This is a genomic window from Streptomyces sp. NBC_00989, from assembly GCF_045162655.1.
Lineage (GTDB): Bacteria > Actinomycetota > Actinomycetes > Streptomycetales > Streptomycetaceae > Streptomyces.
The window spans coordinates 11,534,791-11,589,321 of the sequence record NZ_CP108728.1; the positions used below are offsets into that span (position 1 = coordinate 11,534,791).

The 54,531-nt window shown below is 67.8% G+C and carries 56 protein-coding genes and 8 pseudogenes (1 of these 64 only partly in view); 23 read left to right on the plus strand and 41 right to left on the minus strand.

The features are described from left to right. Positions 1-659 precede the first annotated feature (659 nt). From OG714_RS52170 to OG714_RS52185, 4 genes are all read right to left on the minus strand, one after another. Complete coding sequence (locus OG714_RS52170; protein ID WP_406131497.1) at positions 660-1,571, minus strand: helix-turn-helix transcriptional regulator; 912 nt, start codon at positions 1,569-1,571, stop codon at positions 660-662. Continuing rightward, positions 1,559-2,296: a transposase gene (locus OG714_RS52175; RefSeq protein ID WP_406131498.1), complete on the minus strand. Its 738-nt coding sequence runs from the start codon at positions 2,294-2,296 to the stop codon at positions 1,559-1,561. Before OG714_RS52175 ends, OG714_RS52170 begins: the two co-directional genes overlap by 13 nt. Positions 2,297-2,480: 184 nt before the next feature. Beyond that, the gene (locus OG714_RS52180) at positions 2,481-2,684 is read right to left on the minus strand and encodes a hypothetical protein (protein WP_280879768.1); all 204 of its coding nucleotides are present in this window, start codon (positions 2,682-2,684) and stop codon (positions 2,481-2,483) included. 587 nt (positions 2,685-3,271) lie between these two features. Continuing rightward, positions 3,272-3,871 carry a TetR family transcriptional regulator gene (locus OG714_RS52185; protein WP_406131499.1) on the minus strand — a complete coding sequence of 200 codons (600 nt, stop codon included), beginning with the start codon at positions 3,869-3,871 and terminating at the stop codon, positions 3,272-3,274. 146 nt (positions 3,872-4,017) lie between these two features. On the opposite strand from OG714_RS52185, the gene OG714_RS52190 reads away from it, so the two are divergent. Both OG714_RS52190 and OG714_RS52195 read left to right on the plus strand, forming a co-directional pair. Beyond that, the gene (locus OG714_RS52190) at positions 4,018-5,490 is read left to right on the plus strand and encodes an FAD-dependent monooxygenase (RefSeq protein ID WP_406131500.1); all 1,473 of its coding nucleotides are present in this window, start codon (positions 4,018-4,020) and stop codon (positions 5,488-5,490) included. Between the two features lie 107 nt (positions 5,491-5,597). Continuing rightward, positions 5,598-7,247: a hypothetical protein gene (locus OG714_RS52195; RefSeq protein WP_406131501.1), complete on the plus strand. Its 1,650-nt coding sequence runs from the start codon at positions 5,598-5,600 to the stop codon at positions 7,245-7,247. A 552-nt stretch (positions 7,248-7,799) separates the two neighbouring features. Here the strand turns inward: OG714_RS52195 and OG714_RS52200 are convergent. The 3 genes from OG714_RS52200 to OG714_RS52210 form a co-directional block, all read right to left on the minus strand. Continuing rightward, positions 7,800-8,081 carry a hypothetical protein gene (locus OG714_RS52200; RefSeq protein ID WP_406131502.1) on the minus strand — a complete coding sequence of 94 codons (282 nt, stop codon included), beginning with the start codon at positions 8,079-8,081 and terminating at the stop codon, positions 7,800-7,802. A 200-nt stretch (positions 8,082-8,281) separates the two neighbouring features. Further along, positions 8,282-9,184: an MBL fold metallo-hydrolase gene (locus OG714_RS52205; RefSeq protein WP_406131503.1), complete on the minus strand. Its 903-nt coding sequence runs from the start codon at positions 9,182-9,184 to the stop codon at positions 8,282-8,284. A 50-nt stretch (positions 9,185-9,234) separates the two neighbouring features. Next, a complete protein-coding gene (locus OG714_RS52210; protein ID WP_406131504.1) occupies positions 9,235-10,551 on the minus strand; it encodes an MFS transporter in 1,317 nt (438 codons plus the stop codon). A 127-nt stretch (positions 10,552-10,678) separates the two neighbouring features. On the opposite strand from OG714_RS52210, the gene OG714_RS52215 reads away from it, so the two are divergent. The 3 genes from OG714_RS52215 (at position 10,679) to OG714_RS52225 (ending at position 13,012) form a co-directional block, all read left to right on the plus strand. Then, positions 10,679-10,888, plus strand: a complete 210-nt coding sequence (locus OG714_RS52215; RefSeq protein ID WP_326732802.1) for a hypothetical protein — start codon at positions 10,679-10,681, stop codon at positions 10,886-10,888. Then, positions 10,875-12,266 carry an amidase gene (locus OG714_RS52220; RefSeq protein WP_406131505.1) on the plus strand — a complete coding sequence of 464 codons (1,392 nt, stop codon included), beginning with the start codon at positions 10,875-10,877 and terminating at the stop codon, positions 12,264-12,266. The genes OG714_RS52215 and OG714_RS52220 overlap by 14 nt, the downstream gene beginning before the upstream one ends. A 167-nt stretch (positions 12,267-12,433) precedes the next feature. After that, the gene (locus OG714_RS52225; RefSeq protein WP_108999110.1) at positions 12,434-13,012 is read left to right on the plus strand and encodes a TetR/AcrR family transcriptional regulator; all 579 of its coding nucleotides are present in this window, start codon (positions 12,434-12,436) and stop codon (positions 13,010-13,012) included. Positions 13,013-13,311: 299 nt separating this feature from the next. Here OG714_RS52225 and OG714_RS52230 read toward each other — a convergent pair whose 3' ends face one another. Then, a complete protein-coding gene (locus tag OG714_RS52230; RefSeq protein ID WP_406131506.1) occupies positions 13,312-13,737 on the minus strand; it encodes a LysR family transcriptional regulator in 426 nt (141 codons plus the stop codon). Positions 13,738-13,855: 118 nt separating this feature from the next. Further along, positions 13,856-14,116: a hypothetical protein gene (locus OG714_RS52235; RefSeq protein ID WP_406131507.1), complete on the minus strand. Its 261-nt coding sequence runs from the start codon at positions 14,114-14,116 to the stop codon at positions 13,856-13,858. Between the two features lie 118 nt (positions 14,117-14,234). Here OG714_RS52235 and OG714_RS52240 point away from each other — a divergent pair, with 118 nt between their 5' ends. Further along, positions 14,235-14,633, plus strand: a complete 399-nt coding sequence (locus OG714_RS52240; protein ID WP_406131508.1) for a hypothetical protein — start codon at positions 14,235-14,237, stop codon at positions 14,631-14,633. A gap of 17 nt (positions 14,634-14,650) precedes the next feature. On the opposite strand, the pseudogene OG714_RS52245 reads toward OG714_RS52240, so the two are convergent. The 3 genes and pseudogenes from OG714_RS52245 to OG714_RS52255 form a co-directional block, all read right to left on the minus strand. After that, positions 14,651-15,144 (minus strand): annotated as a pseudogene (locus OG714_RS52245) (IS5 family transposase); the annotation flags it as partial. A 2-nt stretch (positions 15,145-15,146) separates the two neighbouring features. Continuing rightward, positions 15,147-15,779: a transposase gene (locus OG714_RS52250; protein WP_406131509.1), complete on the minus strand. Its 633-nt coding sequence runs from the start codon at positions 15,777-15,779 to the stop codon at positions 15,147-15,149. 135 nt (positions 15,780-15,914) lie between these two features. Then, on the minus strand, positions 15,915-17,120 hold the full coding sequence (locus OG714_RS52255; RefSeq protein ID WP_406131510.1) for a lactonase family protein: 1,206 nt from the start codon (positions 17,118-17,120) through the stop codon (positions 15,915-15,917). Between the two features lie 587 nt (positions 17,121-17,707). Between OG714_RS52255 and OG714_RS52260 the strand changes: the two genes are divergently transcribed. Beyond that, positions 17,708-18,268 carry a transposase gene (locus OG714_RS52260; RefSeq protein WP_406131511.1) on the plus strand — a complete coding sequence of 187 codons (561 nt, stop codon included), beginning with the start codon at positions 17,708-17,710 and terminating at the stop codon, positions 18,266-18,268. Between the two features lie 282 nt (positions 18,269-18,550). On the opposite strand, the gene OG714_RS52265 is transcribed toward OG714_RS52260, so the two are convergent. Beyond that, positions 18,551-19,222 carry a FadR/GntR family transcriptional regulator gene (locus tag OG714_RS52265; protein WP_406131512.1) on the minus strand — a complete coding sequence of 224 codons (672 nt, stop codon included), beginning with the start codon at positions 19,220-19,222 and terminating at the stop codon, positions 18,551-18,553. A gap of 43 nt (positions 19,223-19,265) precedes the next feature. Between OG714_RS52265 and OG714_RS52270 the strand changes: the two genes are divergently transcribed. Then, positions 19,266-20,480 carry a fumarylacetoacetate hydrolase family protein gene (locus tag OG714_RS52270; RefSeq protein ID WP_406131513.1) on the plus strand — a complete coding sequence of 405 codons (1,215 nt, stop codon included), beginning with the start codon at positions 19,266-19,268 and terminating at the stop codon, positions 20,478-20,480. Continuing rightward, positions 20,375-20,737, plus strand: a pseudogene (locus tag OG714_RS52275) (alpha/beta fold hydrolase); the annotation flags it as partial. The gene OG714_RS52270 and the pseudogene OG714_RS52275, both read left to right, overlap by 106 nt. 229 nt (positions 20,738-20,966) lie before the next feature. Here OG714_RS52275 and OG714_RS52280 read toward each other — a convergent pair. The 6 genes from OG714_RS52280 to OG714_RS52305 all read right to left on the minus strand — a co-directional run bounded on the left by OG714_RS52280 (position 20,967) and on the right by OG714_RS52305 (position 26,751). Continuing rightward, positions 20,967-21,593 (minus strand): DsbA family protein, encoded by a 627-nt coding sequence (locus tag OG714_RS52280; RefSeq protein WP_406131514.1) that lies wholly within the window; start codon positions 21,591-21,593, stop codon positions 20,967-20,969. A gap of 142 nt (positions 21,594-21,735) precedes the next feature. Further along, positions 21,736-22,230 (minus strand): MarR family winged helix-turn-helix transcriptional regulator, encoded by a 495-nt coding sequence (locus OG714_RS52285; RefSeq protein WP_406131515.1) that lies wholly within the window; start codon positions 22,228-22,230, stop codon positions 21,736-21,738. A gap of 91 nt (positions 22,231-22,321) precedes the next feature. Beyond that, a complete protein-coding gene (locus OG714_RS52290) occupies positions 22,322-22,972 on the minus strand; it encodes a response regulator (RefSeq protein WP_406131516.1) in 651 nt (216 codons plus the stop codon). Beyond that, positions 22,969-24,228: a sensor histidine kinase gene (locus OG714_RS52295; RefSeq protein WP_406131517.1), complete on the minus strand. Its 1,260-nt coding sequence runs from the start codon at positions 24,226-24,228 to the stop codon at positions 22,969-22,971. Before OG714_RS52295 ends, OG714_RS52290 begins: the two co-directional genes overlap by 4 nt. 161 nt (positions 24,229-24,389) lie before the next feature. Next, entirely contained in the window at positions 24,390-25,529 is a 1,140-nt protein-coding gene (locus OG714_RS52300) for an ABC transporter substrate-binding protein (protein WP_406131518.1), read from the minus strand. A gap of 136 nt (positions 25,530-25,665) precedes the next feature. Further along, positions 25,666-26,751: a LacI family DNA-binding transcriptional regulator gene (locus OG714_RS52305; protein WP_406131519.1), complete on the minus strand. Its 1,086-nt coding sequence runs from the start codon at positions 26,749-26,751 to the stop codon at positions 25,666-25,668. A 323-nt stretch (positions 26,752-27,074) separates the two neighbouring features. On the opposite strand from OG714_RS52305, the gene OG714_RS52310 reads away from it, so the two are divergent. The 4 genes from OG714_RS52310 to OG714_RS52325 all read left to right on the plus strand — a co-directional run bounded on the left by OG714_RS52310 (position 27,075) and on the right by OG714_RS52325 (position 33,388). Next, the gene (locus OG714_RS52310) at positions 27,075-28,025 is read left to right on the plus strand and encodes a carbohydrate ABC transporter permease (protein WP_406131520.1); all 951 of its coding nucleotides are present in this window, start codon (positions 27,075-27,077) and stop codon (positions 28,023-28,025) included. After that, positions 28,022-28,843 carry a carbohydrate ABC transporter permease gene (locus OG714_RS52315; protein ID WP_406131521.1) on the plus strand — a complete coding sequence of 274 codons (822 nt, stop codon included), beginning with the start codon at positions 28,022-28,024 and terminating at the stop codon, positions 28,841-28,843. Before OG714_RS52310 ends, OG714_RS52315 begins: the two co-directional genes overlap by 4 nt. Positions 28,844-28,898: 55 nt before the next feature. Beyond that, positions 28,899-30,164, plus strand: a complete 1,266-nt coding sequence (locus OG714_RS52320; RefSeq protein WP_406131522.1) for an ABC transporter substrate-binding protein — start codon at positions 28,899-28,901, stop codon at positions 30,162-30,164. Between the two features lie 167 nt (positions 30,165-30,331). Then, positions 30,332-33,388, plus strand: coding sequence for a family 78 glycoside hydrolase catalytic domain (locus OG714_RS52325; protein ID WP_406132234.1), 3,057 nt, complete (start codon positions 30,332-30,334; stop codon positions 33,386-33,388). Positions 33,389-33,517: 129 nt separating this feature from the next. Here OG714_RS52325 and OG714_RS52330 read toward each other — a convergent pair whose 3' ends face one another. Next, positions 33,518-33,817, minus strand: a complete 300-nt coding sequence (locus OG714_RS52330) for a winged helix-turn-helix transcriptional regulator (RefSeq protein ID WP_406131523.1) — start codon at positions 33,815-33,817, stop codon at positions 33,518-33,520. Here OG714_RS52330 and OG714_RS52335 point away from each other — a divergent pair. Both OG714_RS52335 and OG714_RS52340 read left to right on the plus strand, forming a co-directional pair. After that, the gene (locus OG714_RS52335) at positions 33,810-35,384 is read left to right on the plus strand and encodes a carboxylesterase/lipase family protein (protein ID WP_406131524.1); all 1,575 of its coding nucleotides are present in this window, start codon (positions 33,810-33,812) and stop codon (positions 35,382-35,384) included. The genes OG714_RS52330 and OG714_RS52335 overlap by 8 nt on opposite strands. A gap of 158 nt (positions 35,385-35,542) precedes the next feature. Continuing rightward, a pseudogene (locus tag OG714_RS52340) lies at positions 35,543-35,704 on the plus strand (alcohol dehydrogenase catalytic domain-containing protein); the annotation flags it as partial. Between the two features lie 228 nt (positions 35,705-35,932). Here OG714_RS52340 and OG714_RS52345 read toward each other — a convergent pair. Continuing rightward, positions 35,933-36,505, minus strand: a pseudogene (locus OG714_RS52345) (IS701 family transposase); the annotation flags it as partial. A 116-nt stretch (positions 36,506-36,621) separates the two neighbouring features. Here OG714_RS52345 and OG714_RS52350 point away from each other — a divergent pair. Then, positions 36,622-37,152, plus strand: coding sequence for a hypothetical protein (locus OG714_RS52350; protein WP_406131525.1), 531 nt, complete (start codon positions 36,622-36,624; stop codon positions 37,150-37,152). Here the strand turns inward: OG714_RS52350 and OG714_RS52355 are convergent. From OG714_RS52355 to OG714_RS52380, 6 genes and pseudogenes are all read right to left on the minus strand, one after another. Then, positions 37,100-37,894 (minus strand): annotated as a pseudogene (locus OG714_RS52355) (IS5 family transposase). The gene OG714_RS52350 and the pseudogene OG714_RS52355 sit on opposite strands and share 53 nt — an antisense overlap. Positions 37,895-38,205: 311 nt before the next feature. Next, entirely contained in the window at positions 38,206-38,754 is a 549-nt protein-coding gene (locus tag OG714_RS52360; protein WP_406132235.1) for an FAD-dependent monooxygenase, read from the minus strand. 89 nt (positions 38,755-38,843) lie between these two features. After that, the gene (locus tag OG714_RS52365; RefSeq protein ID WP_406132254.1) at positions 38,844-38,981 is read right to left on the minus strand and encodes a hypothetical protein; all 138 of its coding nucleotides are present in this window, start codon (positions 38,979-38,981) and stop codon (positions 38,844-38,846) included. Positions 38,982-39,054: 73 nt separating this feature from the next. After that, positions 39,055-39,129 (minus strand): annotated as a pseudogene (locus OG714_RS52370) (hypothetical protein); the annotation flags it as partial. After that, positions 39,123-39,245, minus strand: coding sequence for a hypothetical protein (locus OG714_RS52375; protein WP_406131526.1), 123 nt, complete (start codon positions 39,243-39,245; stop codon positions 39,123-39,125). The pseudogene OG714_RS52370 and the gene OG714_RS52375, both read right to left, overlap by 7 nt. 31 nt (positions 39,246-39,276) lie before the next feature. Further along, the gene (locus OG714_RS52380) at positions 39,277-39,726 is read right to left on the minus strand and encodes a winged helix-turn-helix transcriptional regulator (RefSeq protein WP_406131527.1); all 450 of its coding nucleotides are present in this window, start codon (positions 39,724-39,726) and stop codon (positions 39,277-39,279) included. An 88-nt stretch (positions 39,727-39,814) separates the two neighbouring features. Here OG714_RS52380 and OG714_RS52385 point away from each other — a divergent pair, with 88 nt between their 5' ends. Beyond that, a complete protein-coding gene (locus OG714_RS52385) occupies positions 39,815-40,258 on the plus strand; it encodes a VOC family protein (protein WP_406131528.1) in 444 nt (147 codons plus the stop codon). Between the two features lie 9 nt (positions 40,259-40,267). Beyond that, a complete protein-coding gene (locus OG714_RS52390) occupies positions 40,268-40,606 on the plus strand; it encodes a hypothetical protein (protein ID WP_404128071.1) in 339 nt (112 codons plus the stop codon). Between the two features lie 109 nt (positions 40,607-40,715). Here OG714_RS52390 and OG714_RS52395 read toward each other — a convergent pair whose 3' ends face one another. From OG714_RS52395 to OG714_RS52405, 3 genes are all read right to left on the minus strand, one after another. After that, on the minus strand, positions 40,716-41,549 hold the full coding sequence (locus tag OG714_RS52395) for a transposase family protein (RefSeq protein ID WP_406131529.1): 834 nt from the start codon (positions 41,547-41,549) through the stop codon (positions 40,716-40,718). 52 nt (positions 41,550-41,601) lie between these two features. Beyond that, entirely contained in the window at positions 41,602-42,057 is a 456-nt protein-coding gene (locus OG714_RS52400; protein ID WP_406131530.1) for a hypothetical protein, read from the minus strand. A 200-nt stretch (positions 42,058-42,257) separates the two neighbouring features. Beyond that, entirely contained in the window at positions 42,258-42,929 is a 672-nt protein-coding gene (locus OG714_RS52405; RefSeq protein WP_406131531.1) for an FAD-dependent oxidoreductase, read from the minus strand. Positions 42,930-43,051: 122 nt separating this feature from the next. On the opposite strand from OG714_RS52405, the gene OG714_RS52410 reads away from it, so the two are divergent. Next, positions 43,052-43,708, plus strand: coding sequence for a TetR/AcrR family transcriptional regulator (locus OG714_RS52410; protein WP_406131532.1), 657 nt, complete (start codon positions 43,052-43,054; stop codon positions 43,706-43,708). Positions 43,709-43,837: 129 nt separating this feature from the next. On the opposite strand, the gene OG714_RS52415 is transcribed toward OG714_RS52410, so the two are convergent. The 5 genes and pseudogenes from OG714_RS52415 to OG714_RS52435 all read right to left on the minus strand — a co-directional run bounded on the left by OG714_RS52415 (position 43,838) and on the right by OG714_RS52435 (position 47,992). Beyond that, on the minus strand, positions 43,838-45,295 hold the full coding sequence (locus tag OG714_RS52415) for an NF041680 family putative transposase (RefSeq protein WP_406132237.1): 1,458 nt from the start codon (positions 45,293-45,295) through the stop codon (positions 43,838-43,840). A 164-nt stretch (positions 45,296-45,459) separates the two neighbouring features. Next, positions 45,460-45,636, minus strand: a complete 177-nt coding sequence (locus OG714_RS52420; protein ID WP_406131533.1) for a hypothetical protein — start codon at positions 45,634-45,636, stop codon at positions 45,460-45,462. A 352-nt stretch (positions 45,637-45,988) separates the two neighbouring features. Then, positions 45,989-46,618: a hypothetical protein gene (locus OG714_RS52425; RefSeq protein WP_406131534.1), complete on the minus strand. Its 630-nt coding sequence runs from the start codon at positions 46,616-46,618 to the stop codon at positions 45,989-45,991. A 320-nt stretch (positions 46,619-46,938) separates the two neighbouring features. After that, positions 46,939-47,550: pseudogene (locus OG714_RS52430) on the minus strand (IS701 family transposase); the annotation flags it as partial. Between the two features lie 181 nt (positions 47,551-47,731). Beyond that, positions 47,732-47,992, minus strand: coding sequence for a hypothetical protein (locus OG714_RS52435; RefSeq protein WP_406131535.1), 261 nt, complete (start codon positions 47,990-47,992; stop codon positions 47,732-47,734). A gap of 134 nt (positions 47,993-48,126) precedes the next feature. On the opposite strand from OG714_RS52435, the gene OG714_RS52440 reads away from it, so the two are divergent. Continuing rightward, complete coding sequence (locus tag OG714_RS52440) at positions 48,127-48,384, plus strand: hypothetical protein (protein ID WP_406131536.1); 258 nt, start codon at positions 48,127-48,129, stop codon at positions 48,382-48,384. 11 nt (positions 48,385-48,395) lie between these two features. Here the strand turns inward: OG714_RS52440 and OG714_RS52445 are convergent, their stop codons facing one another. Continuing rightward, positions 48,396-48,836 carry a hypothetical protein gene (locus tag OG714_RS52445; RefSeq protein ID WP_406131537.1) on the minus strand — a complete coding sequence of 147 codons (441 nt, stop codon included), beginning with the start codon at positions 48,834-48,836 and terminating at the stop codon, positions 48,396-48,398. Positions 48,837-49,501: 665 nt separating this feature from the next. Here OG714_RS52445 and OG714_RS52450 point away from each other — a divergent pair. After that, positions 49,502-49,807, plus strand: a complete 306-nt coding sequence (locus OG714_RS52450; RefSeq protein ID WP_406131538.1) for a putative quinol monooxygenase — start codon at positions 49,502-49,504, stop codon at positions 49,805-49,807. A gap of 111 nt (positions 49,808-49,918) precedes the next feature. Here OG714_RS52450 and OG714_RS52455 read toward each other — a convergent pair whose 3' ends face one another. Further along, the gene (locus tag OG714_RS52455; protein WP_406131539.1) at positions 49,919-50,143 is read right to left on the minus strand and encodes a hypothetical protein; all 225 of its coding nucleotides are present in this window, start codon (positions 50,141-50,143) and stop codon (positions 49,919-49,921) included. Between the two features lie 231 nt (positions 50,144-50,374). Between OG714_RS52455 and OG714_RS52460 the strand changes: the two genes are divergently transcribed. Further along, a complete protein-coding gene (locus OG714_RS52460) occupies positions 50,375-50,698 on the plus strand; it encodes a hypothetical protein (RefSeq protein WP_406131540.1) in 324 nt (107 codons plus the stop codon). A 28-nt stretch (positions 50,699-50,726) separates the two neighbouring features. On the opposite strand, the gene OG714_RS52465 is transcribed toward OG714_RS52460, so the two are convergent. From OG714_RS52465 to OG714_RS52475, 3 genes are all read right to left on the minus strand, one after another. Beyond that, positions 50,727-51,128, minus strand: coding sequence for a helicase associated domain-containing protein (locus OG714_RS52465; RefSeq protein ID WP_406131541.1), 402 nt, complete (start codon positions 51,126-51,128; stop codon positions 50,727-50,729). A 221-nt stretch (positions 51,129-51,349) separates the two neighbouring features. Then, complete coding sequence (locus tag OG714_RS52470; RefSeq protein WP_406131542.1) at positions 51,350-51,493, minus strand: hypothetical protein; 144 nt, start codon at positions 51,491-51,493, stop codon at positions 51,350-51,352. A 266-nt stretch (positions 51,494-51,759) separates the two neighbouring features. Next, positions 51,760-52,638, minus strand: coding sequence for a GNAT family N-acetyltransferase (locus OG714_RS52475; RefSeq protein WP_406131543.1), 879 nt, complete (start codon positions 52,636-52,638; stop codon positions 51,760-51,762). 541 nt (positions 52,639-53,179) lie between these two features. Between OG714_RS52475 and OG714_RS52480 the strand changes: the two genes are divergently transcribed. After that, complete coding sequence (locus tag OG714_RS52480) at positions 53,180-53,548, plus strand: hypothetical protein (protein WP_406131544.1); 369 nt, start codon at positions 53,180-53,182, stop codon at positions 53,546-53,548. A gap of 18 nt (positions 53,549-53,566) precedes the next feature. Here OG714_RS52480 and OG714_RS52485 read toward each other — a convergent pair. Beyond that, a pseudogene (locus tag OG714_RS52485) lies at positions 53,567-54,531 on the minus strand (IS630 family transposase); it runs 157 nt beyond the window's last position.

Genomic DNA, 54,531 nt, shown 5'->3' on the forward strand with positions numbered 1-54,531 from the left:
CGGACCGCGTCGGCACCCTCAAAGGCAGCTGCCGACGCAGCATGCGGTTCTCCGTCATCGACTGGTACAGCGCGCCGATCGGTACCTCGACGTCGCCCTTGTGCTGAGCGATCTGCGCCTCGAAGGGGCGTCGCTGAGACATACGACGAAGAGGCAACGTCTGTTCTGGCCAGCACCAATCACTCACCGTGAAGCTGTGACACGGCTTCTCACCAATGATCCCTTTCTCGGAGCAGGACCAAGAACAGTCGGCGGGAGCGGTCCGGGTCGCGGATTCACTGCCGCAACTCGTTCTCACTCAAAAGTGGAACCAGGCGCGTTCTGGGAAATGTTTGTGGCAGCACACAGGGTCATGACGGAACCTCAGATCGCACCCACGTCCGAAGCGGACGACGTCGGGCGCCACCCCTGCCCACGTTGTAACGCTCAGCCAGGCTGACGCTCACGCTCCGGGGCGGTCGCCGGCACTTACCGCACCGGCCGCTTCACCAAGGTGACCCGTCCATACCCGGCCAGTTCGTCCCCGGTGTCCGCGCCACGTTCCTGACCACCGCAGCACTGAGCTTACGAAAATCTTGTATGAGCCGAGAGCCACACCCATCGGTGATCGTCAGTTGCACAGCGACAAGCAGGGGTAGGTGAGGCCGGTCGTAGCCGGGTCACAGTCCTCGATCAGGGCTGGAGACCTCTGGATCGGGGCGGGTCAGGCTGTTTCCGGGCAGATGACAGGCCGCACGTAGAGCATCCAGCTTCTCTGCGTCAGTGGTCTCGGCCGCAGCCGCACACGTGAGGATCCGGAGGTCGGTGCCGGCAGGCATCAGGACATCGACGTCGAGGGTGATGTCACCCACCCGTGGATGTTCGATGGTCTTGCGGTCGCCGGCCCAGGGGGTGGCAGTGCCGTTGAACCACAGTCGGGTGAACGCTGGTTCCCGTCGAAGCATGCCTTCGACGAGTGAGGCAAGACGTTCATCCTGGGGATGGGCGGCCGCCGTCACACGCAGGTCGGCGACGAGGTCCTCCTCTTCCGCGTCGCTGCCTCTCCATGACCAGACGGGCCATGCCGCAATCGGGTCCCGGTCTCGGCTGGCTCTCGTCTGGAACATCCCGGCGACGAGATTGCGTCCCTCCCAGCCGTACGCGCGGGGATCGCCGGCCGTGGCCGTCCACATCTTGTTCCAGCCGATGATGGTCCAGTCAGCGGCGAAGATCCCGGCGGGAGTCGCTCCCAACTGATGGACCAGTCGCTGCACGCTCGCGGGTATGTGCCTGGAGACGTTCCCGGCAGAGGGCGGTGCGAGTTGGGCGCAGCGGAACAGATGGTCACGCTCGGACGGGTCGAGGCGCAGTGCTCTGGCGAGAGCGGTGACCACTTGGGCCGAGGGGTTGCGAGCGCGGCCCTGTTCCAGCAGGACCAGGTAGTCGATCGATATGCCTGCCAGACGGGCCAGTTCTTCACGACGCAGTCCAGGGACGCGCCGCTCCGCGCCGGCCTCCAGGCCAATGTCCTGCGGTGACATACGCTCACGCCAGCCGCGCAGAGTCATGCCAAAGTGATTCATCGTCGCCATGCGGACCATCGTCGTCCAGATGCCACGGACGACACGAAGCTTGTGTTGCCGCATAGCGGATCTGTTACACGGAGCCGAGTCCTGACCGCCCGGGTCGGGTTACGGCGCGCCGTACGGCAGAGCGTCGCCGGACGCGTCGGGGTAGCGGTCCAGTGCGCCTGGGTAACGGGGGCGGCCCGCGGCGCAGCGGCGGTCTCATCGAACAGCCCGGCGAACGTCCGGAAAACGTGCGGCACTTGAGGCTTGATTTGCGGTTCGCCTTGGACGTCATTCGCGGCGACGCGGGCCGCCAACGGTGCGGCGGCGTCCAGCAGGCCATCGGTGTCGGTCAGGATGTGACGCTTGCGGCCGTCACGTGACTTGCCGCCATCGTATCCGCGGCTATCCTCGCCGACGGTCTCGGAGGCGTCCACCGACTGACTGTCGATGATTCCCGCACTGGGCTCGGCGTTGCGGCCCGAGCGTTCCCTCGCCGTGCGGCGCAGGCGTTCGTACAGTTCACGCACGTAGTCGTGGGCCCGCCAGCGGCGGAAGAAATCGTAGACCGCCCGCCAGTACGGGAAATCGACCGGCAGAGCCGTCCACTTCACGCCGTTGTCGACCAGATAACGCACAGCGTCGAGCATGGTCCGGTGGCAGTACGCCTCCGGACGCCCGCCCCGCTTCAGGAGCCAGGCCGGCACCGGCATCACGGCACGGACCTCGGACCACTCCGCATCCGTCATGGCACTGGGACAGCAGCCTGCCCGCAGCCCCGGAGCGAGCGAACCGAACCGGTGCACCTAGCAGTCACACCCAGGGGTGACCACGGTGGACGCAGGCACAGAGATACTGCTCAACTGATCACGCAACGGGCTTCCTTGGTCGTGCTGGTGTCGTAACCGCGTCACTACCAAAGGGCCCGTTCTCTCATGCCCGCGACCGCACCCGAACCTCCGTCCAGATGATCACCCGCTGCTGCTCGAACAAGATCCGGTTTGCCACAACGCACTGAAGGCCGCCATGCATGATCTGCCGGATCGCGTACACGACGCTCACCACGATCGTCAGGGTGCCCAGAGCGCCGATCAACTGCCACTTGCGCCGCTGGCGGCGTCCCCCGAGTCCGACCATCCACCGATCATCCCGCCGCCCTCCCTCCGGAGAGCCGAGTTCTCCCATCTGTGACCGATCGGATCCGCCCCCACAAGGCAGCACAGCAGGCGGCAGGGAGCTCTCGTGCGGCGACCCAAGCGACTGACGGGCGGCATCGGATCCGAGGCCCGGGGTGAGGAAGTTAAAGCGAAGGTTTTTTGGAGATCGGAGCGCGGGTGAGGCGCCGCGGAGGCTTGAGATGATGACGGCGGTCTCTCCGCCGATGGGGCACCGGAGCGGCGAACGAGGTCGAGGCCGTCCACACTCAGCGGATACCCCAAGCCCTGCCCCGAAGCGCCAGTCTGACCCCCTGTCAACGTTGTCGATCGCGGCGCCGGGCTGCCCTCAAGCGCGGGCGGCAGAGCCACGGTTATCTGTCGGCTCGCCATCAACCACACCAGGAGCACAGCGCCCAGACCGCAGTGGGAGGAGCGCGAGAGGGAGCCAGTCGTGGCCGGCGGTGTGCTGGCCTGCCCCTGCTGCGCGCCTGTCCACGGGGCCCCGAGCGCCGTGCGCCACCGGCGGTGTGCGGACAGGCCCGTGCCCACCTTCCCCACGGGCGGGGTTCAGTCCGTGGCCGCCCGGTTGGTGGGCGGCCAGCCGGGCTCGATGATGTCGAACGCCGTGTCGATCATCCGTACGGGGTCAGCGGACTGGATCGCAAGTGAGAAGGCATCCAGGACGAGGTGGGCCAGGGCGGCGCAGGCCATGTCGTCGGCGGGCCGGCCGAGCTCCGCGGCGACGGCCTCCGCGAGCACCTGCTCGTGGCGCAGCCAGATCTTGCGCCAGTGGTCGCTCAGCGCGGGCGTGTCCAGGACGAGTTTCATGAACCGGTCGGCATGCCGGCCTGAAGCCGCGCGCTTGACCCGCTCTCGCATGTAGCGGCGCAACGATTCCAGGACGGGCATGTCCGGCGCACGTCCGGTCACGGCCTCGACCAGCGAGCGCTCCAGCTCGTCGTCCAGATCGAAGACCAGCGCTTCCTTGGTCGGGAAGTAGTTCATGAGCGTGGTGGTCGACACATCGGCCGCCTCTGCGATCTCCCGGACGGTGATGTTGTCGAAGCCACGTTCCAGGAAGAGCTGCAACGCGGTCTCGCTCAGCGCTCTGCGGGTCGCGGCCTTCTTCCGCTCACGGCGGCCAGGATCCGCGTTGCTGGAGGTCATGGGCGTCACAGTACCATCAAATTGGAGTCGTGCAAAACTTGTAACTGTTGCACGTTTTGCGGGATCGAGCTACGGTCGCTGCCGATGGAGGCGCTGCCGCACAGCCGTGGGCAGCGATGCGTACAGCGGAGAAACGGTGATCATCGATGGTTGAAGGACAGGCCACGGACGCGGATGTCGTGGTGGTGGGCGCCGGCCCGACGGGACTCATGCTCGCCACCGAACTGCGGTTGCGCGGAGTGACCACGATCGTCGTCGACAAGCTCACGCAACGCAGCGAGTTCGGCAAAGCACTGAACCTCCAGCCGCGCACGGCCGAGGTGCTTGACCTGCGCGGCCTGCTCACGGCGGCGCAGGACAGGGCCGAAGGCGGCATCCCCGGCTCCCACTTCACCGTCGCGTTCCTGCCCTACACTTCCCTCGACACCCGCTACCCCTACCAGATGGTGCTCCCGCAGGCGCAGCTGGAAGCGGTCCTGGAGCAGCGGTTCCTCGAACTCGGTGGCGAACTGCGGCGGGGCTGGACCGTGGACGACGTCCAGCAGGACGAGAACACGGTCACCGTGCACGGCCCCGACACGCTCACGGCCCGCTACGTGGCGGCATGCGACGGCGGTCGCAGCAGCATCCGCAAGCTGTTAGGGGTCGATTTCCCCGGTACGGCGGCGACGGAGTACTTCACCATGGCCGACATCCGGCTCAGCCCGGGGGTCAAGGAATTGCCGCAACTCACCGAACAGCAGCGGGAACGCAGGTCCATGCGCCGGCTGCGGCGTGCCGAGCCTGACGGATCCACCGCGAACCTGCTCCCCTACGCCGAACCGGGGCTGTACCGGATCCTCTACAGCGACCACCGCACGACCCGTGACGAGGTAACCAGGCAGCAGATCGTCGACGGTCTGCACCGGTTCTACGGTGATGACTACCAGCTTCAGGACGTCCTCTACGCCGGCCGCTTCGGCGACGCCTCCCGGCAGGTCGAGCACTACCGCACAGGACGCGTGTTCCTGGCCGGCGACGCGGCGCACATCCACTTCCCGGCCGGCGGCCAGGGACTCAACCTCGGTGTGCAGGACGCCTTCAACCTCGGCTGGAAACTCGCCGCCGTGATCACCGGCACCATGGCCGAGACCCTGCTCGACACCTACCACGCAGAGCGGCACCCAGTCGGCGCCCAAGTCCTGGAGAACACTCGCGCCCAGAACACCCTCCGCATCCAGGACGCAAACCACGAAGCCCTTCGGAGGGTCCTGGAACGGCTGCTCCAGACACCGGAGGCCATCCAGGCCATGGCCGAGACGACCTCCGGCCTCGCCATCAGCTACGGCGGCGAAGCACCGGTCGGTAGCCGGCTGCGCGACTTCGAATCAGGCGGCTCCTGGGCCAGCACGGCATTCCACACCGGACACGGTGTGCTCCTCGCACGGAAGCCGCAGTACCTGGAGCAGGCACAGCCATGGGCCTCCCGTGTAGTCGGGCTGCACGTCGACAACCTGCCCCTGCCCGGATGCGACGCCCTGCTCGTGCGACCCGACGGCCACATTTGCGCAGCCGTCCCGCACGACGACCTCACCACGGCGCTCTCGACATGGTTCGGGGCGCCCGACACCACCGCATGACCGGCGCCCGCGACACAGCCGCCCGCCTTCCCCAGCGATCCTCCAGGAAGTGAGATCTCCCGTGACGGGGACACCCCAGCGCGGCCACCACTGACCTGAGCAAAGCGATGATCGAGCTTCTCTTCGCCGACCGTGCCGATGCCACGGCGTTCGAAAATCTGCCAGCGCGGGAGAGGGAAGACGCCTGGACATTCGTTCTCGGCGAGTACCAGCCTGGTGAGAGCGAGCTGCGGCTGCACACGCTGCGTGATGCCTTCTTCGAGGCCTACGACGCTCTGGTGCGCCTCCTCAACGAGCGCCTGCTCGCACCAACAGGAACAACATCCCCGCCCAGCGGCACGAGCACGCTGGCGACCGTGGCCGACCCGCCCGCAGTACCCGACACCGCCGGCCCGCAGCCGCGGGTGGGCCGGGGCCTACCCCGCTACGAACGCGAGCTGCCGGAGGCGTACGACCAACTGAGGTCAGCAGGAATCGGGGTGCCGGACTCCGACGCATACCTCTCCGGCGCCACCGCTGTGCAGCACTTCGAGGCCGCCGAGGAACCCGGCCCCGGCTGGGTGCTCAGTCTGAGGAACGACCGGGCCATAGCCGTAAGTGCACCTTTCTGGAGTGCCCTTGTAGAGGAACCCGGCCCCGGCTGGGTGCTCAGTCTGAGGAACGACCGGGCCATAGCCGTAAGTGCACCTTTCTGGAGTGCCCTTGTAGAGGAACCCGGCCCCGGCTGGGTGCTCAGTCTGAGGAACGACCGGGCCATAGCCGTAAGTGCACCTTTCCGGAGTGCCCTTGTAAGGGCAGGACGTCCAGCGGCGGACGGCGACCCCCTCAACGCGGTCGGATACCCCACCGCCCCAGGGACCGAGCCCACAGTGCTCGACCCAGACGTACAGCGCGTGGCCCTCGAAGGCGGAGGCTGGGGTAAGGGCTGGCTGGTCCGCTTTGACAACGGCTGGCGCTGGGAACCCCAAGTAGATCTGAGCTTCAACCAAACAGGCCCCGCCACCAACTGGCCCGGCCCCCAACCACCTCAACTGCGGCTTCGCGCCTTGATCACGCTGCCCTGGGACACCGCTGAGGAACTGGAAGTCACCCCGGCGCGGCGCCGCGACCTCAAGGCCCAACTCCCCGTCAGCCGTCTCGACGGTGCGGTAACCACGCTTTCGCTCAGGAGAGGCGCCGATCTACGCGCCGCGAACTGGGACCTGGGGTCGAACCGTAACGCCAACGCCTCCGTCAGCTATTCGGCCACCATCGCCTCCCCGGACGGTCGGCCAGCCCTGACCGGGGCGGTCATGACCGCTCTGCCCGGCACCCTGCAATCGTCGACCGTGACCTGCGCCGAGGTCACGATCCAGGACGCCGCTGCCTGGGCTGCCGTTCTCCCACCGGGTGCGTCGACCAAACTCACCCTCGAGGAAGTGACGTCCATCCTGCTGGCGGCCTGGGAGACAGCAGCTGAAGTCCTGCCGGCGGTTGCGTGTGATGCGACGACGATGCGGTGGGCCGGCCCACCCACTGTTGAGCTGCGGGTGAGTGCTGAGGGACCACACGATCAGCCCCGGGCCAACCTCGACACCTTGATCGATCTCGGCGAGGTCGGGCCGACCGACCGCAACTCGCTGCCCGAGATGGCAGTGACGATCACCGTGTCTCCGACGTTGGAGGACACCGAGCGCCGGAAGGTCCTCCGGCGTGCTCTCGTGCGCATGCTCCGGGGCTTCGGATATTTCGAGGCCGACGAGCATCTCTTCACGTGAGATACGGACAACTGCCTTCGTGAACAGCACGGGAGGGCAGACGGCGGCAACCGTGAACTGCTCCGACGGGCCGAGGAGTTGGGCCCAGCAGAGCGAGCCGGATCAAGCGACAACTTTCTCTCCAAGACGCTTCGCCGCCCAACTTGGGGCCGACGCCAGGGACGTGAGCATTTCCAGCGCGGCCCTGGTATCGCCAAGCGCGTGGTGCCTGCCGCCCAGACGACCACAAGTACGTGGTGTCCTCGCCTTGCGTGCTGGGCAGCACCGAACGAACGCATCTTAGATTTGGTCCGTCGGATCCAGCCGTACACGGGCCAGCAGGGAACGACTGTGGCGCAGGGTGTCCGAGACCGCGCCGTATTCCTGCTTGGCCATAATGCTGCTCCTGACGTGCTGTTCTCGCCGTCCAGCTTGCCAGTCCAGCCCTCGACCAGCCCGTCGAAAGGAGGCTCCTGGTCCGCCCGGTGATCACGGCGATGTCCGCGCCACACGCGGGTCACGACAACCACGGACTCCACCCTCACCGGCACGCGATACCGAGCGAGCGTCAGCTCAGCCGTCGTCCTCGTCATCGTCCTCTGCGTACGGCTCGGCCAGACGTAGGCCGAGATCGTCCTGCCAGTCCCGGACCCACGCCCGCAGTTCGATGATGCGGTCGGGGCTCATGTCGTACGCGGTGTACTCCTGGTCGGAGGTGAAGTCGACCGCTTCGAGCCGGCCGTGCAGTTCCGCCAGGTCGAACTCTTCGTCGTGCTGGGCGCCGAGACGTTGTAGGCCCGCAATCGGGATGTCCCGTTCCGCTGTAGTGGTCTGCAGGTTCTCTGTATGTCTCATTGGGGGGACACCTCCGCTGTCTCACGATCTTGTCCCTTTGAGGCTGCAGGTCAGCGTCGTCCGATTCGATCCCCGCCAGATACGACCCCAGCGCGGGAAACCCATCGACTCGAGCCGCGTATCCGCCAGTGCGTGGGAGGTGGTGGGGTCCGAAGGGCTGGGCCATACCTGCGGTGACCGAGACGGCGTGGCAACGGCAATCAGGAAGCGGGGACGGGATCCAGTCGGTAGGCGTCCCCGTGGGCGACCACGCGGCCGGCGGTGGGCGGTGCGAAGTGGGTGCCGAGGAGGAGGGTGTCCGTGCCGGCGAGGGAGCCGAGCAGCTCGCGGCGGGTGGCCTCGGACTGCCGCGGGTCGATATCGACGCAGGCGCCGATGACGGGGTGGGCGAGCTGGACGGGGTGGTGGACGCAGTCGCCGGAGATCAGCGCCGTCTCCTCCTGGCTGGTCAGTTCCACCGCGACGTGGCCGGGGGTGTGGCCGGGTGTCGGGACCAAGCGCAGGCCGGGGGAGATCTCGGCCCCCTTGTGCGGGACGTCGACCGTGCTCAGCAGACCCGCCTGTTCGACCGGGATCACGGAGTCGCGGAACATCTGTTCGCGTGCCTCCTCCATGTCGTACGTGGCCCAGAACTCCCGCTCGGCGCGGGAGGTGAGGTAGCGGGCGTTGGGGAAGGTGGGGACCCATTCGCCGTTCACCCGCCGTGTGTTCCAGCCGACGTGATCGGCGTGCAGGTGGGTGAGGATCACCAGGTCGACGGAGTCCGGGGGGAAACCGGCGGCGGTGAGGCGCTCCAGGAAGTCGGTCCGCAGGTTGTGCCAGGCCGGGTTGGCCCGCTCCTTGCCGTTGCCGATGCCGGTGTCGACGAGAACGCGCAACCCGTTGACGACGAACGCGAAGCTGTGGCTGTCGATGTGCAGAATCCCGTCCTGGCCGGCGAAGTGGGGATGCAGCCAGTCCTGGGCGGTCACCACCTCAGGGGTGGCGTCGGGCAGCAGCCAGGGTCCGGTCGCGGGCGGCAGGGCGACCTCGTCGATGCGGTGGACGGTGACGCCGCCCACAGTCCAGGAGGAGATGGGGGCGGTGGCGGGGGAGGTGTGCATTGTGTGTCGTTTCCCTTGATCTCTTCAGCGGAAGCGGTCGGTTGTTCTCTTCAGTGGGAGCGGTCGGCTTCGGGGCGGGCCGCTACGCGTCGTGACGCGGTGAGTGTCGCCAGGGCCGCCAGGGCGAGGAGAGCGGCGGTGATGGCGTAGGCGTGTGAGGTGGTCCCCAGCCCGTAGTGCTGGGTGGCGGCGCCCGCGGCGACGGCGGGCAGGCTCATGGAGAGGTAGCTGAGGATGTAGTAGGCGGCCAGTGTCGCGGCGCGGTCCCGCTCGTCGAGCGAGGCGAGGAGCATACGCAGCGCCCCCTGGGAAACGGCGCCGAAGGCGATGCCGGCCAGCACCGCGCCGCCGTAGACGGCGGGCAGCCCGGCGCCGTGCAGACCGCTCAGGGTCAGGGCCGCGGCGGGCAGGACGGACAGGCAGCCGCCGATCGCCGTGGCGCGGGGCGGCCTGCGCCGCAGCGCCCATACGGTGAGCGCGGCGGTGGCGCTGAGGGTGAAGAAGACCATGCCACGGGCTGCTTGCGGGGCGTCGGGGGCCACCAGGCCTACGAGGGCCGGGCCGAGGGAGGAGTAGAAGCCGCCCAGCGCCCAGACGGTGCCGATAGCGGCGCCCGCGGCCAGCAGGGTGCGGCGGACCGGGGGCGGGACGCCGGCCCGCGGGCGCAGCGACCGCAGCGCTCCCACGCGGCGGTGGGCCGTCTCCGTGGTGAAGGTGGCCGCGATCGCCTGGGCTAGGAACAACGCCGCCAGCAGTACGTAGACGGTGACGGTGGGGGCGGGGGCGAAACGGACGAGCAGGGTGGAGACGAGCACGCCGGTGGCCATGCCGGCGACCGGGGTGACGCTGTTGGCCAGGGCGGATCGGCCCGGGCGCCGGGGGTTCTCCAGGTCGAGGAGCGCCGCGCCCGCGGCGCTGGTGGCCGCGCCGGTGGCCGCTCCTTGCAGGACCCGGGCGATGGTCAGGGAGCCCGCGCCGTCCGCTGAGGCCAGGAGGACCATGGAGGCGGCCGCCATGAGCAGGGCGCCTGCCAGGACGGGGCGTCGCCCCAGGTGGTCGGAGAGCGCTCCGGTGGTGAGCAGGGCCAGCAGCAGGGCCAGGGCGTACGCGCTGAAGACCACGGTGACGGCGAGCGCGGAGAGGCCCCACTGGTCCTGGTAGAGAGGGTAGAGCGGGGTCGGAGCGCTGGACGCGGCCAGGAGGGCCGCGAGTATCGACACGTCGAGGGCGAAGGAAGCCGTGCGCCTCCTCGTACGGGTGCGGGTGGCCTGATGAGCGATGTGCACGGGTGCGTCGGACGCCGCGGGTGCGTCGGAGATCGCTGGCGCGTCGGCCAGCGCTTGTACGTCGGAGATGACGCCGGGCATAGGACTCCTTCCGTAAACGCAATGTATTTGCTTTAACTCGACCGTAGGGCCTACAGTCGAGTTAAAGCAAACCGTTAGCTTTTGCTACGGGGTGCTTCGTCGCCACGCCCCTGATCAGGAGAAGCCTGTGTCCTCCGCTGAACTCACGCCGCCCGAGGCCGCCCGCTGGGCCGCCCGTGCCGGACTTCCGCTGCCCGATGACCGCCACGCCGCGGTCGCCGCCACCGCCGACCACATCCACTCCGTCGTCTCGGTCCTGCGTGAGCTGGACTTCGGGGACACCCCGCCCGCCGGCGCCTACCGCGCCGGAAAGGAGAAGCACGATGCAGCCGTATGAGCTGACCCTCGCCGACGCCGCGCAGCAGATCCGGGCCCGCCAGCTGTCTCCCGTCGAGCTGGTGGACTCGGTCCTCGAACGCATCGACCAGGTGGACCCGCACGTCGAGGCGTACGTCGCGGTCACCGCTGAGCAGGCCCGCGGCGCGGCGCGGGAGGCCGAGCAGGAAGCGGCCCGCGGCATGTTCCGGGGGCCGCTGCACGGCGTCCCGGCCGGGCTCAAGGACCTGATCGACGTCGCCGGTTCGCCCACCAGCGCCAGTTCCCGGGTCCGGGCCGGCCACCGCGCCGCCGCCGACAGCACGGTCGCCGCCCGGCTGCGGGCCGCAGGCTCCGTCCTGGTCGGCAAGACCCACACCCACGAGTTCGCCTACGGCCTGACCACCCCGCAGACCGGCAACGCCTGGGACCGCGGCCGGGTCGCGGGAGGCTCCAGCGGCGGGTCCGCCGTCGCGGTGGCGGCCGGGGCGGCGACCTTCGCCCTCGGCACCGACACCGGCGGGTCGATCCGGGTTCCCGCCGCGCTGAACGGGGTCGTCGGCCTCAAGCCGACCTACGGGCTGGTGCCGCGCCACGGCGTCACGTCACTGTCCTGGTCGCTGGACCACGTCGGCCCGGTCACCCGCACCGTCGAGGACGCGGCCCTGGTCCTGAACGTCCTCGCCGGGCACGACCCGCGTGACCCCGCCTCGCTGGACGCCCCCGCTGTCGACCACCGGCCGGAACGGGAGCCGGACCTGGCGGGCGTGCGCGTCGGGGTACCGCGCAACTACTACTTCGACCATGTCGACGCGGAGGTGGAGACCGCCGTCCGCCGGGGCATCGCGGAGCTGGAGACGCTCGGCGTCCATCTCGTCGAGATCGACATCCCGATGACTCGGTACATCCACGCCACGCAGTGGGGGCTGATGGTTCCGGAGGCCACCGCCTACCACGAGGACACGCTGCGTACCGTCCCCGAGCTGTACCAGGCGGACGTCCGCATCCTCCTGGAGGCCGGTGAGCTGATGGGCGCGGGCGACTATCTGCGTGCCCAGCGCTCCCGGACGCTGATGCAGGAGGAATGGGCTCGCGTTCTGGAGAAGGTCGACGTGATCGCCGCCCCGGCGGTCCCGATGACCGCGGTGAAGGCCGGCCAGGAGAGCGTCACCTGGTCCGACGGCTCGACCGAGGCCGTCTCCGACGCCTACGTGCGTCTGTCCTCCCCGGCCAACATCACCGGAGTGCCCGCTCTGTCCGTCCCGGTGGGCCACGACACGGCGGGCATGCCGATCGGCATGCAGCTGCTCGGGCGGCCCTTCGGTGAGCGGCAACTGCTGCGGGTGGGCCACGCCTACGAGCGGACGCAGTCCGCCCGGTCGCTCGCGCCGGCCGCCTGAGAGCGGCGTGCGGGCCGGACGGTTCCGGACCGGCCCATATGCCGTTCGGCTCCGGTCGGGATCAGGACCGGATGCCCGCAGGGAGGAGACCGGCGAGGGAACCCTGGCGCGGCCGTCGAGCCGACACACTCCGCCTAAACGCAATAACCGTGCTTTAAGATGGAGTCATGAGTCGTAAGCCGATGGTGCGCCCCGGCGGGCGCAGTGCACGGGTCCAGGCTTCGGTGCACACCGCCGTCCGCGACATCCTGTCGGAGCGGGGCCGCGACGCGGTGACCGTCCCGCTGGTCGCCCAGCGCGCCGGAGTCACCCCCTCGACGATCTACCGCCGCTGGGGCGACCTTCAGGAGCTGCTGTCGGACGTCGCGGTGGAGCGCCTGCGGCCCGACACCGCGCCGGAGGACCACGGCGACCTGCTGTCCGACCTGACGGCCTGGGCCGAACAGTTCCTCGACGAGATGTCGTCCCCCTCCGGCCGCGCCTACATCCGTGACGCTCTGCTCGGCGACCCGGACGGCAGCAATGCCGGTCGGTGCTCGGCCTACGCGGCCGAACAGATCGACGTCGTGCTCGCCCGCGCGATCGGCCGCGAGGAGAACACTCCCGACGTCGAGACGGCGATGGATCGCGTGGTCGCCCCCATGATGTACCGCATCCTCTTCCGCCCGGCCGGACTCGATGCCGCGTACGCCCGTCGGCTCGTGACCGAACTCCTCGACGCGGGCGAAGAACACCCCCTCCCATGATCCAGATTCCTCGCGGCCCGCGCAGGAGGAACCGCCCAGATTCACCGTTGCTCATGCCCGCCGGCTATCGCAGCTCGGGCGAGGCAAGGGCCTTCGGCTTGTGGCGTGGTCCGTGGAGATCACCGAACTGGTCGGTATACGGCGCCGCGGCGGCCACGACCTTCTTGCCAAGGCGGTTGAGCTGCATGGGGTGTTTGACTCCGCAGGGGAAAGGAGCTCGCCGTCCAGGTCCTGTTCCAGCTTGTGGATCTGCAGGGTCACCGTGCCCGGATCGAGGCCCGCGTCGCGGGCGAACGTCGTCAGCGTGGGATAGCGGACTGCTTCCAGGAAGCGGCGCAGACGGCTCTGTCCGCCTTTGCTTCCTGCCGCCGGCCGCAGCAGAGGGGGCAGGCGAACCAGCCTTGCTGCCGCAGCGGCGGGTGTACGTGGCCTCCGCCGAGGATGTGCCCGCACGGAAGGCTGCGCGCCGCTTGAGCCGTAGTGGTGTGTCCGAGGTCGGTGGGCTGCAGGGGTCGGTTCTTCGTGGTCCGAAACAGCAGCGGGCCTCCGATCTCCTCGTCCAGGCGCAGCAGGTGGCTGGTGACGCTGTGCGTGGATAGCCACCTGCCGCCGCACGCCTCGGAGAGGGATCGGTATCCGGCGACCTGGAGGAACGTATGGAGCCGGCGCCATTGGTAGTTGTTGCCGAGCACCGGGCGCAGGAGCGCTGTCCTGTCGAAGTGCATCTGTCAGATGCCGAGCCGCTGACCTGGTGGGGTGCCACGTTGATTGAGAACACTGACCCTCAGTGTTCTCAATCAACGTGGCTTTCGCGGAATCGTGCTGACGGAGGGGACAGCCGACTCAGCCGTCTTGCTCTTCAGCGAAGCTGCCCAGGGTCTCCCTCAGACGGCGCCGTGCTGCATCCAGACGCTCCGCATAGTCAGCAGCGAAGATCCCGGGAAGCGCCTTGTCCAATGTCCCCGCGAGCTTGTGGATCGGGGCCCACGCGGCCGGATCGTCGACCAGACGGCTGAGATCCGTCATCTGAACTCGCTCCAGCCAGTCCGAGAGGACGAGCGCCTCATCGGAGGTGAGCTTGATCGTGATCTCAGTGTTGTCCACGAGTCGAACTTACTGATCGTTTCAGAATGATGTCGGTCTGCCTCGGCTCGGCGTGCGACTACCCACGCTCTACCTGGGCGGGCCAGAGCGCTTGATGGCCGTGTGGAATTGTTCCGTCATGAACAACGGCACTCGGAAATACGGCACTCGCAGCCTGGCTGTCTGGGAAGGTGGCCGCCCGCCCGACGACTTTGCTGCTGGTCAGACCTTCGAGGAACTCTACGGCCAGTTTGTCCGTCGCGGGGATCGATTGGAGGACAGAGGCCCGGATGAGCCACCGACCGAGCGCATTGCGGCCTACGTGGCCGCGTTGCTGGAGCGGTGGCCCAACCCGACCGGGGAGCAGGATGACCACCCGGTATGGGACGACGGACTGCACGGCAACGAGACGGGCCCGCTGATCTACTTCGGCGTACGACGGGACGCGGCCGAGGAAGTTTCGACGTTCGCCGCGCAGGTCGCGACGTCCATGGGTTTGGTCTGCTTCGACGTCTCAGGCGGAAAGCTGCTGTCGTAAACGGCACCTGCTTTCAGAATGCGGCGGAGGCAGATGATGCAGCATGCGAGTTCCAGCAGGGCCTGGTGGAACTCGGCTCGGCGTTCATAGCGGATGCGAAGCCGTTTGAACTGATGGAGCCAGGCGAAGGTGCGCTCGACGACTCAACGGGTCTTGCCCAGGCCGGAGCCGTGGGCGACGCCGCGTCGGGCGATGAGGGGCTTGATGCCGCGCTTCCAGAGCAGGCGGCGGTACTTGTCGAAGTCGTAGCGGCGATCGGCAAACAGCCGTTTCGGTCTGTTGCGGGGTCGCCCCCGCAGTTCCTGTACAGGTGGAACGGCTTCCAGCAGCGGTATGAGCTGGGTGACGTCGTGCCTGTTGCCGCCGGTCACCGAGACGGCGAGGGGTGTGCCGTGCCGGTCGACGATCACATGATGCTTGGACCCGGGGCGGCCGCGGTCGACGGGCGAGGGCCCGACGTGATCCCCCCTTTCAGGGACCGGATGTGCGAGCCATCGATCGCGCAGTCGTCGTTCAGGCGGCGAGGGGCAAAGGGGCTGGGAAGGCTCGGTCGGGGTCGTACGTGGTTCGGTTCTGCAGGCAGTGGTAGAGGCAGCCCAGGAGTTTGTTGAACAGGTTCCGCAGTGCGGCGGTGTGGCGTTCTCCGCCGGCTCGTCGTCTGTCGTAATGGGTGCGCGGAGCGACTGTGCGGAGGGTGGCAAAGGCCCACATGTGACCAACGCTGGCGAGTCGTTGGTTCTTGACGGTCCGAGCCACGACGACGTGGCTGCGGCCTGATGCCCGTGTCACGGGTGCCGCTCCGGCGTATGCCTTGACCGCCCTCGCGTCCGCGAACGGGGAGCGGTCGTCGCCGATCTCGGCCGGCAGTCGGGTCCCGGAGAGCACGGACAGGCCCGGGAAGCTGGTGATGATGTCGGCGTCCGGGTGCGCGGGGAACGTTTTCTCTGTCGCTGCTGCGAGGTCGGTGCCGCTGCTGCACGCGGCGCTGACCTGCTGGATGAGTGCCGATGCCTGTCGTCCTATGGCCTCTTCGACCAGGGGCAGTTGGTGGAGGTGCTCCGCCCGGAAGATCTCCCGGAGCCGCTCGACCTCCGTTTCAATGCCGCGCCGCAGGCTTCCACCTCGCTCGGCAGCCCTTGCGCTCACGCGCTCAGGCTCACCGATGAGGTATTAGAACTACCGCTACTCCACCAACTACCAGGTCGTCATCGACGCAGTGGTACGACGTCCCGGACACGCCGGGGGGCGTGTCCGGGACGTTCCGCCGCGGTGGCCGCTTTCTTACACCGCGGCGATGCCCTCCATGCCGGAGGCGGCGAAGGCGGGCAGGCCTGTGATCGTCGTGATCTTGGTGAGGGCGCCGGTGCGTTCGACACGGAAGCCGTCGACGGTGCCGGAGGTCGCGTTCTGGACGTAGACGAACTTGTCGGCGGCGACGGCGAGGTCGATGACGCCCTGCGACATCGCGGAGGGTGCTGCGGCGATGCCCGCCTTGTTGGTCAGCTTGAGTCGGCCGTGCGCGTCCTGGCGGTAGCCGCTGACGGTGGAGTTGCCGGTGTTGCCGCCGTAGAAGAAGTCACCGGCCCGCTCCAGCCAGCACAGGACGTTCTGCCCGTTCGGCAGGGAAGCCTGTACGGTCTTCAACTCGCCGTCGTGGCGCACCTTGTAGGTGCTGACGGTGGAATTGGCGGCCTCGGCGACCAGCATGCGCCCGGACTTGTCGAAGGCGATGGCGAACGGCACCATGCCCGCCGACTTGTTCACGACCGGCTTGTCCGCCGGGAGGCCGTCCTTCCCCATGGGGAAGACCTCGATGGTGTTCGCCGACTTGGTGGTGACGACCAGGTTCCGGCCGTCCGGCGTGAACGCGACCTGCCCCGGCGAGCTGCTGAACAGCGGTACCTTCTCGTTCTTCAGGCCCAAGCTACGGTACGAACCGCTCAGCGGCTTCAGCCCCTTGGAGGTGATTCGGAAACCCTGCACGCTTCCCGCGCCGCCCGCGTTCATGGCGTAGGCGAGATCTCCCGAGACCGTGACGGCGGACGGGAAGTCGCCTCCCGTGGAGACGGTTTGGCGGTCCGTCAGTTTCTGGCCGTGCACGGCGAAGGACGTCAGGGTGCCGCTGCCCGCGTTGACCGCCAGGAGCCGGCCGGAACGGTGGTCGTAGACGAGCGACCCCTGCGAGGCGAGCGAGTCGGTCGGCGCGTCTGTCTGGTCCCCGCCCTTGCCGCCGGTCGCGTACTTCCCCGCGGCAGTCAACTTACCGTCGTCGCCCCGGCGGAAGACGCGGATGGTGTTCCCGGCCAGCTCGTTGCCCTGGACGAAGACGGCGTGGTCCGCCTTCGAGACGGCGCGCGGGGTGGGCGAAACCTGCGTGGCGGAGGCTCCGTTGACCATGACCACGGCCGCCGCGACGGCCACCGCGCCACCACCGGAGACGGCGATCCATTTCCGCGGCTTCAACCTGCGCGTGTTGTGCCTACTCACTTGGGCCTCCTCTGATCCGGGGTCTTGCGTGACCAGAGTTGACGAAGTGAAGGAGGGTGTGAAGGCTTACGTGGCTCACGTCAGAGTCTCGTAAGCCTCAACACGGCTCAACGGACGCAGAGTTGACGGGCTTCCCACGGCCCTTTGGTTGCGCGACGCTCGAGGTCAGCTGGTTACGCTGAAGCTGTCGACGCTCACCCAGTTGCTGTTGAGTGTCGTGACGGTCAGCGTGTGGGCGCCGTTTGTCAGCCCCGGCGAGTGAAGACAGGGACGCGGACGGAACGGCTGTCGGCGGAGAGGTTGACCGTCTGTGGCGTGCCCCCGTCGATCGACACTGAACCGCCGACTTGTATAGGGGTAGCGGGACGCGGTCGGGTTGGCCGCTCGTAGCGTGCCGTAGGACGCTGGGCCGGGTGGCTAGTGAACCGTCTGCCGCTCTTCGGGGCTGGTTCTCCCGGGGTATGTCGCCGGTCCGACGTCCGTCCGCGGTCTGGCTCAACAGAGGCGTGTCCCGGCCAGGTTGGTTCCGGAAGCCGGCGTGTCGACCGTGGCTGCCCCTGTCGTCCGACCACGAGGAATCCAGTCCCGTGATAGTGCTCGGTGTCGATCCGCACAAGTCCACCCATACCGCCACCGCCGTCGAGCCGACCTCGAACCAGCAGGTCGGGTCGATGCGGATCGAGGCCAGTCTGGCGGACTACCGGCGGCTGCTGTCCTGGGCCAAGCGGTGGCCGCAGCGGAAGTGGGCTGTGGAGAATGCCAACGGCCTGGGGCGGCATCTCGCCCAGTGGCTCCTCGCCCGCGGCGAGAGCGCGGTCGATGTTCCTGCCGCAGCGACCAGCCGGGTGCGCGAACTTTCCCGCGGTGGCCGGCGTAAGAATGACCGTATCGAGGCAGCGGCCGCAGCCGCCGTCGCTTATCTGCAGGGAGACGAGCGGGACTTCGCGGCGGAGGATCACACCACGGCGCTGGCTCTCCTGGACGAACGGCGTGTGAACCTGGCCCAGGCCCGGGTGCGCACGGTCAACCAACTCCACGCGCTGCTGCGCGATCTCCAGGGCAGGACGCCATGGCGCGAGATGAGCAGACGCCTTCAGCAGGTCGTCGGTCGTCACATGGAGCGCGGTCGCGAGGGTGTTCAACTCTGAAGCGCACGAGTTCGTAAGATCCGGGATGCCTCTGAGCGGAAACCCGAGCGTTTCACGGCGGGCAGCTGACTGTGGGGCGGAGGTTCCGGGCAGGCGCCGCTCACAGAGCGCGCATCGACTTGAGACCCGCCGAAGAGGTCTCCCTGGCTCCTTGACGAGATGGCCAACGCACTCGGACACGACGAACCGACATCAATGCGGACACGATGATTTGGGGCGCGTGGGCTGGGCTCCCTGGTCGGCCGTCCGTAAGCCGTGAAGCGTGGTATCGGCTGCGGAGTGTCAGAGGTGGTCGCCGAGCAGGACGCGGCGTACGTGGTGGAGGTGGTTACGCATGGCGTCGCGGGCGGCATGTGGGTCTCGTTCGCGGACGGCGGCGACGATCTGCTCGTGTTCGGTGCAGTAGCAGCGGTGGCGTTCGGGGTTGAAGCTGCGGCGCTTGAGTCCGCCCCATATGGGCTGGCGGCGGGCGCTGATGAGCAGGGAGCTGACGCTGGTCAGGACCGCGTTGTGGGTGGCCACGGCGAAGCTGTGGTGCAGGGCGGTGTCCCAGCGTTCGAACTCTTCCGAGCCGGATGCCTGCTCGCCGCCGCGCAGGCAGCGTTCCATTTCTGTGAGGTCCGCCCCGGTGGCGGACGCGACGGCGAGCGGCATCAACTCCGGTTCCAGGACCAGGCGTGAGGCCATGATCTCCGCGGGGCTGGGCTGGTGGGCGGGGTCGTCGGCGAGGGCGGTCTCGTCCGGAGCGATGAACGTGCCGCGGCCGACGTGACGCAGCACGATGCCGCGGGATTCGAGGTCCTGCAGGGCGGCGCGGACCGCGGCGCGGCCGACTCCGGTGGCTGCCGCCAGGTCCCGTTCGGTGGGCAGGCGGTCGCCGGGGTTGAGGCCGCCGGTGGCGAGGATCTTTTCCACGTGCTTGAGCACGGTGGCTGCGGGGCCGACAGCGTCCATCTTTCATCCCTCCCGTGAACCAATGCGGACCAATGTTAGCGCCATGGGCGATCAATGTGCGAGAAATCGAGCATTGACCTCCTGGAAACGCGAACCTAGTCTCACCGATAAGAACCCATTCCCCATATTGGTTCCTATTGGTCTAGTAGGTGCGGTGCGCTTCGCAAGGATTCACATCAAGGGCGGCGTGCGGGTGTACGCGGTCGACGAACACGGAACGGGCCGCGAGGTGTGCTTCACCGACACGGGCGTACCCGTCAGTGACCTACGGCAGATCATCGATGCGGGCCCGGAAGCAGCAGCGCGCCTGGAGATCGGCGGCACGGCCGTCGACGGCCGGTTGCTGGCCCCTCACATCCCCGCGCGCAACATCTTCTGCGTGGGACGCAACTACTCCGAGCACGCGCAGGAGTTCGCCAGGAGCGGTTTCGACGCGACCGGCTCCCCGGACGGCCAGCACATGCCGGAGCACCCGGTCGTCTTCACCAAGCCCGCAGCGTCCGTGATCGCCTCGGGTGATGTGGTCGACCCGCACACCGACATCACCTCCGCGCTCGACCACGAGGGCGAGATCGGCGTCATCATCGGGCGGCGCGCCTCGAAGGTGAGCCGGGACGAGGCGATGGACCACGTGTGGGGCTACACCCTCATCAACGATGTCACCGCCCGCGACCTGCAGCGTGACCACAAGCAGTGGTTCATCGGGAAGTCCCTGGACACCTTCTGCCCGATGGGGCCGTGGGCCGTGACCGCCGACGAGATCGACATCCATGATCTACGGCTGCAGACCCGCGTCAACGGCGAGCTGCGCCAGGACACCAACACCTCCCAGCTGATCTTCGACGTGGCGACCATCATCGAGACCCTCTCGGCCGGCGTCACGCTGGAACCCGGGGGCGTCATCGCCACCGGAACCCCCGTCGGCGTGGGCATCGGCTTCGACCCGCCCAAGTACCTGACCACCGGCGACCAGGTCGTCGTCTCCGCCCCGGGGCTGGGCGAGCTGACCAACATCATCGGCCCCGCGGCCGGCCGTGACCGCCTGCGGCCCGCCGCCGGTGCCGAGCTGTTCGTGGAGAAGTCCGGGCAGGGCTCGCCGGTGGTCCTCATCCATGGCCTGGGGGCGCCACCACCGTCTACGATCCGCAGGCCGCCGCCCTGGCCGAGCATCACACGGTGCTGCGCTACGACCTGTCCGGCCACGGCCGCTCATCCAGGAACGGCACGCCCAGCATCACCGGCTGGGTCGAGGAGCTGACCGCCCTGCTGGATGCCGAAGGCATCGGGGAGACCGCCGTCGTTGCCCACTCCATGGGCACCCTGGTCGCCTCCGCCTCCGCCTCCGCCTCCGCCTTCGCCGCCGCCCATGCCGACCGGGTCACCAAGCTCGCGCTGCTCGGGCCGGTCCGCGCCCAGGCCCCACAGGCCAAGGACGCCACCCGGGCCCGCGCTCGTACCGTACGCGAGGGCGGCATGTCCGCAGTGGCCGACACCATCGTCGAGCGCATCCCATAGGTGAGTCCGCTGGTGGTGCCCAATCTCGCCCATGGCCTTCCGTGCGCCAGTCCGCCAGGGGATTACCTGGTCCGGTGACGGGGTGCCGACGTCGCCGACGACCGTGCAGCTGATGTCGTCGGGGTGAGGGTGGACGCGTAAGACGCTTGTCATGGAGTCGTTGAGGGGCGGTCCCATTTCCACCGGGCCGCCGTGGCTGTCAGTGTGGGAGGTGGCGGGAGAGGGCAGATCAGAACGTCGGGGTGATGCCGAGGGGTGCGAGGCGACGATCCACCTCGTCGGCGGTGGCGTGCCCGCGGGCCAGGGAGACGGTGCGCGAACCGTCGACGGCGAGCAGGGCGGGGAAGGCGGTGACGCCTAGCTCGGCAGTGCGGCGGAAGTCCGCCTCGGCCGCCTTTTGCGCCTCAGGTGCTTGGAATGCGGCGAGGACGGCGTCGGCGTCCAGTCCGGCCGTCTCGGCGAGCTGACGGTAGGTGGCGGGGGCGGACAGGCTGTGTCCGTCGACGTAGAAGGCGTGCTGCAACGCCAGGGTCAGCTCCGCCGCGCGGTCGGGGGCGGTCTGCCGCAGGGCCGCGACGCCGCGGGCGGCGGCCTCGGAGTCCATGACGAACGAGCCTTCAGCGGCGAGCCGTTGATAGCTCTCTCCGAACCGGGCGCCGGTCAGCCGGCTTACCTCGGCGTTGGCTTCCTTGATGTAGCTGAAGTTGCTGATCGCGACTCGGCGTCTGCCGGTGAAGAGGCCGCCGGAAACCACGTCGACCGGCAGGGTGGGATGGCGGGAGACGACTTCGCGCAGCGTTCGGGAGAATCCGTGCGACCAGCCGCAGTAGGCATCGAAAACGTAGACCAGCTTCATCGAGGACCTCGACAGGGGTGACGCCCACCCGATGCAGGCGATTCATCTGACAGAACAGCATCTGACTAGTCAGGTATTTCCTGATGCCCGTGATCCGCGACACAGGCGTGGGGCTGGCGTCCTAGGAGTGCCCCTGCGCAGATCAGCGCAGGCGGGGCAGTACGTCCCGGGCGGTGTGGCTGAGAATGCGAAGGTCCTCCGCGAACCGCTCGCGGTCCTCGGCCGGGAGCGGCTCAACGAAGTACCGCTTGATGTTCTCCACGTGCACCCGAGAAGCGCGCACCGTCGTCTCCTCGCCCAACAGGGTGAGCTGCACCAGCTTCCCGCGCCGGTCGTCCGGGGAGTCCGTGCGCGCGACGAGTCCAGCCGCCACCATGCGGTCCACCAGCCTGGTGGCGCCTCCTGTGGTCAGGACCTGTTCCTGGGCTATGACCCGCATGGAAAGGCCCAGCGTGCCCGCCCGCCCGAGAATCAGCAGGACCTCGAACATGAGATGGCTGATCCCGCACTCTTCCTCGAGTGCCCGGCCGAGGATGTACTCCAGCCGATTGGCCGCCCCCTGCAGTCGTCCGAACGCCAGGATCAGCTCGTGATCCGCGGCCTCCTTCGGCGTTTTGATCTCCGCCTGCTCGCTCACGGCCTCGCTGCCCCTTTCGCCATCCCGGGCATCACCGTACCGATCATGCCCGGGGACGGCAGTGTGACAGTGAGGTCGGCCCCGACGAGCGCTACGGCGCGAGGTTCAGCAGTCCTCTGCGAGCGGCTTCGGAGACGGCCGCGGCTCGGTTGTCAACGCCGAGTTTCCGGTAGATCCGGACCAGATGTGTCTTGATCGTCGCTTCGCTCAGGAACAGGGACTCGGCGATGGAGCGGTTGCTGTGCCCCTCGGACATCAGCTGGACGACCCCTGCCTCCCGTTGCGTCAAGTCGGTTCGCAGGCCGACCACTTGGCCGACCAGATCGCTGACGATCTCCGGAGCCAGGCCCATGCCTCCGGCGGCGGCGCTGCGCACGGCCCGGAACAACTCCTGGGGCGGACCCGCCTTGAGTACGTAGCCCCGTGCACCCGCCTCCAACGCGCGTACGACATCGACGCGGCCGGAGTAACTGGTCAGCATCACCACGGGCAGCCCCGGTGCCTCGGCGGCCAGCCGCCGGACCGTTTCGATTCCGTCGATGCTCCGACCGGCGCTCGCGAATCGCAGATCCATCAGCACGACGTCGAGCTTTAGACCGAGAGCCAGCTGGACGGCTTCCTCGCCGCTGCTGGCCTCCTCGATGACTTCGAGGTCCGGCTCGCCCTCCAGCAGGGCCCGCAGACCGGCCCGGACCACCACGTGGTCGTCAGCGATCAGCAGGCGCAGCGGCGTACTGGTCATGGGGCCATCACCGGGGACACCGCCATGCTGGGGCCGGATTGCGTGCGGGCGGGCAGGGTTGCCCGAACCGTGGTCCCCCCACCCGGGACGCTGTCGACGTCGAGGTCGCCGTCGTGCTCGCGCAGCCTCGCCCGGGCCGCGGGGAGGCCCAACCCCCGATGTGGAAGGGAGGTATGGCCCGTTCGGGACGGGACGAAGCCGACGCCGTCGTCGGGGAGTTCCAGTTCGACGTGGTCCGGGTGATGGTGAAGTGTTACCGGCAGGTTCATGTCTTGTGCGTGCTCCCGTACGTTCGCCAGCATGCTCTGTGCCACCCGGAACACAGTGGTGGCGGACTGTGCGTCCAGCTCCGGGCGATGGTTCTCCACCATGCGGAATTGCACCCGCGCGGCCGTTCCCTCCTGCTGCGCGCGATCGCACAGCAGCCGCAGGGCCCTTTCGAGGCCGGCCTCGGCGACGGTGGTGGGCGTGAGGTCGCAGATGATGCGCCGGGTCTCGGCGAGGGCGGCGTCAAGTCCGTCGACAGCCGCACGCACTCGGGCGCGTGCGGTGTCGGGCCGTACCGCCCGATCGCGTTCGGCCGCGTGCATCAGCATGAGGTGGCCGGCGAGTTCCTGCGCGAGCGTGTCGTGGAGATCTCTGGCGAGGCGCTCACGTTCCTTCAGTACACCCGCCCTGCGCTGTTCTTCCGCGAGGATGTGACGTGTGCCCTGCAGTTTGGCCAGCAGACGTTGGCGCTGCGCCGCATCGCGTTGCAACCCTCGGTACAGCGCCACCGTGCCCCACACGGCGGCGACCGGAATCAGGACCATTTCCGGGTCGAAACCGTCTGTGGTTCGGGTCAGTTGACCGATCAGGACGATGGTGACCACGGGCAGCGCGACCGTGGCCCGGCGCTGCCCCGGAGCACGCAGCGCCAGACAGGCCATCGGTACGGCGCACCAGGCGTACGCGCCGGTCGACGGTGGCGGGGCGAGTGCCACCAGAACCGCCCAGAGCACCAGCAGGACAGTGACCCAGCAGCCGCGAGGGAGGGTGCCGAGTCTGTTCCACAGAGCCAGACCCGACGCGTATCCCACGGCGAGCAGCCCGCTGGTGATCACGATGCCCCGGCACGTCGAGTCGTCCAGACGCGAGAGCCGGACCAGCGCGGCACCTACGACGAGGAAAAGCACGCAGTGCGGGATCTGTCCCACGGCGAACCGGCCGGTGCGGGACCACGACGGAGTCTGGACGCCCGGGTCGCGGTTGGTCACGACAAGCCCCCTCGGTGGATGATCTACTCGGACAGGGCGTCCGAGTTTTCCGCCACCTGTAGGGGTCCTGTGAAGAGCGGGGGCGTCGGTCTGCCGGTAGCCGCTCCGGAGTACCGACCCACGCCCCCGCTCGCTCTGGGGGCCTGTCAGCGGGACGAGCCCTACGCCCCCGGGTGGAGCCCGAGCCAGCCGGGTGTCGGGTCGCCCTTGACCTCGCCGAAGTACAGGGCGAAGGTCTGCTTCCAGCGTTCGATGGAGGCCCGGTCCGCCATGAAGCGGGGGAAGCCGTCCAGGTTCCCGTTCGGGTACTCCCAGATCTTCTTCAGACCAGTCGGGGGAGTGATGTCCGTACGGACGGACCACCCGTTGAAGGAGCCGTTCTGCATCTCCGTCGACAACTGCCAGTTGAGGAAGAGCTTGGCGGCCGTGGAGTTCTTGGCCTGCTTGAGGATCGCCACGCGCTGACCCCAGGACATGAACGGGTGACCGGAACCGATGGCGAACGTGACGGGAGAGGAGCTGACCGCGGACCCGGCGGTGCCGACCCCGATCGTCTTCTGCCCCGCGAAGACGGCGTCGCCCGGGGAGTTGCTGCCGCGCGCGAACCGCACGTCCTGTGCGGCGAACTTGGCCACCCAGTCCCAGCCGTACTTGCGGGCGTACAGCGTGTAGAGGTAGAGGACCGCGTCGTCGTCGTGCGGGTACGACGAGGCGATCTTGCCCTTCCACTTGGGGTCGACCAGGTCGCGCGGGGTGAGCTGTACGCCGGAACCGACCGCCGCCGTGGTGTACATGAAGCTGAACGCGAGCGCTCCCGTGGCCACCCACGCGCCCTGCGGATCCTTGAACGCGTCGTAGACCTTCGAGAACCCGGCGGGCTTGTAGTGCAGCAGCCGGCCCTGCTCCTTCCAGCGCGTGAAGTCCTGAAGGGTCTGGAGCTGCACGACGTCGGGTACGAGGGTGTCGGTCGCGAACTGGTTGTCGACACGTACGTCGTGGTACTTGCTGTAGTCGACGATCAGCGTCAGGTCGATGTCCGGGAAGCGGGCTTTGAAGGCCGCCTTGGTGCCGTCCTGCTGGGTCGGTGTGTCACCGCCGGCGTAGACGACGAGCTTCCCGCCCTCCGCGAGGGCGGCCTGGTACAGCTCGTCGAGCGTCCTGGTCTCCTCGGCGCCGGTGGCACCTCGGGAGGCGGAGGGGGAGGCGGCTGCCGGGGTCACGCTCGCGCCGAGCACGCCGGCGCTGAGGGCGGCACCGGCTCCGGTGGCAAGGACACGTCGTCTGCTGAGGAAACTGGACACGTCTGAGGGGACCTTCCTTGAGGGGGGTGGCGTAACAACGCCCCGGCGCCTGGGGTAAGGCCATTCTCGGCGGACTCCAGGTGCCTTCGCGTCGCCCGATCGCAGCGATCAAACCGGCGAAAGGTGGAATTCGCGTTCAACCGAACGGTTGAACGTCAGGATCGAGCTTGGTCGGTGTCCGCCTGCTTTCCGGCAGCCGAGCGGTGGTCCGGCGGGGCACCAGCGTGGGGGACAGGCTGACCTGGACCGAGCGTCTGTTCCGGTGGGCGATCCGCTCCAGGAGAAGACGGGCGGCGTTCCTGCCGATCTCGTTGCCCGCCTGATCGACGCTGGTCAGCGACACCGGGCCGAACGCGGCGAACGTGGTGTTGTCGTAGCCGGACACAGAGATGTCGTCGGGCACGGACAGCCCGGCTTCGGTCAGCGCCTCCAGCACGCCCATCGCGACGACGTCCGCGCCGGCGAACACGGCGGTGGGACGCTGGGGACGATTCAGCAGTTCCCTGGTGCCACGGTAGCCCCCTTCCTGGGTGTAACTGGTGGAGACGACGTCGATCCACTGCTCAAGGCCATGGGTTCGCATGGCCTGCCGGTAGCCGTCGGCGCGTCGGGCGTTGGGCATCTCCGCGAGGCGCGTCGGGTCGGTTTCGAGGTGCTCGATGTGGGCGATGCGCCGATGTCCGAGCGCGGCGAGGTGGCCGACGACCAGGGCGGCGCCTTCGACGTCGTCGTCCACCACGGTGTCGTACACCGGAGAGGATCCGTGTCTGCCGACGACCACGGTGGGAACCATGGAGGCCACGTGTTCCAGATGCGTGCGCGGAGACACCGGCGCCACGAGTACCAGGCCGTCCATGCCGCGGTCGATCATCGCCTCGGTGACCCGGGCTTCTGCTTTTTCACCGTTGCAGCCAGGTCCCAGGAGGACCTGGTACTCCGTGTCCTCCAACGACTGGGTGATGCCGTCGAGGACCTCGGGGAAGAAGGGATTGCGAATGTCGGGCAGCATCACGCCGATGGTGTACGTCTGCCCGCGGAGTCCTCTGGCGCCGGCGTGGGGCCGGTAGCCCAGCTCGTCGATCGCCCGGCGCACCTTCGTGTGCATCTCCGGGCTGGCGCCGTAGGCGTTGCGCAGCACTTTGGACACGGCGGTCGTCGAGACCCCGGCATGCTGCGCGACATCGACGATGGTGACCCGACGAGGCCGTGCCGACGGCTCCATCTTGCTCCCTCCTTCTGTGGGAAACGTTGCCGACGAGTGTACGTATAGACGCCTTGTTTGGGCACGCGCTGTCGTATTTACGCTCCTCCCGCCGCCGTAACAATTGCGCAGTGTGCATGGCATCTTGACGTCACGCGGGCTGCTCTCTAGGGTCTGGCACACCTCGTGGGGAACGTTGCCCATAAGTCGCTTCGGGCCACCCGGACCCAGCGAGCAGATCAGGTCGCCCCAGCATGCGGAAGTCGGCGGACGCTCCTACGCCGTGTCGGCCGGTGCTCTTGTTCGACAGTCTCTTTGAATCGTTTCAAGAAGGAGGTCCGTCGGTGACTCTTGCCCCGCACGAGCAACTCCCGGACCATGACCGACCTCCGGATCCCGGGCCGGTGGCCGCGCGGATCCGGCTGGCACGCACGACCCCGCCCTGGTGGTTCGCGCTGCCCGCGCTGCTGCTGTTCGCCTTCGTTGTCCTGGTGCCGAGTGCGCGCGGTGTGTACTACGCGTTCACCGACTGGGACGGCCTGGACCCCCACTTCTCCTTCGTCGGCCTCGGCAACTTCTCCGACATGTTCCGCGACACCGATGCGATGCAGGCGGTGTGGCACACCCTGCTGATCGCCGTGTCGATCACGGTGATCCAGAACGCGGTGGGTCTCGGACTGGCCCTCGGGGTCAACACGGCCATCAAGTCCCGCAACCTGCTGCGGGTGTTCCTGTTCGCCCCGGCCGTGATCACGCCGATCGTGACCGCCTATCTCTGGCGCAACCTGCTCGGTCCCGAGGGCGCGGTCAACAGCCTGCTGGGCGCGGTGGGACTCGGCTCCTGGCAGCAGGACTGGTTGGGCAGTCCGCGCCTTGCGCTGTGGGCGGTGGCCGGGGTGATCGTGTGGCAGTTCGCGGGCTACTCGATGGTCATCTTCCTGGCCGGGCTGCAGTCGGTGCCCAAGGAGGTCCATGAGGCGGCGGCCATCGACGGCGCGGGTCCGATACGGCGCTTCTGGTCGGTGACCCGGCCGCTGTTGGCGCCCGCCTTCACCATCAACCTGATGCTGTCGATCATCGGCGGGATCAAACTCTTCGACCAGGTGTACGCGCTGACGGGCGGCGGGCCGGGACACGCGACCGACACCCTCTCCACGCTGATCTACAAAGACGCCTTCACGCTCGGCGAGTTCGGCTACAGCATCGCGCTCGCAGTCGTTCTCACGATCATCGTCGCAGTCTTCTCCACAGGTCAGTACCTCGTCCTGTCCCGCAACGAGAGGGCCACGTCATGAACCGCTACCGAGGCCGTACCCTCGCCCTGGAACTGACGATGATCACCATCGCCCTGTTCATCGGCTTCCCCGTGTACGTCCTGGTCAACCTGGCCGTGCGCCCTGCGTCGGACACGTCGTCACCGATCAGCCCGACCACCTCGCCGACCCTGCACAACTTCACCCAGGCCTGGCAACAGGGCGCGCTGGGCGGGGCGTTGGGCAACAGCGTGCTCGTGACGGTGTGCAGCGTCATCGTGGTGCTGGCGGTCTCGTCACTGGCCGCGTACCCGCTGGCACGCGTCACGGCCCGCTGGTCACGGGGAACGTACCTGGGCTTCCTGCTCGGCCTCGTCCTGCCCTTCCAACTCGCCTCACTGCCGCTCTACCAGACCATGCGCGACCTCGGCCTGCTCGGCACGCCCTGGGCGCTGATCCTCTTCTACTCCGGCCTACAGGTGCCGTTCACCGTGTTCCTCTACGTCGGCTTCCTGCGCGCCCTGCCCCGCGACTTCGAGGACGCCGCCCTGATCGACGGCTGCACACCACTGCAGGGCTTCCGGTACGTGGTCCTGCCCATGCTCAAACCCGTCACCGTCACGGCCCTCGTGCTCAACGCGGTCGCCGTGTGGAACGACTTCTTCACCCCGCTGCTGTATCTCAGCGGCAGCGCCCGGCAGACCATGCCGGTCGCGATCGCCGGGTTCGTCGGTCAGTACGTCACCGACTGGAACCTCATCTTCGCCGCACTGGTGATCAGCATCCTGCCCGTCCTGCTCGTCTACTTCCTGCTGCAACGCAGCATCATCAACGGCTTCGCGGGAGGGCTGCGCGGATGAGACGCCATGCCCACCCGTCCCTCATGCCCGGTGGCTCTTCCCCGAGGGGGACTACATGAAGACACGTGAACTCCCAGTCCTGATCGCCGCGTTGACGGCCGTAGCCGTACTCGCGGCCTGCAGCGGCGGCACCAAGGCGGGCGCCGGCGGCGGTGGGTCCAAGACACTGACGCTCGCCTCCGTCGACCAGGGTTCGGTCGAAGACGTCGTGAAGGCCTTCGAGAAGGCCAACCCCAGCGTCAAGGTCCGCTACACCACCAGCGGCGCCGACCAGTACCAGCAGCAGATCCGCACCCAACTCGCCTCGGGCACGGCACCTGACGTGATGTCGGTCTGGCCCGGCAACGGCAACCCCGGCGCCACCTACGTCCTGGCCAAGCCGGGCTACTTGCGCGACCTCTCGGACCAGCCCTGGGCCGCAAAGATGCCCGACGCCATCAAGACCGTCGCGCAGTACGAGGGAAAGACGTACAACGCGATCTTCGGGCAGAACGGCATCGGCGCGGTCTACAACCAGGAGGCCATGGCGAAGGCCGGGCTCACCCCGCCGGACACCTGGACCAAGCTGCTTGCCTTCTGCCGGGCCGCCAAGGCCAAGGGCACCCCCGCCTTCGCGCTGGGCAACCAGGACAACTGGGTGACCCAGCTCGTCCTGTACGCACTGGTCGCCACCACCGTCTACGGCCACGACCGCGACTTCGACAAGAAGATGCAGGCCGGGCAGATCACCTTCGCCAAGTCGCCGTGGGCGACCGCCCTGGAGAAGTACCTGACCATGGAGAGGACCGGCTGCTTCCAGAAGAACCCGCTGGGCACCAACTACGAAGCCAGCCAGGCACTCGCCGCCACCGGCAAGACCCTCGGCATCGTGCAGGGCAACTGGGTGGTCGCCCTGCTCAAGCAGAAGAACCCGAAGGGCACCTTCACACTCAAGGCGCTGCCCGCCACCGACACTCCGTCCCAGACGCTCATCCCGGCCGCCGCAGGCGCCGGCTACGCCGTCAACGCCAAGGCGAAGAACCCTCGACTCGCCCTGAAATTCGTGAACTTCGTGATGTCACCGAAGGGCATGAACCTGTTCGTCAAGAAACAAGGCGGTCTGCCCTCCCTGCCCGACACGGGCTTCGCGGTGGACCCGTCGCTGACCGAACTCTCGACGTTCGTCACGTCGAACCGCACCGTGCCGTTCATGGACCAGCTCTGGCCCAACGCCAAGGTCCAACAGACCATGCTCAGCGGCCTCCAGGAGATCTTCAGCGGACAGTCCACGCCCAAGAAACTCCTCGACGAGATGGACGCCGACTACAAGGCCGGCTCCTGACCGCTGCCGGGAACACGTCCGAACACCGAAGGGACGAAGGTGTGAGAAATGAGCAAGGCGACGCAGACGGCACGGCCCGTGATGCCGAGAACGGCGACTGGTCCGGCGGGCTCGGCAGCGGAGTTCCCCGGCGCACCGTGCTCGCGGCGACAGCCGGAGCGGCCGTAGTGGCGGGCACCGTGAGCGGCGGATCCACGGCGCAGGCGACACCCGCGCGTAGTAGTACGGGAGACGCTCCGGTGGCCGGGCTGACCGTGGAACATCGCACGGATCCCCTCGGCGTGGACGCCGCCCGGCCGCGCTTCGGCTGGTTCATGCGGTCAACAGCCCGTGGCCGGAGCCAGGGGGCGTACCAGATCCTCGTGGCGAGTTCCGCGAGCAAGCTGACCTCCACCCGCGCCGACGTGTGGAACAGCGGCCGCATCCGTTCCTCCGACTCGGTGGCCGTCCGCTACACGGGCAGGGTGCTGAACGCCTCGACGCGCTACCACTGGACCGTCACCGTCTGGGACACCGAAGGTCGTCCGGTCGGTACCGCCGCTCCCTCGTTCTTCGAGACAGGACTCATGAGCACCGACGGCGTGACCGGGTGGGACGGCGCGCAGTGGATCGGAATGCAGGGGAAGACCCCCAACTCGGCCGGGGCACCGATGCTGCGGAAGGAAGCAGCTCTCACAAGCCGTGCCAAGGTCCGCGACGCACGGTTGTACGCCTCCGCCCTCGGCGTCTACGAGGCCCACGTTAACGGACACCACGTGACCGTCCCGCAGGACGGCGGCTCCACGCTCGAACTGCTGGCCCCGGGCTGGACGAACTACGACGCGCGCCTCAACTACCTGACCTACGACGTCACCGACCTGGTGACGCGGGAGCCGGCCGTCACCCTCGCCGCCGTCCTGGGCAACGGCTGGTACAACGCCCGCATCTCGGACGGCAGTACGTACTACTCCAGGGACGGCAACGCGCTGGCGCTGAAGGCCAAACTGCTGATCCGTTACACCGACGGCACGTCGCAGACGGTCGTCACGGGACCGGACAGCGGCTGGAAGGCCACGGACACCGGCCCCTACCGCGCCGACGACATCTACGACGGCCAGACCTACGACGCCCGGCTGGAACTGTCGGGCTGGGCGGCGCACGGCTTCGACGACTCCGCCTGGGCGGGCGTGGAGCGAGTTGCCTTCGAGGACAAGTACCCCGAGGCCCAACTGCTCGCGTATCCGGGCGAGACCGCGCGCTTCATGCACCGTTGGGACCAGCGTCCGAGGTCGATCACCGTCGCCACCGGCGTGACGGGGCAGGAGGGCAGCCCCAACGGCAGGGGACGCATCGTCGTGGATCCCGCCCGGACCGTGACCGATCCGGCGAAGGCCTCCTCCGCCGCGGTCACCATCGGCAGCGGTGAGACCGCGATCTTCGACCTCGGGCAGAACATGGTCGGCGTGGCCCGCTACGGCCTGCGCGGACCGGCCGGAGCGAAGGCCGAATACAGATTCGGCGAGATGCTGAACGACAGCAGCGCCGGCGCGGACGGCCCGGTGGGCTCCGTGTACCGGGCCAACCTCCGCAGCGCCAAAGCCACCAGCACCTACATCCTCAAAGGCGACCGGCACGGCGAGACCCACCAGGACTCCCTGACCTTCTACGGCTTCCGCTACGTGTCCGTCACCGCGACCGACACCGTCACGATCACCGGCCTGACCGGCAAGGTCGCCACCTCCGCGATCCGCGAGATCGGCACCGTCACCACCAACGACCCCGACATCAACCAGCTGGCGAGCAACATCCGTTGGGGCCAGCGCGGCAACTACCTCTGGGTGCCCACCGACTGCCCGCAACGCGACGAACGCCTCGGCTGGACCGGCGACACCCAGGTCTTCTCCACGACCGGTCTCTACAACGCCGATGCCAGTGTCTTCCTCAGCCACTTCCAGGACACCATCGTCGACTCCGCTGTCATCTACGGCGAGAACAAGGCCCAGTTCACCGGGGTCGCCCCCGGCGGGCGGTACAACTTCCCCGGAGGCGGCAGCGGTTGGGCCGACTGCGGGGTCGTACTCCCCTGGACGGTGTGGCAGATGACAGGTGACGTGACCGTCGTCGAGCGCAGCTGGCCCGCGATGACCCGCTACCTGGACTGGATCCGGGAGCAGACCGGCGACACCTACGCCGGACAGGGCTCCCTCACCGGCGACTGGCTGGCCCCGCAGAAGACCAGCGCCCAGATGATGAGCGACGTCTACTACGGCTATGTCGCCCGGCTGATGGCGCAGTTGGCCCGCGCGATCGGCCGACCGGCGGAGGGCGTGACGTATGAGCAACTCTTCGCGCGCATCAAACAGGCGTTCATCGCCAAGTACCTGAACACCGAGGGCGGGACGGTCACGGTCAAGTCCAGCCTGGGCGACGCCTCCCCGATCGAACCAGGCGCCGACCCCAACCAGAAGACCGAGGACAACAGCCAGACAGCGCTGCTGTGGGTCCTCAAACTCGGCTTCTACGAGACGCAAGCACAACGCCGCACACTCATAGGTCTGTTGGCGGACAACATCGGCAACGACGCGGCCTACAAGGCGGCCCATCCGAACAGCAGCCGGGTCCGCTATGCGGAGAACACACTGTCCGTCGGCTTCCTCGGCGTCAACGTCCTCGCGCCCGTCCTCACCGACGAGGGCCACGCCGACCTGGCGTACAAGCTGCTGCATCAGGACGCGCTGCCGTCCTGGCTCTTCTCCGTGCGGAACGGTGCCACCACCGTGTGGGAGCGCTGGAACTCGTACTCCAAGGACGTCGGTTTCGGCCCGGTCAGCATGAACTCCTTCAACCACTATGCGTACGGCGCGATCATGGAGTGGATGTACGCCTACATGGCCGGCATCGCCCGTGACCCGGACAGCCCCGGCTTCAAGCACTTCCTGCTCCAACCCCACATCGATCCCACCGGCAGGATCACGCAGGTGTCAGGCGTCTACGAGTCGCCGTACGGAGAGATCAGGAGCGAGTGGAAGGTTCAGGACGGAGGCCGAAGCCTTGTCCACGACGTGGTGGTGCCCGCGAACAGTGAGGCGACACTGCGCCTCCCGGCGGTGTCGGTCGACGCCGTCCACGACGGACGCGCCCCGTTGGCACGGGCGGACGGTGTGCGCTTCATCGGCTACACCGATGGGGTATACGCCTGCCGGTTGCTGTCCGGCCGGTACCGCCTGACCTCCCAACTCCGCTGATGGCCATGTGCTGAAGGGACTGGCGGCGCGTCTGCGATGCCATTCAAGTACCGCAGACGTGCTCGCCCGCAGTTCTCTCCAACGCCCTGCCCATATCGAGGTCTGACCGTCGTAGAGGACTCGAGCCGTTCAGATGGTGTCGGCATGGTCTTCCGCCCGTGCGGCGAGGGGCTGCAGGACACCCTGCAGGTCGTGGCCGACATCAGTGAAGGCGTACTCGACGGCCGGGGGAGTGGTTGGGAAGACCGTGCGCGAGACGATGCCGTCCCGTTCCAGGGGGCCACGAATCGAAACGCCACAAAGCGCGTTTAGCGACGTCCGGAGCGCAATCGCAGCGCTCTCCGAAAGAGGAGGTCTGATGATGGGCTCGGAAATGAACCGCAGGGCGATGATCGGCAGTTCGCTGTCCGCGCTGGCCGCGATGAGCATGTCGTTCCCGGCGCAAGCGCGGCCAGCCGGGAGCACGGTCGTGGCGGCAACCCGTTACGGCAAGGTGCGCGGAAGACGCGAGGAAGGCATCGCCAAGTTTCTCGGCGTGCCCTACGCTACGCCGCCGCTCGGCGAACTCCGATTCAAAGCCCCGAAGCCGCCCACGCGGTGGTCCGGCGTACGCGATGCGGTGAGCTTCCCCAACCCGGCATTCCAGGTGGCGGGTGGCGAGATGGGGCCAGGTGGCAACGGCCGGATGCCGGCTCCCTCCGAAGACTGCCTCTACCTCAACATCTGGACCCCTGCCGCCGATGGCAGGCGGCGGCCGGTGATGTTCTACAACCACGGCGGCGGCTACATGATCGGTTCCGGCTCCGCCACCGGGCAGGACGGCACCCACCTGGCGCAGCTCTACGACGTGGTGGTGGTCGAGTCCAACCACCGGCTGGGCCTGCTGGGGTACCTGTTCCTGGGCGATCTCGCCGGCGGCGACTACGCGGCCAACCAGGGGATGCTGGACATTCTCGCCGCGCTGCGCTGGACCAGGGAGAACATCGAGAACTTCGGCGGCGACCCCGACAACATCATGGTCTGGGGCGAGAGCGGCGGCGGCGCCAAGACCGCGGCCGTCTACACCATGCCGGCCGCCGTGCCACTGTTCCACAAGGCCTCGATCGAGAGCGCCGCGCCACTGCGCTTCCCCACCCGCGACGGTGCCAACGCTCGGGCCGGACGCACACTGGAGTTACTGGGACTGACTACGACCGACATTCCCCGGCTCCATGACATTCCGGCCGCCAGGCTGCTCGAGATCCAGCAGTCCGAGGCCGCGAACGGCGTCCCGCCGTGGGGCGACCCCGGCGCGCTCCCCGGCTTCGGCGCCTTCGTCGACGGCGCCGTCATCCCCCGGCACCCCTTCGCCGACGGCGCCGCGCCCTACTCGGCCGACAAGCCGCTGATGTGCGGCACCTGCCGCGACGAAACGGTGTTCTTCAGTCTTTTCGGGCCGCCCGACATCTTCCGGATCGACGAGGCCGGACTGCGCTCCAGACTGAGCAGCACGTATCAGGGCGCCGAACTCGACGAGATCATCCGGACCTTCCAGGCGTCGCGGCCCGGCGTGACGCCGGCACATCTCTATTTCGCGATCACCACATCGCCCATCTGGCGCGACGCGATCAAGATCGCGGAGGCCAAACGGGCGCAGCACGCCGCGCCCGTGTTCATGTACCAGCTCGCCTACCCGAGCCCGACCCTGGTGCCCGGTACCGACTTCCCCATCGGCTCACCGCACGCATCGGACATCAACCTCAAGTTCGCCAACACCGACAAGGACCTCGACTACATCCTCAACAAGGACCAGTCGCCGGGACGGCTGGCGACCGCACGGCACATGAGCGAACTGTGGGCGGGCTTCGCCCACACGAGCCGCCCCACGGCAGCGGGCGTGCCGAGCTGGCCCGCCTACACCCTGACCGACCGCGCCACGATGTGGCTGGACGCCAGGTGCCGGATCGTCAACGATCCGGACAGGAGCGAAAGAATGTTCTGGGAGAACCATGCCTGAGCTTCGCGTATGAGGTCGCAGGTCACTCGGGCCTGCTGAGATCCTCGGGAATCAGGGGCACGTGACGCAGCCGTCCCGTCAACGCTCGCTCCACTGTCGGCCTCGGTGAACCGTTCAAGCCGACCTCCAACGACCGGCGGGACGTAGGCCCGACCGACGTCCTGATCGACATCGCGTACTGCGGGGTCTGCCACACCGACGTCAGCCGCGCACGCAGCGAGTTCGGAACGACGACGCACCCGCTGGTGCCCGGACACGAGATCGCCGGCATTGTGTCAGCCGCCGGTGCCGACGTGACCAGGTTCTCGCTCGGTGACTGAGTGGGCGTGGGCTGCACCTGTCCGGTAAGCCGCGCCCACGCCGCCCGGCAACGAGCAACACCTTTAGTACTGCAACGGTCTTTGCCGTGACTGCTGGCCAGTTTCAGGGGCTGTGTCCCCGTCGTTTGTAGTGGCTGATGCGGGCTTGATGTTGGCGTATGCGGCGCCAGGTTGACCAGTTGAGGATGTGGTCGACGGGTGGGGGCCGGCGGTCGGTGAGACGGGCGATCAGACGTCTGACCTCGGCGAGGCTGAGGTGGATGAGCTGGGAGGATCCGTTTCTGCTTTGTCTGTGTCGAGTTGGCGGGCGCGCAGGACGGTCAGGCAGGCGTGGACTGCCATGGCCAGGGTCATGTGGCGGTGCCAGCCGGGGTAGCGGCGGACCTGGTAGTCGTCCAGACCGCATTCCTGTTTCGCGGTCTGGAAGCATTCCTCCACGGCCCAGCGGCTGCCCGCGATGCGGATCAGTTCATCAAGGGTGGTCTCGGCCGGGCAGTAGGCGATGTAGTAGGAGATCGCCTCAGGGCGGCTGATGCTGCGGCGCGCGATCACCCAGTGCCGGCGGTCGGCCCGGTGCCAGGGGCGGACCTCGACCCGGGCCCAGTCGAGGATTTGCCGGCCGTGGGCGCCGTCGCCGCAGGAACGGCGTTTCCACTTCTGCCGGGGCAGGCCCGGGAACAGGTCGTGGACCGGGTGGTCCAGGGCCCAGCGGGTGACGACGGTGTCGTGGCGGGTGGTGGCCATGACGTGGAAGACATCGGCCTGTTCAAGCTCGAAGCGCCAGCCCTTGGAGAAGCCATAGAAGCCGTATCTCAACCGAACGTGATCGCTTGATTTCGGCTGGTCAGGCATGGTCTAGCTCGGAATGAGGGAGGCATCCGGCGTCTTGTTTCCGCTCCATGAGCGAGGGGTGCGCAATGGCGTCGGTGCTGGGAATGCTGGAGGAGCGGGAGACAGCGGCCCGGGTGCGGGTGGAAGGGCTGCGGGAGGAAGTCGCCCGGTTGGCTGGGGTGTTGGAGGCCGCTGAGATTGAGCTGGACCGGCGGGTGATCGCGCGGGAAGAGCTGGTCGAGGCCCTAGCAGCCTCGGCTGTCGAGACCACCGCCGTGATCGAGGCCGAGGCGGAGCGGGAAACCGTGCCCTCACCCTCGCCGCCGGGCTCGATCGTGCCGCCTTGGCGCGAAGGATTGCCGGTGACGGTGCTGGCGCCGGACTACCAACGGATCCTGGGCGTGCTCGACGAGCGGCAGCCGGCGGGCCAAGAACCCCTGAAGGCCAAGGAGATCACGGCGGAGCTGGGCCTTCAGACGACGTCGGCGAAGGTCGAGGGGGTGCGCTCGAAGGCCAGGCGCCTGGCGGAGCGCGGGTGGATCGTGCAGGAGACGTCGGGGATGTTCAGCGCCGACCGGCGGCCTGTGCCCGCGCCAGACGCCGCCCCATCCGCGTGACCATCGACCACCGGATCATCGCCTCGCTGCTGGCCGGCAACGTCTCGTAGTCCCAGGCCAGTCGGCGCGAATGCATCAACCACGCGAACGTGCGCTCCACCACCCAGCGCCTCGGCAGCACCACGAACCCCTCCATATCGTCGGTGCGCTTGACGACCTGAAGGGTGAGCGCGAGTTTGTTCCGGCACTAGTCGGCCAGGCCGCCGGTGTAACCGCCGTCGGCCCAGACCAGGCAGATGTCACGGTGCAGGCGGCGCAGCCGCTGCAGCAGGCCCGCTGCGGCATCCCGGTCCCCGACGTTCGCGGCGGTCACCGCGACGACCAGCAGCAGACCGAGGCAGTCGGTCACGATGTGCCGCTTGCGGCCGCCCACCTTCTTCCCGCCGTCCCAGCCGCGCGAGACGGACGGCACCGAGGCCGCGGCCTTCACCGACTGCGCGTCGATGATCCCGGCCGTCGGCTCCGCCTCACGCCCCTCCCGCTCACGCACCCGTCCGCGCAGCCGGTCGTGGAACTCTGTGATCAGCCCGTGCTCGCGCCAGCGGCGGAAGAAGGCGTAAACCCGGCCCCAATCAGGGAAGTCCACGGGCATCGCCCGCCAGGAGATCCAGCCCGCGACCAGGTAACGGATCGCGTCCAGCAGCTGGCGGTGGCAGTAGCCCTCGGGCTGCCCGCCTCTGCCCTGGAGCCAGGCCGGCACCGGCAGCAAAGGCCGGACGGCCGCCCATTCCGCGTCCGACATGTCGGAGGGATACCGGCGTTCCCGGTCCGGATGGTCGGCCGCGTTGCCGTACACATGCGCAAGGCAGTCACACGATGGAGCAGCCGGGTTGAACTGAACGGGTTCGGGCGCGTACAACAACGACACCAGGGCCTCCCGGCACTGTTCGGTCGGATTCGCATCCCCGAGCTACCGAGAGGCCCTGTCTTCATGCGCGTACCGCCGGAAGATCACCCGGCCAGGAACCCTGTTCGATCTGCACGTCCGTGATCCGTTGAGCGGCTTCTCACTGAAGGCGACGTGGGATCGACCAGATCCCCTCCAGCGGTGCATCAGTCCTGGATGAGGGCCAGTTGCTTCTGGATTTCGCGGGGGTTGGTGTCGCCGGCGACCTTCTGCAGGAGCAGGGTGTGGTCGAGGATGAAGTCGCGGACCGGCCGCAGTGGTGCCGGCGCGTGGTGGAAGACCTGGCCGAGAATCCATGCCTGCTGGACCTGCCGGGCGGTGTGGGGCTTGCGCGGGTCCTCGTAGCTTTGCAGCGCACGCTGTACGGCGGTGAGGTCGGTGAGGTCGACGCCACGCAGGGCCCGGCCGAGGAAGTAGCCGTCCTCGATGGACATGCCCGCGCCGTAGGCGGCGTAGGGGGAGGTCGGGTGTGCTGCGTCGCCTACGAGGGTGGACCGTCCCTTGGACCACTGCTGCAGGCGGGGCCGGTCGCGCAGCACCCAGCGTTGGACGTTGTCCGGCTCTGTCTGGGCGATAAGTCCGGGCAGGGGCGCGGGGAACTCCGCGGCCAACGCGGTGGCCGCGGCCTTGAGGTCGGACGGTGCCGGGGCGTCGGGGTCGGTGGCGGTGAGTACCCACCACTGAGCTCTGTTCATCCTGAAGTAGCAGTTCAAGGGGCTGGTGTGATCGGTCTCCGGGATACTCATGCTGGTCGTGGGCGGCTGTCTGCGGCGAAGATCGTCTGTCAGCGTGCGACTTCGATGTTGGTCAGCACGAGCAGGGCGCGCAGGAGTGCGGTTGCGTGATGCGCGTGCAGGCGGAGCTTGGTGATGATGCGCCAGTTCTTCAGGTGCGCGCACACTTGCTCGCAGACCGCGCGCACGGACGCGATCAGCTTCGATGAACTCGTTGGCCACGTCGCGCAAACGTCGGCTGACCGCGTGGGACCGGGACTCGACCCTCACCTGTAGGCCACGGTCCTGCAACGACTCGATCGTCGGCAGGAAATCTCCGTCCCCAGCGGTCAACACCGCCGCTCACCGTTGGACGCCTTCATGCATTTGAAGGAGTCTTCCATCATCGTGGTGCTCAGCGCGGCGTCGACCTGCTTCTCGTCGTGCGTGAACGAGCTCCGATCGAAGGTCACGACCTGGAAGCCGGCGTCACGGCCTTGGCCATCAGGCTGAACCCGGGCCCGGGAGGAGGTCGACGTCGTCGGCGTGCATCGGCTCTCCGCAATGACTGCAGCGCGGGTCGACGTGGCCGATCTGCCCGCAGGCATGGTGGCGGTACAGGACGGGAGGCCCGGCCCCGCCGGCGAGCCAGCGGTCACCCCACCGCGCCATCACCATGAGCATCTCGACGAGGTCGGCGCCCTTGGCGGTGAGGTGGTACTCGTAGCGGGGGCGGGCGTCGTAGGGCAGCCGCTCGAGCACACCCTGTTCGACCAGGTAGTTGAGCCGTTCGGTGAGTACCTTGCGGGAAATCCCGAGGTCAGCCTGGATGTGGTCGAAGCGGCACACCCCAGCCCACACGTCGCGCAGGATCAGCGGCGACCATGGCTCGCCGATCACGTCCAACGTACGCGCGATGGAACACGTCATCTCCCCGAACCCCGTTCGCTGCATGGAAGCAATCTAACAAGTGGGGTTCCTTTAAGGAACCCAGAGTGCTACGTTCCTCAGCGTCTCTTGAAGAAACCTCGAAAGGGATCCGATGACACTCATCAGGCGCTTCGACCACGTCGGCATCACCGTCGCCGACCTTGACGCAGCGACTGCGTTCTTCGTCAGCCTCGGTCTGGAAGCCGATCGGAAGATGGCCGTCGAAGGCGAGTTCCTGGACACGGTGATCGGCATGACGGACGCCCGCACCGAGATCGTCATGCTGCGGGCGCCCGGCGGAGGTACGACGCTGGAGTTGTCGAGCTTCACCCGGCCGAACCACCTCCCGGGTTCACCTGCTGCGCCGGCCAACGAGCTGGGCCTGCGCAACGTCGCCTTCGAGGTGCACGACCTCCAAGCCGCGGTCGACCATGCCGCAGCCAACGGCTACGGCATGGTGGGAGGCATCGGCGAATACGAGGGCGTGTGGCGGATGGCCTACGTCCGCGGGCCCGAAGGAATCATCGTCTCGTTGGCCGAGCACATCGAGAAGTAGGGAGACCCCATGAGTACGCACGTGACTGACGAACAGATTCGGGCTCTGGCCGCGACCGCGAAGCCCTATAGCGTGGCGCTCCTTCGATGGGGACCGGAGCGGACCATGGACGGCGCGGACGCGATCGAACTCGAGCATCAGCGACGCATGGTGTCGCTGCGCGCTGAGGGAGTGATCGCGATCCTGTGCCCGGTCGCCTCCGACACCATGGCCGGCATCGCGATCATGACCGTGCCGACCGAGGAAGCAACGCAGATCATGGCCGGCGACCCCTGCGTGCGAGCTGGAATGATGCGCTGCGAGGTCCACCCGTGCCACGGCTTCCCCGGAGACGCCCTCCCCGCCTGAACGATCCCGGCCAGGGCAATCAGCCCCTACCCGATCCTGGTGGTGGCGTGGGCGGGTGATGGCGTGCTCGTGCTGGTCGGCGGGGCCTGTCTGGTGTGAAGATCGTCGGTCAGCGGGCGATCTCGTGCTGGTTGAGGATCATCAGTGCCCGGACGAGCCGGGTGGCCCACTTCACGTCGAGGCGGAGCTTGGTCAGCACGCGCCAGTTCTTCAGGTGCGCGAACGCGTGTTCACACACTGCCCGTTCCGCGGCGATCAGTTGGTTGACCAGCTTCTTCGCGGGCAGGAGCAGCTTGCCCTTCGGCTTCTTGTAGCCGGTGATGACTGCCGGGTCGCCGGCGTCGTCGTCCAGGCCGACGAAGCCGAGGTCGGCGATGGCGGCGAGGCCGGCCTCACGCAGCCGGCCGACCAGGTCGTCGTGGCGGCAGGCGGTGATCTCCGAGCCGCGGGCCGGGCGGGCGGTGGAGGTCCACAACAGCCGCCCCTTGACATCGGTCAGCGCGATGACCAGCAGCCCGTGCCGCTTGTGCTTCGCGGACCAGCGGCGTCTCATGGGCAGGCCGGTGCGGCGCTGGGTGGGTATCAGCGAGCCGTCGAGAAGGACGACACTGCCACCCTCCCGGGCGATTCTCGCCAGCACACGCTGAAGTCTGGGGGCCCGGGCGGCCAGCAGCTCGGTCATCTCCTTCAGCCACCGGTCGAGGGTGGTGCGCGAGAGGTCGTTGCCGCCGGCGAGGTCGGACAGGCGCTGGTCATGCCGCAACGCGGCCAGCACGAGCACCGCGATCCGCCCGGTCGGCAGCTTGCGCCACCGGGAGCCGATCTTCTTCAAGTGGGCGCTCAGCAGCCCGGTCAGGTAGCGCAGGGTCTGCGTGGACAGCGGCAGCCGGCACTGGTAGACAAGCTCGGTGTGGTCCCCGGCCGGGACGGTTTTTGTAGGCATACATCATCAACCCGGGCCGGGGGCCCGCCCGTTACGGCCTGCGGGCCGCGGATCACAGCCGGGTGGTGAAGGTGCCGTTCGGCAATTTGTGCAGCCAGCCCCGATCGGCCAGCTTCGACAGCTTGCCGCGCAACGGCTCCAGCCGGCCCGGCACCGAGGCGTCGATCCCCAACTCGGCGCCGACCGCCTTGACCATCACCGGCCCGCCCCCTGCCTTCACGATTTCAAGCATCCGCTGGTAGTCGGCGGGCAGCGCGGCCGCATCCACCACCTCGCTGCGGTGCGGCACCTTCAGCACCGACCGGCCCGCGACCTGCACCCGCTGCGGCGAAACGGCCGCGGCGACGGTGGCAGCCTCGGCCTCCTGCTCGTACAGACGACGCAGTACCCGCTCCGCGACGGCGAGTTCCTCGCGCTCGGCGTCCACCTCGGCAAGCTGCTTGGCCAGCACCTCGGCAAGCTGATCCAGCTCTGCGCGGCGAGCTGAGATCTTCTCCAACGACGACACGGTTCCCCTCCTGAACGACCAGGCACCCCGCCCACGATCCTAGAAACCCCGCCGCCGGCAGCGCGGCCAAATCCGGAAACGCCCAACCACGACATGTCAAATGATCTACGCGCCAGACACCCGCCCCCGACCAGGGCGAGTACGCCACCGGTCTCCCACGCCAGCACCACTGACCAGCAGAGATTCAGGTTGTGCACCTCTCACTGGAAGCCGTCGCGGCCCTTGTGCCGGATCGATGTCCAGCTTCCCTGCACGGTCCTGCTGTGCGTCAGGACGGACTTGTTCGGTTCGGTGCCGTCGACGTTGGTGAAGGTGAATCCGCCGAAGATGTGCAGTCGGTGCTCGCGCTTGGGTGTATCCCCCCACAGCGTGCGCCGTACCAGCGAGTCGATGCCGTCGGCGCCGACCAGTACGTCGTGCTCGGCTGTGGTGCCGTCGGCGAAGTGCAGAGTGACCGCGTGGTCGTTCTGCTCGATCCGGGTCACCTGCTGGTTGAACCGGAGGGTGCCCGGCGGGATGGCGGCGAGCATCCGCTCGTACAGTTCGGGCCGCAGCAGTCCGATGAACCCGCCGCCGTATGCACGCTTGGTCTCCGGGTCTTGCCTGACGTGCGCGCGCACGTGGCCCCGGAGGTTGCGGAACTCGGAATCCGTGGGGGAGCCGAGGTCTTCGGTGTCCACTCCGAGGATGCGGAGCGCCTTCAGGGGCGGCGGCCACAGGTTGAGAATGTTGCCGGCCGGCCGCGCCTCGCGGTAGCGCTCGTAGACGGCGACCTCGTGACCGGCCTGGGCTATGGACAGGGCCGCGGCCATACCGGCCGGACCGGCGCCGAGGACGGCGACGCAGCCGCCGGGGTTGTTCGGCATAAGCATGGGAACACCTCGCGTCATCGAGAGGAAACAGTAGCAAGCGCTACTGTTAGCCGCAGACTGTAGTGTGGACTACGGTTCGGTCAAGACCTGTGCACGCACCCGGGGAACGAGAGGCTGAGGTCATGGGCGAGGCCCAAGCAGCGCAAGCGGCCGATTTGGAGATCCGGCCGCCCAGGCAGCATCGCAGTCGCGAGGCGTGGAACCGGGTGCTCGATGCCGGAGTGTCGATCCTGGAGGACGGTGGGTACGAGGCGTTCACCATCGCCGCCGTATGTGAGCGGGCCGAGGTCGCGCCGCCGGCCATCTATGCCCGCACCACCAGCAAGGACGCTCTCTTCCTTGCCGTCTACGAGCACGGCATCCAGCACCTGCGCGCGGAGCAGCAGGTCTTCTCCGACAACAGCCGATGGGCAGACCTGTCCGCGGCCGAACTCGTCCGCGCAGCAGTGGCCGAAACGATCGGCATGTTCCTGCGCCACGAACGATTCCTACGGGCCGTCGTCCTGACCTCCGCGTCACATCCTGAGATCCGGCGCCGAGGCTCCCGCTACAGCCAGGAGCTCGGGAACGGATTCGCCAAGGTGGTCCTTCGGGTAGCGGACGCCATCACGCTCCCCGATGTCGAGACTGCGGTGCACTCCTGCTTCAGCACCGTCTTCGCCGCGTCGGTCATCCGTGTCGCCTACGGCCCGGGATTTGCCAGGCCGGCAACTGTCGAGGACGACGCCTTCATCGCTGATCTGGCAGAGACGGCGGTGCGCTATCTGCTGTCTGCCTGACGGCTTTCGTCCCGAACCTCTGTCATCTACGGCACCACTGTCCCCCAGCATGACCACACAGTGACGGGATCAAGCGCTGACACGCACGACCGAAGCACCCGGTTCAAAAACAGGCTCTAAGCTTGTTTTTTATGGTTTGTGAGCTTTGAGCTGACTACGTTCGGTGATGCTTTCTGGGCGCCTGGTCGATTTGCCTACGTCGTAACGGGTGGCGGGTCGCCGGTTCTTCGAGCCGAGTGGGCGTCCTGGTCCGGGAGTTGAGGGTTTGGGTGCACGGGCAGGACTGTGCAGGTGGGGGCGGAGGTTCCTGAACCCCCGGCGGACGCGGGCGGGGGTGAGCCGGGCGGGTTCAGCCCGCTTCTCCCAAGGGCGGCGGAGATCGGCTGCGGCCTCGCGGGTGAGCCGAAGGTGGGTATGCGCTGCGATCACGAGCCACGTCCACCGATCCGCGGCCTCAGGGCTGCGGAGCCTGGGACGTGTCCAGCCGAGCGTCTGCTTTACGAAACGGAAAGTGTGTTCCAGGTCGAAGCGCCTCAAGAACGCTTGCCACCGCAGGTCGACGTCCTCGCCGGTCATGCCGGTCCTGGAGGACCACAGCCAGACGGGCAGCGGGTCGTGACCGCCGGGCAGATGGTCCACCTGGAGGCGGATCAGGGTGCCCTCGATGATGGGGAGTTCGCCGTCGTGGTCGATCCACGCGGAGCGGGTGGTGAGCCGCGGGTGGATACGGTCCCAGGCCATCGCCTTCGCGGTGCCGTAGCGGTCGGTGACCTGCACCGTCTCCGCGTTGGGCTCGCCCCAGGTGTCGGGCCTGGCGAAGCGGAACTCCTTGCCGTGCTTCGGCGGTCGCCCGCCCTGGGGATAGGACAGGGCGTACTCCTTGAGCGAGGGCGCCGGACGGCGCATCACCCGGTCCGCACGCATGCGTCCGAGGACCTCGACGGGCAGGCCGTCGAGGAGGTAGGCCATGCGCGGGGCGTCGTAGCCGGCATCGAAGACGACCAGGATGTCGTCGTCACCGGCTTCCCACTGCCCCTGGCCGATCAGGTCGGTGACGACGCGGCGGACCTGGGCTGCGGTGACCTCGGCGACATCGTCGTCCGGGCCGAACCGGACCGCGTCCAGCAGCTGGCACCACGACGTCCGCCCGGTCTCCAGCGCGGCGACGAACGAGTACGGCCAGCCGGGAATGAACTGGTCACTGGAGCGTCCCGAGCGTCCGTAGACATGGCAGAACAGCCGGTCCGGGCTGGTCGGCGCGTCGGGCCGCAGCCACGCGGAGACATCGACGGCCAAGACCAGGCGCCCGTCGGCGGCCTTGGGCTGCGGCAGCATGGCCAGCGCCCTGCGTAGCCAGGCCACGTCGATGCGGCCCTGGTTGAGCGCGTCGTACAACGCGCCGTGCCCACGCCGGTGTTCGGCCAGCAGCGTCAGATCGACCGGCGAGGTCACCGGGCCGTCCCCGCAGTGCATCGCGTCCGTGAGTTCGAACAGGGTGTCACCGCGCCGGGTCAGACATGTGTAGAGGTCCTCTCGAAAGTGGGACGTTAAGCCGAAAGCCTCGTCCCGGGCATCGTGGTGCAGCAGACTCACCCCTGCGGCCTTCGTATGAGTGCGGTTCTGTGACGGAACGCATGCTCATGCGAGGGCCGTCCGCCTGTCCCGCGAATGCCCAGGTGGGTGAGCCTGTACGACGCGCTGTTCGAGGTCAGCCGCCAGCTGGCGAGCAAAGAAGACCAGGCCGGGGGGCACTATGGCCGAGTGGATACCGCAGAGACTCCGGCCACCCGCAGGCTGCGGGCGAGGAGTTCCATCTCGGGAAGGGTTCCCGAGAACTCCCCGGCCAGCACGCGTCTTAGTTCGGCCTTGACCTCGGTCAGGCCAAGGCCGAGTTCAGCCCGCAGCACTCGCATGATCGCGATGCTCATTCCCTGTGGGGAAGTTACCCGCAACCTCGCCGCTCCGTGCTCGGAGAGCAACTGATCGCGGAGGTCCGCCGGCAGTACGCCATCGCACACAGCCACCGCGAACCCACAAGCCGAGCAGATGACCTCAACGTCCCACCGCAAAGAGCCGCCCACCAGGGCCTGGACGCCGCAGCACTCCAGCCGGGCACCGCAGTCTTGGCATACCGCCGAGTACTTGATGGACTCCAATACTGCCTGCCTCATCCCCGCGACCTGTCCCATCGACGGCAACCCAGTCGCTCCGAACCGGTGGTCCTCTCAAACGATCTGGGTCTCGCGGAAGTGGTGAACTGCCGTATCGCCCGGAGCGGGTTCACACCTCGCGGAGCAGTAGGAAGCCGTCCCGCTGACGGATGACGACGCCCAGGTCGGTACGTGCGCCGGGCTTGGCCCGGCAGATCAGGCTCACCCGCTCACCGGAACCGACTTCGACAGGTACTTCACCACTGGAGCACCAGGAAATCCTCACCTGGACGGCATGCGAGCCCACGGCGACGGGGATGTTGACCAACTCCCCGCGCCGCAGCCGGCCGACGCGCTCGCCGTCGATGTAGACCTCATAGCGCCGCAACTGCGCATAGGAGTCCGCGTCATCGCGATAGACGGACACCTCGGTGCCTGCCGAGGCAGGACCACCCGACCCGACGGACCGCGGTCTCACCCCCGTGGCCTTCTCCCTCGCCAGCAGGAAGGCCGGCTGTCCGGAGACCGCCACCATCACCTGGGCAGCAAAGCCGAGAAAAAAGACTACCAACCCCGCCAAGGTCACGACGAAGGCCGCCACCGATCCCGCACGGTGCCCGGTTCCACCGGCGGGGAGCCAGGCACCGCCCAGAAACATCACCGATAGACCACTCAAGCACGCCGCATCGAGCAGCGAGGCACGTTCGAGCCTGGCCTGCTGCTTGGGTCCGAGGGCGAGGCGGCGCGCGAACGCCGCCACCGGTACCGCGGGCGCGTAGGGATCCGACCAGCGCCGGATACCCCTCGCCCAGGATCGAGCCGCCAGTACCCCAAAGATGAGGGCTCCCCCCAAAGCGGCCCAGGAAGGCATCACTAGAACCAGCTTCCACCATCGGCGATGACATTGTTGGTCACATTACTGGTCACGCATCCGACGGCGAGTCCAACGACCGTCCCCGACCCCTGCTCCGGGAAACGATCACCCTCCACATGGGAAGCGATCACCAGCGGCCCCGTACTTCGCTGGCCAGACCTGCTCGTCAACCCCCCTCCCCGCACCAGAGGTTAAACGGCAAGCTAAGCGGCATCCGCGGTCACCCAGGTGAAGGGGATCCTGTCCGCGATCGCCCGGCGGACCATCGCCTTGGCCATGGCCACCTTCGTCTCGAAGCCGATGCTGTCCTCCACGCCGGCCCGTCGGCACCGTTCCCGGTCATCGGTCCAGGAAGTGGGCAGATACAAGCGGCGATCGATCAACGTCCGCCCGAGCGAAGAGGCATAGGCAAGGAAGACGCCGATCTGACAGTTCTCCGTCCTCCCGGCCGTACCGGAGTACTGCCTTTGCACGCCAGCCGAACGGATGCCCTTCTTGAGGAACCCGGTGTCATCGACGATCAGCACGGCGTCCCGATCTCCGAGGTGTTCGGCGACATAGTCACGGACGTCGTCCAGGACCTCGTCGGCGTCCCACTCGATCCGGTTCAGCAAACGATGCATGCGGTCGGGACCCGCGTGACCGGCTTCTTCCGCGAGCGTCCAGCCGTTCTTCCGTTCCAGCGGAGCAATCAGCCCCCGCATATAGGCCAACGCCGACTGACGCGGCTCCTCCCGGTTGAACCGGTGCACGAACCGCTCATGCACAGCACCCAGTTCACCGGCCCACAACCTGACATCAGCAAGGTCCCCACCCATAACCACGCCAACGACCGAACTGGCCAGCAGTCACGGCAAAGACCGTTGCAGTACTAATGGTGTGTCTCATCTGGTTCCCCCCAGTGTGTTGCTGCTGGGCGGGATGTCCCCACTGGCCCTATAGGGGGTCAAATGGATCCAGGTATGCAGTAGTTGAGAGACGGCGAGGACTGAAGGCGGCTCACGGCGCCCCGGTGCCTAGAATCGGGAGGTGTGCGGCTATCACCGCGTCGACCGATGCCGTGGTGAACATCGGCACGTCGACTGCTCCGGCCCGGGAGGTGCCGAACCGGACCTCCCGCCATTCCGTGGGCGTTATCCATTTCAGGGCCTGCATGTGGTCGAACTCGACTCGCCTCACCCGGAGATGAGCGGCGGCCTGGTCGGGACCGAGCGGGGTGTTGGCGGCGACCAGGTCGGCCAGGTCCTCGCGCTCGCACACTGTCGCGGGCCGCCGCGGTGTCCCTGTTGAACAGGGGCGCCGCACGTCGCCTGGAGCAGACCGCGTGACCGGTGGAGCGTCAGGCGCTGGGCTCCGGAAGCAGCCGGGCGGCAGCTGAATCTCGGCTACACCACATGGGTGGCGTCGTGAGCGGCGGCGAGCTGCCGGGCGTCGACTTGGCCCGGGTCGCGCTGGAGACGACGAAGAAGAACCGCGGCAACACCCGTACGACGAAGGCGAAGCCGCGTACGACGTCGGTGGTCCGGCGCGACGGGCGCGAGCCGATGGGCCTCGCGATCGGCGCGCGGGTGACCGAGCGGGCCCCGCGCCGCTCCCCGGCACGCGTACGGGCCGGGGAGCGGCGACCGACCGGCCCGCGCTGCTCCTGCTGAGTATCGTCAGGTCAGGGGCACAGGCCACTGTCGGAGTTGTAGTAGATGTCGATCGAACCGCTCCAGGTCATGCACAGGCCGGGCTTGGGCAGGTCCTTGTATACCGGGCCGGCGAAGGTCGTGTAGGAGCCGGCGTCCCTCGCCGGGGTGCTGCTGGTCGGCCAGGTGTCCAGGGTGACCTCCATGAACACGCGGACACCGGGCTTGCTGCGCACCGTGACGGCGCACCACTTCTTGTCCGCGGAACTGTAGGCCACGTAGGTGGTGGCGGCCACAGTGGTCTGCGAGGACTTGATCGGAGTCGAGGTGAAGACCTCGTACCCCGTGCCGCATGCCCCGTTGTATGCGCCCGCTGTGGCGGCCGAGGCCGGCGCGGTCGCGGCGAGCGTGCCGGCCAGGGCCAGGACGGCAAGGGCGCCAACGGTGGCTGCCTTGTGGCGGATCGACTTCATGGTGTTCCCCCTGCTGGAGTCATGGCGGGACGGCCGGTCCTTGCCGTCCACGCAGAGTGAGACCGAGCAGACCCACCGACAGTTGTGGGCATTTTTGTCGCGGTCCTGCCACCGGTGTCACAAGGGCCGTTACGACCATTCGAACCCAGGGCGCTAACGGCACGCAGACCACCACTGCAACCACACCGCGAGCAGCCACTACGGCTGTGGCTGCCACTCACCCAGGACCGTCCGCAGACCGGGCACGGCTGACGTCCAATGAACCCAGTGATTCCGGGACCTGACGGCGGCTCCGATCCAAGTCCCATGAACACTTGGTGAGTCCGTGCCTGCTCCTGCATCTTCCCCTGGGCTGGGGACCCCGGGCTCCATTGCCCAGCCCGGCGTGTCCTCGTTCGTGGCCACGGCTTTGGTGACCGCTCCGTCCGGCTCGATCAGCAGCCCACGGCGGGAACCGTCGGCCGGCGGGAGACCACCGTCACGCGGTTCCGGCCGCTTGTGTTCCGAACGTTGCGGGTGCGGGGTGAGGGTGATTCGTCATGCTAATGAAAGACGAATATATATAAAGACATATTCGTGGAGCCATAGTGGGGCCTTTGGGTGTCAACCAGTCACGGCAGTGCCCGGCGCTAGCGGGCGGCCGAGCACCGAAAACAAGTCCCTTCATGGCAGACGTCAAGGTTGGGCTGTACGTACGTGTGGAGGCCAAGCCCGGCAAGGAGGAGGAAGTCGCCGCCTTTCTCCGCGGGGGCCTCGGCATCGTGCAGGAGGAGCCCGGCACCGTCGCCTGGTTCGCCGTGCGCCTGAACCTGACCGCCTTCGCGATCTTCGACGCCTTCTCCGACGGCTCCGCACGCCAGGCCCACCTCGGAGGTCGGCTGGCCGCAACCCTGATGGCACGAGCCCCCAAGCTGCTCTCCCAGCCGCCTTCCGTCGAGCAACTCGACGTTCTCGCCCACAAAGTTCCCTGAAGACCGGAACGGCGTGTGCGTGGTGACTGCGTACGGGGGAGCCGCTGGTGGCCCCGGCCTCGGGAGCGGGACCATCGAGTCGGCGGATGTGGGATCAGCGGGTGCGCCGGGTCAGTGCTGCTGGATCCACCAGATGACCCACCCGGTCGCGCTCGCGCTCACGGCGTCGGCGGAGCCGCGGAGGACGCCGTAGCCCGCCGTACGGGCGAGCGCGCAGGCGACGGGCGCCTTCCAGTAGCTGCCGCAGCCGGGTCCGGATCTCGGACCGGATGTGGCGCAGCTTGCCGTTGCCCTGGTGATGTGTGCGGGCTGCAGTGCCTGGTTCGAACGGGACACGCGGAGGCCGATGCATCGGTCCGCTGAGCGGCACACGTGTGGCATGACGATGGCTCCATCCCCAACATGAGGGACATGCGGGGCCCGCCGACTATGGAGGAGGGCACCGTGGGAAGCCGGGCGCGCCGGGTCGCCGGTGAGCAGCAACAACATCAGCCCCAAGCGGGGGGCTCTCTTACTTTGCTGCCGGACCGCTGAGAGCCGGCGCCATGCAGGAAACGGGGACCTCTTATGCTCACACTCGCCCGTCTGGGCAGGCTCGGCCTGGCGGTTGGCACGGCAGCCGTTCTGGCTATCGGCTTGTCCACCGACGCTCAGGCCGCCACGGGAGCGCTTCGGTACTTCTCGGTCAGCGGCCAGGAGTTCCGGATCACCAACCCGCCGGACAACGTCTGTATCAACCTCCAGGTCCAGCCAGATCTCATCGCCAACCAGACGGACAAGACGATGAGTGTCTACTCCGGCGCCAACTGCACCTTTTTTGTCTTGAACCTGGACCCCGGTCGCTCGGTGGCCCATATCGGAGGCCCCCGCTCGGTGTTGTTCATCGGCTGAGCGGGACAAGGCTCGGCTTCCAGGCGTATCACCGAGCGGGAGATGTCTGAGAACGCCGCACATGAAGCGGCCGGTCCGGGGCTCCTCGGACCGGCCGCTTCATAGCGAGGGTCAGCACAACGACTGTGTCCTCATGCCCAGTCCATGCCGGCCCCCGGAGTGCGGCGAGTTGTTCGGCGGTGAGTTTGTGGCGCCTTGCGCGGGTGTTGGAGATCCATACGCCCAGCTTCACGGTCACCGGTTCCGTCTCGCCGTCGACCGGGATCTCTTCGATGTGCCCGCGCGGCACCGTCCGGCCTGCGACTTCCCGTTCTACCCACTGCGTGAGGGCCGTCAGGCCGCGTTGGAAGGCCTGTTCCGCCTTGCTCGGGCCCGTTTCCGCCGTGCGCTTCGCCGCAGGGTCGGGAGACGGCGCCTGGGCGGGTGTCACTCCCCACGCCGTCAGTCGTTCCTGCTGTTAGGTGGACAGCTGTGCCCAGGTGCTTGCCTCGCGTTGCCGTGCGAGCCATTTGCCGATGTCGTCGCCCTCGAGCAGGACGCTCGGCTGGATGGTTGGCAGGACGCCGTCGGCGTCGACGAGGTCGGCGAGGACGCGGTAGGGGCGCTGCCAGCCGAGTGGCCAGGGGTAGTTCCAGCCCTCATCGATGGCAGTCAGCTGCGCGGTCCGAACTCCTCGCGCGCGTCCGCGGTGATGATGAGCGGCATCTTGATGCCGACGGCCGTGCCTGCCGCGGGCGGGATCGTGATGAAGGTGCCGTCCGCGTTGGCATCTTCCCGTGTGCGTGTGAAGACCAAGGGCCCGTAGTCCTCGTCATCGGTGATGCCGCACCGCCCCGATCTCTCAACTCCTGCGGTTCTGTCCCCTGTTGAGCTTGATGCCTTCGGCCCCGACGCGCTGTCCCTCGTTCGGGTTGAGGGCACTGGTCCCATGCTCGGCTCGCCAGCAAGTGCTTCCGCTCCGGTGCCGGAATCTGTCCACAGGCTGATCGTTCTAGGGCCTGTTGTGAAAGTGCCGACGGGCCGGACGAGGAGATGCCCAGGTCCGGCCCGTCCGCTCGTCTCTACAGGTCGAGCTGATACTGCAGTGTCGTGTGCGTGGGCACGTAGCCGAGGCTGTCGCTGATGTGTCTCATGTGCGTGTTGCTGTCGGCAGTGTCGGTCAGGAGGCCGCCGAGGTCTGGATAGCGCCCATGGGCTTGCCGGATCGACTCGGCCTTCATCCATTGGCCGAGGCCGTGTCCGCGGTGCTCGGGCAGCACGCCGGTGCCGTAGTGCTGGCCATCACCCCTGCCACTGCCGGGGACGACGAGTTCGGTGAATCCGGCGATCGAGTCGTCGGCAGTGTCGATGGCGACGACCGTGTGCAGCTGGTCGCCGCGCTGTTCGACGGCCTTCGCCGCAGCCCGGACCCGGTCCACGTCCCAGGCCTCGGTGCCGTAGTCGGTGTCGTCCGTGGGCATGTCGTCCATGGCGCGGCGTGAGGCGGCAAACGTCTGGGCGAGGGCGTCGGGGACGGTTCCCTGCCATGACGTCAGCCGGTAGCCGGGATGCGGACGCTCGATGACCTCGGCGAGGGCGATGGCGTCCACGTCCGCCAGGGGCAGGCGGGCGAACCTCAGGGTGAGCACCTTGCGGAAGCCGTGGGCCGGCAGGAAGTGGTCGCCGGGCGATCCGGCCTGGGCCTGCGCGCTGACGCAGCGACGGGCGTTGTCCCGGGCGGCGGCCACGGCGCTGTCGAGGAGCTGGGAGCCGACGCCTTTGCGGCGCTCCACGGGGTGGACGTGGAGGGTCAGTTCGGCCAGATGCTGTTGTCCGCCATCGAACAGGCGCAGAAAGGCCGTCCCGACGGGGCTGGAATCGGCGTCGGACGCCAGCCATGCAAGGCGTCGGCTGCGTGCCCCGTGAGCGGGGTCGGTCAGTGGGGTGATGCGAAGCGACAAGGTGTCTCCGTCGTCAGGAGGTGGCAAAGGTCAGTACGCGGGCTCAACTGCTGGGCACTCCTGCGCATGTGCTCCACACCTCCTCGTCGACAGCGCCGGTCCGGATCAACATGGACGGCTGGGAGAACGTAGCTGGTCTATTGGTTGCTCGGCAAAGGATTAACTGAAGGCTGGTGGCCGTGTGGTCACAGCCACTCGTTGATGGCCGCGACCAGCACGGTTGCTGCGTAGGGACGGCGAGTCGTATCTCGTGGGTGCGCCACGAGGCGCCATGGAATCGAGTGAGGTGAGAGACCTTCACCGCCGGGTTGTCGCAGCAATCCGGCTGAAGCTGGGGGCAGTTCGGCTCAGGGGATGCCGAGCCGAGCGGTAAGCAGCTCCGACAACGTCGGGACGGGCTGGCACTGCCAGACAGCGCGGGTCCGGCTAGTGCTGTGACCGCGAAGGTCCACCGGGTCTGGGTCTTCCGCCGGCGTTGACGATCTCGGAGTATCGAAGAATGGGGAATCGGGGGGATCTGACCGAGGCATTCCGGACAGAGGTGAGCGTTGAGTTCGCGTTCCTGGTCGAGGACGTCGGTTTTTCGGGCCCGGAGCAGACCGACAACGGGCTTCTCTTCCACAGCGTCGGCCTGGACGTGGAGGTCTGGTTCCTGGACGTGCACGAGCCCGTGGTGACGACGCTGGTCGCCCCGGTCGCATCGGACGGCGTGAGGGCCAGGGGCGTATGGCTGGACGAGTTGTATGTCCTGAGCAGATGCGGTCCCGCTCAAGACGTTCCCGGCTCGGCCCCAACTCGGCGAGCCATGCTTAAGCGAGTCCATCAGCATGCCGTTGCGCTGCGCCGGCTGATGCCGCAGTTGCTCACCGCAGAGGGTGCACAGCTCATTGCCCGCTGTCGCCAGGGCTGAGCCGCGGCGACCAGCTCCTCATGCGGCCGTGGCTGCGGGCCGTCCTCCCCAGCGGATGCCCTTCTCGCTGCGGATGCGGGCGCGTTCCTTGCGTTCGGCGGCCAGGACGCCCGGGTGGCGTGCGTTGGCGTTGCGCCACCGCAAGTAGGCGTGCAAGGCCCGGGTCTGCACGGTGTGGTTGGGATAGTTCGAGTTGGCGATGGTGAACTGCCTCAGCGGCCCGAAATGCGCCTCGATCGGGTTCGCCCACGACGCGTAGGTCGGGGTGAAGCACAACTCGACCTTGTGCTTCATCGCCCAGCGGCGGATGTCGGCGCCTTTGTGGGCGGACAGGTTGTCCAGGATGACGTAGATAGGTGCGCCGTCGGGCCGGGCGGCGCGGATCGACTTCAGTTCGGCCAGCGTGTTCACGGCACCTTTCTTTCGGAGATTGACACCCCACAGGCGGTCGTCGCCCACCGAGTAGCAGCCGTGGAAGTAGCGCACACCGTGCGTGCGGTGGTAGGTGGCCGGCACCCGGTCGGGATGTTTCCGTTCGGCCCAACCCGAGCCCGCGGTGGGCCGGATGCCGAGCGGTCCGAACTCGTCAAAGGCGAACACCCGGTCCGGGAAGCGGTCCAGGACCTCCTCGACCCGGTCCAGCTTCGTTTCACGGTCCGGGTCGGGGGATTCTTTCCAGGTCTTGGTGCGCTGGAAGGTGACACCGCGGCGGGCGAGCAGGCCGCGTAACGCCTCTCGGCCGATGCGGATCACACGGTCGTGGACTTTCCGCAGCTAAGCGACAAGTTTGCGCAGTGACCAGCGAGTGAAAGGCTGGCCGTGTTTGGCGGGGCGGGTGGTGGCCGTCTGGACGACGAAGTCCTCGTCGTCAGAGCTGAGTTGGCGGGGGAGGCCTCCCGCCCACCGAGGGTCCAGGCAGGCCAGGCCGATCTCGTTGAAGCGGTGGATCACATCCCGGACGGTGTCCTCGTCGGCCTGCACCA

What these genes read in the sequence shown, in the direction of transcription:
- OG714_RS52225 (WP_108999110.1), top strand. Translation starts at nt 12,434, where the DNA reads ATGAGTCGTAAGCCGATGGTGCGCCCCGGCGGGCGCAGTGCACGGGTC.
- OG714_RS52175 (WP_406131498.1), bottom strand. Translation starts at nt 2,296, where the DNA reads ATGACGGATGCGGAGTGGTCCGAGGTCCGTGCCGTGATGCCGGTGCCG.
- OG714_RS52390 (WP_404128071.1), top strand. Translation starts at nt 40,268, where the DNA reads ATGAGTACGCACGTGACTGACGAACAGATTCGGGCTCTGGCCGCGACC.
- OG714_RS52450 (WP_406131538.1), top strand. Translation starts at nt 49,502, where the DNA reads ATGGCAGACGTCAAGGTTGGGCTGTACGTACGTGTGGAGGCCAAGCCC.
- OG714_RS52240 (WP_406131508.1), top strand. Translation starts at nt 14,235, where the DNA reads ATGAACAACGGCACTCGGAAATACGGCACTCGCAGCCTGGCTGTCTGG.
- OG714_RS52395 (WP_406131529.1), bottom strand. Translation starts at nt 41,549, where the DNA reads ATGCCTACAAAAACCGTCCCGGCCGGGGACCACACCGAGCTTGTCTAC.
- OG714_RS52410 (WP_406131532.1), top strand. Translation starts at nt 43,052, where the DNA reads ATGGGCGAGGCCCAAGCAGCGCAAGCGGCCGATTTGGAGATCCGGCCG.
- OG714_RS52335 (WP_406131524.1), top strand. Translation starts at nt 33,810, where the DNA reads ATGAGCATGTCGTTCCCGGCGCAAGCGCGGCCAGCCGGGAGCACGGTC.
- OG714_RS52205 (WP_406131503.1), bottom strand. Translation starts at nt 9,184, where the DNA reads ATGCACACCTCCCCCGCCACCGCCCCCATCTCCTCCTGGACTGTGGGC.
- OG714_RS52220 (WP_406131505.1), top strand. Translation starts at nt 10,875, where the DNA reads ATGCAGCCGTATGAGCTGACCCTCGCCGACGCCGCGCAGCAGATCCGG.
- OG714_RS52170 (WP_406131497.1), bottom strand. Translation starts at nt 1,571, where the DNA reads ATGGCGACGATGAATCACTTTGGCATGACTCTGCGCGGCTGGCGTGAG.
- OG714_RS52350 (WP_406131525.1), top strand. Translation starts at nt 36,622, where the DNA reads ATGGCGTCGGTGCTGGGAATGCTGGAGGAGCGGGAGACAGCGGCCCGG.
- OG714_RS52185 (WP_406131499.1), bottom strand. Translation starts at nt 3,871, where the DNA reads ATGACCTCCAGCAACGCGGATCCTGGCCGCCGTGAGCGGAAGAAGGCC.
- OG714_RS52265 (WP_406131512.1), bottom strand. Translation starts at nt 19,222, where the DNA reads ATGGACGCTGTCGGCCCCGCAGCCACCGTGCTCAAGCACGTGGAAAAG.
- OG714_RS52420 (WP_406131533.1), bottom strand. Translation starts at nt 45,636, where the DNA reads ATGAGCATCGCGATCATGCGAGTGCTGCGGGCTGAACTCGGCCTTGGC.
- OG714_RS52290 (WP_406131516.1), bottom strand. Translation starts at nt 22,972, where the DNA reads ATGACCAGTACGCCGCTGCGCCTGCTGATCGCTGACGACCACGTGGTG.
- OG714_RS52405 (WP_406131531.1), bottom strand. Translation starts at nt 42,929, where the DNA reads ATGCTTATGCCGAACAACCCCGGCGGCTGCGTCGCCGTCCTCGGCGCC.
- OG714_RS52440 (WP_406131536.1), top strand. Translation starts at nt 48,127, where the DNA reads ATGGGTGGCGTCGTGAGCGGCGGCGAGCTGCCGGGCGTCGACTTGGCC.
- OG714_RS52385 (WP_406131528.1), top strand. Translation starts at nt 39,815, where the DNA reads ATGACACTCATCAGGCGCTTCGACCACGTCGGCATCACCGTCGCCGAC.
- OG714_RS52280 (WP_406131514.1), bottom strand. Translation starts at nt 21,593, where the DNA reads ATGAAGCTGGTCTACGTTTTCGATGCCTACTGCGGCTGGTCGCACGGA.
- OG714_RS52315 (WP_406131521.1), top strand. Translation starts at nt 28,022, where the DNA reads ATGAACCGCTACCGAGGCCGTACCCTCGCCCTGGAACTGACGATGATC.
- OG714_RS52305 (WP_406131519.1), bottom strand. Translation starts at nt 26,751, where the DNA reads ATGGAGCCGTCGGCACGGCCTCGTCGGGTCACCATCGTCGATGTCGCG.
- OG714_RS52320 (WP_406131522.1), top strand. Translation starts at nt 28,899, where the DNA reads ATGAAGACACGTGAACTCCCAGTCCTGATCGCCGCGTTGACGGCCGTA.
- OG714_RS52180 (WP_280879768.1), bottom strand. Translation starts at nt 2,684, where the DNA reads ATGGTCGGACTCGGGGGACGCCGCCAGCGGCGCAAGTGGCAGTTGATC.
- OG714_RS52360 (WP_406132235.1), bottom strand. Translation starts at nt 38,754, where the DNA reads ATGAACAGAGCTCAGTGGTGGGTACTCACCGCCACCGACCCCGACGCC.
- OG714_RS52270 (WP_406131513.1), top strand. Translation starts at nt 19,266, where the DNA reads ATGGGCGATCAATGTGCGAGAAATCGAGCATTGACCTCCTGGAAACGC.
- OG714_RS52195 (WP_406131501.1), top strand. Translation starts at nt 5,598, where the DNA reads ATGATCGAGCTTCTCTTCGCCGACCGTGCCGATGCCACGGCGTTCGAA.
- OG714_RS52200 (WP_406131502.1), bottom strand. Translation starts at nt 8,081, where the DNA reads ATGAGACATACAGAGAACCTGCAGACCACTACAGCGGAACGGGACATC.
- OG714_RS52380 (WP_406131527.1), bottom strand. Translation starts at nt 39,726, where the DNA reads ATGCAGCGAACGGGGTTCGGGGAGATGACGTGTTCCATCGCGCGTACG.
- OG714_RS52230 (WP_406131506.1), bottom strand. Translation starts at nt 13,737, where the DNA reads ATGCACTTCGACAGGACAGCGCTCCTGCGCCCGGTGCTCGGCAACAAC.
- OG714_RS52445 (WP_406131537.1), bottom strand. Translation starts at nt 48,836, where the DNA reads ATGAAGTCGATCCGCCACAAGGCAGCCACCGTTGGCGCCCTTGCCGTC.
- OG714_RS52210 (WP_406131504.1), bottom strand. Translation starts at nt 10,551, where the DNA reads ATGCCCGGCGTCATCTCCGACGTACAAGCGCTGGCCGACGCGCCAGCG.
- OG714_RS52330 (WP_406131523.1), bottom strand. Translation starts at nt 33,817, where the DNA reads ATGCTCATCGCGGCCAGCGCGGACAGCGAACTGCCGATCATCGCCCTG.
- OG714_RS52460 (WP_406131540.1), top strand. Translation starts at nt 50,375, where the DNA reads ATGCTCACACTCGCCCGTCTGGGCAGGCTCGGCCTGGCGGTTGGCACG.
- OG714_RS52190 (WP_406131500.1), top strand. Translation starts at nt 4,018, where the DNA reads ATGGTTGAAGGACAGGCCACGGACGCGGATGTCGTGGTGGTGGGCGCC.